Annotated in this window: 56 protein-coding genes (2 of these 56 only partly in view); 25 read left to right on the forward strand and 31 right to left on the reverse strand. The window is 64.8% G+C overall.

Annotated features, from left to right (window positions below; genetic code table 11):
- A protein-coding gene (locus ACR9Y5_RS18755) for an amidase (protein ID WP_481299388.1) crosses the window boundary here: on the forward strand, positions 1-839 show its 3' portion. Its footprint begins 520 nt before the window's first position; 839 of the gene's 1,359 nt are visible here — the last part of the coding sequence; its start codon lies beyond the left edge, outside the window; the stop codon is at positions 837-839.
- The gene (locus ACR9Y5_RS18760; RefSeq protein WP_481299389.1) at positions 836-1,924 is read left to right on the forward strand and encodes a HoxN/HupN/NixA family nickel/cobalt transporter; all 1,089 of its coding nucleotides are present in this window, start codon (positions 836-838) and stop codon (positions 1,922-1,924) included. Before ACR9Y5_RS18755 ends, ACR9Y5_RS18760 begins: the two co-directional genes overlap by 4 nt.
- 138 nt (positions 1,925-2,062) lie before the next feature.
- Here ACR9Y5_RS18760 and ACR9Y5_RS18765 read toward each other — a convergent pair whose 3' ends face one another.
- Positions 2,063-2,434 (reverse strand): hypothetical protein, encoded by a 372-nt coding sequence (locus ACR9Y5_RS18765; protein ID WP_481299390.1) that lies wholly within the window; start codon positions 2,432-2,434, stop codon positions 2,063-2,065.
- An 872-nt stretch (positions 2,435-3,306) separates the two neighbouring features.
- The gene (locus ACR9Y5_RS18770) at positions 3,307-3,450 is read right to left on the reverse strand and encodes a hypothetical protein (RefSeq protein ID WP_481299391.1); all 144 of its coding nucleotides are present in this window, start codon (positions 3,448-3,450) and stop codon (positions 3,307-3,309) included.
- Between the two features lie 289 nt (positions 3,451-3,739).
- Between ACR9Y5_RS18770 and ACR9Y5_RS18775 the strand changes: the two genes are divergently transcribed.
- Positions 3,740-4,525: a hypothetical protein gene (locus tag ACR9Y5_RS18775; protein ID WP_481299392.1), complete on the forward strand. Its 786-nt coding sequence runs from the start codon at positions 3,740-3,742 to the stop codon at positions 4,523-4,525.
- A gap of 7 nt (positions 4,526-4,532) precedes the next feature.
- Here the strand turns inward: ACR9Y5_RS18775 and ACR9Y5_RS18780 are convergent, their stop codons facing one another.
- Both ACR9Y5_RS18780 and ACR9Y5_RS18785 read right to left on the reverse strand, forming a co-directional pair.
- Positions 4,533-5,081, reverse strand: a complete 549-nt coding sequence (locus ACR9Y5_RS18780; RefSeq protein ID WP_481299393.1) for a hypothetical protein — start codon at positions 5,079-5,081, stop codon at positions 4,533-4,535.
- A gap of 45 nt (positions 5,082-5,126) precedes the next feature.
- A complete protein-coding gene (locus tag ACR9Y5_RS18785; protein WP_481299394.1) occupies positions 5,127-5,444 on the reverse strand; it encodes a helix-turn-helix domain-containing protein in 318 nt (105 codons plus the stop codon).
- A gap of 181 nt (positions 5,445-5,625) precedes the next feature.
- On the opposite strand from ACR9Y5_RS18785, the gene ACR9Y5_RS18790 reads away from it, so the two are divergent.
- From ACR9Y5_RS18790 to ACR9Y5_RS18815, 6 genes are all read left to right on the forward strand, one after another.
- Complete coding sequence (locus ACR9Y5_RS18790) at positions 5,626-5,850, forward strand: hypothetical protein (RefSeq protein WP_481299395.1); 225 nt, start codon at positions 5,626-5,628, stop codon at positions 5,848-5,850.
- Between the two features lie 16 nt (positions 5,851-5,866).
- Positions 5,867-6,637 (forward strand): hypothetical protein, encoded by a 771-nt coding sequence (locus ACR9Y5_RS18795; RefSeq protein ID WP_481299396.1) that lies wholly within the window; start codon positions 5,867-5,869, stop codon positions 6,635-6,637.
- 6 nt (positions 6,638-6,643) lie between these two features.
- Positions 6,644-6,928 carry a hypothetical protein gene (locus tag ACR9Y5_RS18800; protein WP_481299397.1) on the forward strand — a complete coding sequence of 95 codons (285 nt, stop codon included), beginning with the start codon at positions 6,644-6,646 and terminating at the stop codon, positions 6,926-6,928.
- Positions 6,925-7,329 carry a hypothetical protein gene (locus ACR9Y5_RS18805; RefSeq protein ID WP_481299398.1) on the forward strand — a complete coding sequence of 135 codons (405 nt, stop codon included), beginning with the start codon at positions 6,925-6,927 and terminating at the stop codon, positions 7,327-7,329. The genes ACR9Y5_RS18800 and ACR9Y5_RS18805 overlap by 4 nt, the downstream gene beginning before the upstream one ends.
- A gap of 262 nt (positions 7,330-7,591) precedes the next feature.
- Complete coding sequence (locus ACR9Y5_RS18810) at positions 7,592-8,011, forward strand: hypothetical protein (RefSeq protein ID WP_481299399.1); 420 nt, start codon at positions 7,592-7,594, stop codon at positions 8,009-8,011.
- Between the two features lie 25 nt (positions 8,012-8,036).
- The gene (locus ACR9Y5_RS18815; RefSeq protein ID WP_481299400.1) at positions 8,037-8,636 is read left to right on the forward strand and encodes a hypothetical protein; all 600 of its coding nucleotides are present in this window, start codon (positions 8,037-8,039) and stop codon (positions 8,634-8,636) included.
- Here the strand turns inward: ACR9Y5_RS18815 and ACR9Y5_RS18820 are convergent, their stop codons facing one another.
- The 3 genes from ACR9Y5_RS18820 to ACR9Y5_RS18830 all read right to left on the reverse strand — a co-directional run bounded on the left by ACR9Y5_RS18820 (position 8,637) and on the right by ACR9Y5_RS18830 (position 11,039).
- Positions 8,637-9,245, reverse strand: coding sequence for a hypothetical protein (locus ACR9Y5_RS18820; protein WP_481299401.1), 609 nt, complete (start codon positions 9,243-9,245; stop codon positions 8,637-8,639). It abuts the gene before it with no gap.
- A gap of 682 nt (positions 9,246-9,927) precedes the next feature.
- On the reverse strand, positions 9,928-10,065 hold the full coding sequence (locus ACR9Y5_RS18825) for a hypothetical protein (RefSeq protein ID WP_481299402.1): 138 nt from the start codon (positions 10,063-10,065) through the stop codon (positions 9,928-9,930).
- A 329-nt stretch (positions 10,066-10,394) separates the two neighbouring features.
- The gene (locus ACR9Y5_RS18830) at positions 10,395-11,039 is read right to left on the reverse strand and encodes a TetR/AcrR family transcriptional regulator (RefSeq protein ID WP_481299403.1); all 645 of its coding nucleotides are present in this window, start codon (positions 11,037-11,039) and stop codon (positions 10,395-10,397) included.
- Between the two features lie 115 nt (positions 11,040-11,154).
- Between ACR9Y5_RS18830 and ACR9Y5_RS18835 the strand changes: the two genes are divergently transcribed.
- The 4 genes from ACR9Y5_RS18835 to ACR9Y5_RS18850 all read left to right on the forward strand — a co-directional run bounded on the left by ACR9Y5_RS18835 (position 11,155) and on the right by ACR9Y5_RS18850 (position 15,741).
- Complete coding sequence (locus ACR9Y5_RS18835; RefSeq protein ID WP_481299404.1) at positions 11,155-12,450, forward strand: MFS transporter; 1,296 nt, start codon at positions 11,155-11,157, stop codon at positions 12,448-12,450.
- A gap of 83 nt (positions 12,451-12,533) precedes the next feature.
- Positions 12,534-13,349 carry a sugar phosphate isomerase/epimerase family protein gene (locus ACR9Y5_RS18840; RefSeq protein WP_481299405.1) on the forward strand — a complete coding sequence of 272 codons (816 nt, stop codon included), beginning with the start codon at positions 12,534-12,536 and terminating at the stop codon, positions 13,347-13,349.
- Entirely contained in the window at positions 13,346-14,473 is a 1,128-nt protein-coding gene (locus ACR9Y5_RS18845) for a Gfo/Idh/MocA family protein (protein WP_481299406.1), read from the forward strand. Before ACR9Y5_RS18840 ends, ACR9Y5_RS18845 begins: the two co-directional genes overlap by 4 nt.
- 242 nt (positions 14,474-14,715) lie before the next feature.
- A complete protein-coding gene (locus tag ACR9Y5_RS18850) occupies positions 14,716-15,741 on the forward strand; it encodes an SDR family oxidoreductase (protein ID WP_481299407.1) in 1,026 nt (341 codons plus the stop codon).
- A gap of 6 nt (positions 15,742-15,747) precedes the next feature.
- Here the strand turns inward: ACR9Y5_RS18850 and ACR9Y5_RS18855 are convergent, their stop codons facing one another.
- Genes ACR9Y5_RS18855 through ACR9Y5_RS18870 form a run of 4 tightly spaced genes read right to left on the reverse strand, consistent with a single transcriptional unit; the run spans position 15,748 to position 18,439 of the window.
- Entirely contained in the window at positions 15,748-16,137 is a 390-nt protein-coding gene (locus ACR9Y5_RS18855; RefSeq protein ID WP_481299408.1) for a nuclear transport factor 2 family protein, read from the reverse strand.
- Between the two features lie 9 nt (positions 16,138-16,146).
- A complete protein-coding gene (locus tag ACR9Y5_RS18860; RefSeq protein ID WP_481299409.1) occupies positions 16,147-16,911 on the reverse strand; it encodes an SDR family oxidoreductase in 765 nt (254 codons plus the stop codon).
- A gap of 19 nt (positions 16,912-16,930) precedes the next feature.
- Positions 16,931-17,998 carry an aldo/keto reductase gene (locus tag ACR9Y5_RS18865; RefSeq protein WP_481299410.1) on the reverse strand — a complete coding sequence of 356 codons (1,068 nt, stop codon included), beginning with the start codon at positions 17,996-17,998 and terminating at the stop codon, positions 16,931-16,933.
- A 36-nt stretch (positions 17,999-18,034) separates the two neighbouring features.
- A complete protein-coding gene (locus ACR9Y5_RS18870; protein WP_481299411.1) occupies positions 18,035-18,439 on the reverse strand; it encodes a nuclear transport factor 2 family protein in 405 nt (134 codons plus the stop codon).
- Positions 18,440-19,288: 849 nt separating this feature from the next.
- On the opposite strand from ACR9Y5_RS18870, the gene ACR9Y5_RS18875 reads away from it, so the two are divergent.
- Positions 19,289-19,852, forward strand: a complete 564-nt coding sequence (locus ACR9Y5_RS18875) for a TetR/AcrR family transcriptional regulator (RefSeq protein WP_481299412.1) — start codon at positions 19,289-19,291, stop codon at positions 19,850-19,852.
- On the opposite strand, the gene ACR9Y5_RS18880 is transcribed toward ACR9Y5_RS18875, so the two are convergent.
- Together ACR9Y5_RS18880 and ACR9Y5_RS18885 are read right to left on the reverse strand one after the other, a co-directional pair.
- Positions 19,837-20,862, reverse strand: a complete 1,026-nt coding sequence (locus ACR9Y5_RS18880) for an NAD-dependent epimerase/dehydratase family protein (RefSeq protein WP_481299413.1) — start codon at positions 20,860-20,862, stop codon at positions 19,837-19,839. The genes ACR9Y5_RS18875 and ACR9Y5_RS18880 overlap by 16 nt on opposite strands.
- A gap of 83 nt (positions 20,863-20,945) precedes the next feature.
- The gene (locus ACR9Y5_RS18885) at positions 20,946-21,509 is read right to left on the reverse strand and encodes a TetR/AcrR family transcriptional regulator (RefSeq protein WP_481299414.1); all 564 of its coding nucleotides are present in this window, start codon (positions 21,507-21,509) and stop codon (positions 20,946-20,948) included.
- Between the two features lie 56 nt (positions 21,510-21,565).
- Here ACR9Y5_RS18885 and ACR9Y5_RS18890 point away from each other — a divergent pair, with 56 nt between their 5' ends.
- Positions 21,566-22,579 (forward strand): aldo/keto reductase, encoded by a 1,014-nt coding sequence (locus ACR9Y5_RS18890; protein ID WP_481299415.1) that lies wholly within the window; start codon positions 21,566-21,568, stop codon positions 22,577-22,579.
- Between the two features lie 163 nt (positions 22,580-22,742).
- Here the strand turns inward: ACR9Y5_RS18890 and ACR9Y5_RS18895 are convergent, their stop codons facing one another.
- The 8 genes from ACR9Y5_RS18895 to ACR9Y5_RS18930 all read right to left on the reverse strand — a co-directional run bounded on the left by ACR9Y5_RS18895 (position 22,743) and on the right by ACR9Y5_RS18930 (position 33,750).
- Positions 22,743-25,010, reverse strand: a complete 2,268-nt coding sequence (locus tag ACR9Y5_RS18895) for an exo-beta-d-1,3/1,6-glucosidase (RefSeq protein ID WP_481299416.1) — start codon at positions 25,008-25,010, stop codon at positions 22,743-22,745.
- 231 nt (positions 25,011-25,241) lie between these two features.
- Entirely contained in the window at positions 25,242-26,195 is a 954-nt protein-coding gene (locus ACR9Y5_RS18900; RefSeq protein ID WP_481299417.1) for a formylglycine-generating enzyme family protein, read from the reverse strand.
- Positions 26,192-27,952 carry a sulfatase gene (locus ACR9Y5_RS18905; protein WP_481299418.1) on the reverse strand — a complete coding sequence of 587 codons (1,761 nt, stop codon included), beginning with the start codon at positions 27,950-27,952 and terminating at the stop codon, positions 26,192-26,194. The genes ACR9Y5_RS18900 and ACR9Y5_RS18905 overlap by 4 nt, the downstream gene beginning before the upstream one ends.
- A gap of 14 nt (positions 27,953-27,966) precedes the next feature.
- Positions 27,967-28,545 (reverse strand): PadR family transcriptional regulator, encoded by a 579-nt coding sequence (locus ACR9Y5_RS18910; RefSeq protein WP_481299419.1) that lies wholly within the window; start codon positions 28,543-28,545, stop codon positions 27,967-27,969.
- An 86-nt stretch (positions 28,546-28,631) separates the two neighbouring features.
- Entirely contained in the window at positions 28,632-29,480 is an 849-nt protein-coding gene (locus tag ACR9Y5_RS18915) for an ABC transporter ATP-binding protein (RefSeq protein WP_481299420.1), read from the reverse strand.
- Positions 29,477-31,228: a dipeptide/oligopeptide/nickel ABC transporter permease/ATP-binding protein gene (locus ACR9Y5_RS18920; RefSeq protein WP_481299421.1), complete on the reverse strand. Its 1,752-nt coding sequence runs from the start codon at positions 31,226-31,228 to the stop codon at positions 29,477-29,479. Before ACR9Y5_RS18920 ends, ACR9Y5_RS18915 begins: the two co-directional genes overlap by 4 nt.
- Positions 31,225-32,166: an ABC transporter permease gene (locus ACR9Y5_RS18925; RefSeq protein ID WP_481299422.1), complete on the reverse strand. Its 942-nt coding sequence runs from the start codon at positions 32,164-32,166 to the stop codon at positions 31,225-31,227. The genes ACR9Y5_RS18920 and ACR9Y5_RS18925 overlap by 4 nt, the downstream gene beginning before the upstream one ends.
- A 45-nt stretch (positions 32,167-32,211) precedes the next feature.
- Positions 32,212-33,750 carry an ABC transporter substrate-binding protein gene (locus ACR9Y5_RS18930; RefSeq protein ID WP_481299423.1) on the reverse strand — a complete coding sequence of 513 codons (1,539 nt, stop codon included), beginning with the start codon at positions 33,748-33,750 and terminating at the stop codon, positions 32,212-32,214.
- Between the two features lie 218 nt (positions 33,751-33,968).
- Here ACR9Y5_RS18930 and ACR9Y5_RS18935 point away from each other — a divergent pair, with 218 nt between their 5' ends.
- Together ACR9Y5_RS18935 and ACR9Y5_RS18940 are read left to right on the forward strand one after the other, a co-directional pair.
- A complete protein-coding gene (locus ACR9Y5_RS18935) occupies positions 33,969-34,334 on the forward strand; it encodes a YidH family protein (protein WP_481299424.1) in 366 nt (121 codons plus the stop codon).
- On the forward strand, positions 34,331-34,672 hold the full coding sequence (locus tag ACR9Y5_RS18940; RefSeq protein WP_481299425.1) for a DUF202 domain-containing protein: 342 nt from the start codon (positions 34,331-34,333) through the stop codon (positions 34,670-34,672). The genes ACR9Y5_RS18935 and ACR9Y5_RS18940 overlap by 4 nt, the downstream gene beginning before the upstream one ends.
- 2,390 nt (positions 34,673-37,062) lie before the next feature.
- On the opposite strand, the gene ACR9Y5_RS18945 is transcribed toward ACR9Y5_RS18940, so the two are convergent.
- The gene (locus ACR9Y5_RS18945; RefSeq protein ID WP_481299426.1) at positions 37,063-37,335 is read right to left on the reverse strand and encodes a hypothetical protein; all 273 of its coding nucleotides are present in this window, start codon (positions 37,333-37,335) and stop codon (positions 37,063-37,065) included.
- Positions 37,336-37,796: 461 nt separating this feature from the next.
- On the opposite strand from ACR9Y5_RS18945, the gene ACR9Y5_RS18950 reads away from it, so the two are divergent.
- The 3 genes from ACR9Y5_RS18950 to ACR9Y5_RS18960 are packed head-to-tail and all read left to right on the forward strand — an operon-like array spanning position 37,797 to position 39,795.
- Positions 37,797-38,816 (forward strand): nucleotidyltransferase family protein, encoded by a 1,020-nt coding sequence (locus ACR9Y5_RS18950; RefSeq protein WP_481299427.1) that lies wholly within the window; start codon positions 37,797-37,799, stop codon positions 38,814-38,816.
- Positions 38,816-39,217 carry a hypothetical protein gene (locus ACR9Y5_RS18955; RefSeq protein ID WP_481299428.1) on the forward strand — a complete coding sequence of 134 codons (402 nt, stop codon included), beginning with the start codon at positions 38,816-38,818 and terminating at the stop codon, positions 39,215-39,217. Before ACR9Y5_RS18950 ends, ACR9Y5_RS18955 begins: the two co-directional genes overlap by 1 nt.
- Positions 39,217-39,795: a hypothetical protein gene (locus ACR9Y5_RS18960; protein ID WP_481299429.1), complete on the forward strand. Its 579-nt coding sequence runs from the start codon at positions 39,217-39,219 to the stop codon at positions 39,793-39,795. The genes ACR9Y5_RS18955 and ACR9Y5_RS18960 overlap by 1 nt, the downstream gene beginning before the upstream one ends.
- A gap of 63 nt (positions 39,796-39,858) precedes the next feature.
- Here the strand turns inward: ACR9Y5_RS18960 and ACR9Y5_RS18965 are convergent, their stop codons facing one another.
- Positions 39,859-40,848: an NrdR family transcriptional regulator gene (locus tag ACR9Y5_RS18965; protein WP_481299430.1), complete on the reverse strand. Its 990-nt coding sequence runs from the start codon at positions 40,846-40,848 to the stop codon at positions 39,859-39,861.
- Positions 40,849-41,004: 156 nt separating this feature from the next.
- On the opposite strand from ACR9Y5_RS18965, the gene ACR9Y5_RS18970 reads away from it, so the two are divergent.
- Both ACR9Y5_RS18970 and ACR9Y5_RS18975 read left to right on the forward strand, forming a co-directional pair.
- Positions 41,005-41,841: an amidase domain-containing protein gene (locus tag ACR9Y5_RS18970; RefSeq protein ID WP_481299431.1), complete on the forward strand. Its 837-nt coding sequence runs from the start codon at positions 41,005-41,007 to the stop codon at positions 41,839-41,841.
- A gap of 112 nt (positions 41,842-41,953) precedes the next feature.
- The gene (locus ACR9Y5_RS18975; RefSeq protein ID WP_481299432.1) at positions 41,954-42,859 is read left to right on the forward strand and encodes a hypothetical protein; all 906 of its coding nucleotides are present in this window, start codon (positions 41,954-41,956) and stop codon (positions 42,857-42,859) included.
- A 42-nt stretch (positions 42,860-42,901) separates the two neighbouring features.
- On the opposite strand, the gene ACR9Y5_RS18980 is transcribed toward ACR9Y5_RS18975, so the two are convergent.
- Entirely contained in the window at positions 42,902-43,753 is an 852-nt protein-coding gene (locus ACR9Y5_RS18980; RefSeq protein WP_481299433.1) for a hypothetical protein, read from the reverse strand.
- A 142-nt stretch (positions 43,754-43,895) separates the two neighbouring features.
- On the opposite strand from ACR9Y5_RS18980, the gene ACR9Y5_RS18985 reads away from it, so the two are divergent.
- Positions 43,896-47,549, forward strand: a complete 3,654-nt coding sequence (locus tag ACR9Y5_RS18985; RefSeq protein ID WP_481299434.1) for an NACHT domain-containing protein — start codon at positions 43,896-43,898, stop codon at positions 47,547-47,549.
- A gap of 173 nt (positions 47,550-47,722) precedes the next feature.
- Here ACR9Y5_RS18985 and ACR9Y5_RS18990 read toward each other — a convergent pair whose 3' ends face one another.
- Entirely contained in the window at positions 47,723-48,127 is a 405-nt protein-coding gene (locus ACR9Y5_RS18990) for a VOC family protein (protein WP_481299435.1), read from the reverse strand.
- Between the two features lie 75 nt (positions 48,128-48,202).
- On the opposite strand from ACR9Y5_RS18990, the gene ACR9Y5_RS18995 reads away from it, so the two are divergent.
- Positions 48,203-48,823: a TetR/AcrR family transcriptional regulator gene (locus ACR9Y5_RS18995; RefSeq protein WP_481299436.1), complete on the forward strand. Its 621-nt coding sequence runs from the start codon at positions 48,203-48,205 to the stop codon at positions 48,821-48,823.
- Positions 48,820-49,884 carry a Gfo/Idh/MocA family protein gene (locus tag ACR9Y5_RS19000; RefSeq protein ID WP_481299437.1) on the forward strand — a complete coding sequence of 355 codons (1,065 nt, stop codon included), beginning with the start codon at positions 48,820-48,822 and terminating at the stop codon, positions 49,882-49,884. The genes ACR9Y5_RS18995 and ACR9Y5_RS19000 overlap by 4 nt, the downstream gene beginning before the upstream one ends.
- A 13-nt stretch (positions 49,885-49,897) precedes the next feature.
- On the opposite strand, the gene ACR9Y5_RS19005 is transcribed toward ACR9Y5_RS19000, so the two are convergent.
- The 6 genes from ACR9Y5_RS19005 to ACR9Y5_RS19030 form a co-directional block, all read right to left on the reverse strand.
- Positions 49,898-51,925 (reverse strand): beta-galactosidase, encoded by a 2,028-nt coding sequence (locus ACR9Y5_RS19005; protein WP_481299438.1) that lies wholly within the window; start codon positions 51,923-51,925, stop codon positions 49,898-49,900.
- Positions 51,922-52,080 (reverse strand): hypothetical protein, encoded by a 159-nt coding sequence (locus ACR9Y5_RS19010; protein ID WP_481299439.1) that lies wholly within the window; start codon positions 52,078-52,080, stop codon positions 51,922-51,924. Before ACR9Y5_RS19010 ends, ACR9Y5_RS19005 begins: the two co-directional genes overlap by 4 nt.
- The gene (locus ACR9Y5_RS19015) at positions 52,071-52,736 is read right to left on the reverse strand and encodes a carbohydrate ABC transporter permease (RefSeq protein ID WP_481299440.1); all 666 of its coding nucleotides are present in this window, start codon (positions 52,734-52,736) and stop codon (positions 52,071-52,073) included. Before ACR9Y5_RS19015 ends, ACR9Y5_RS19010 begins: the two co-directional genes overlap by 10 nt.
- Positions 52,737-52,882: 146 nt before the next feature.
- A complete protein-coding gene (locus tag ACR9Y5_RS19020) occupies positions 52,883-53,809 on the reverse strand; it encodes a carbohydrate ABC transporter permease (RefSeq protein ID WP_481299441.1) in 927 nt (308 codons plus the stop codon).
- A 66-nt stretch (positions 53,810-53,875) separates the two neighbouring features.
- Positions 53,876-55,216: an ABC transporter substrate-binding protein gene (locus tag ACR9Y5_RS19025; protein WP_481299442.1), complete on the reverse strand. Its 1,341-nt coding sequence runs from the start codon at positions 55,214-55,216 to the stop codon at positions 53,876-53,878.
- A gap of 67 nt (positions 55,217-55,283) precedes the next feature.
- Positions 55,284-55,610: the 3' portion of a Gfo/Idh/MocA family protein gene (locus ACR9Y5_RS19030; RefSeq protein WP_481299443.1), read on the reverse strand. 768 nt of this gene lie beyond the right edge of the window; 327 of the gene's 1,095 nt are visible here — the last part of the coding sequence; its start codon lies off the right edge, out of view; it ends in the stop codon at positions 55,284-55,286.

Raw genomic sequence — 55,610 nt, forward strand, 5'->3', positions numbered from 1 at the left:
CGCTGGGCCTCGGCACCGACTACGGCGGCTCGCTGCGCTGGCCCGCGGCCTGCACCGGGATCACGGCGCTCCGTCCCTCCCTCGGCCGGGTGCCGGGCGACGGGCAGGTGCCGGGCGCCGGCGGCGATGTGAGCGGACGGACGCCCCCGGACCCGGCGCGGATGCAGTCGCGGTACCAGGTGGTCGGCCCGCTGGCCCGCACGGTCGGCGACATCGCCCTGGCGTTCGACGTGCTGTGCCCGGAGGCGGACGCCGCGCCTGTCCCCGCCTCACCGCGGATCGGTTGGACGGCCGCCGGCGAGCTCGGCCCGGTCCGGGCTGAACTGGTGGCCGCGCTGTCCGGCGTCGCGTCCGCGCTCGGTGCGGTGGAGGTCACGACCGAGCTGTCCGCGACGCTGGACGCCTACAACGCGTATCGCGACCTCGACCCGCTCGTCGACCATCTGGAGGCGGTGCGCGGCCGCGAGGCGCTGGTCTCCCCCGGCGCGCTCGCCTCCCTGTCGGCATCCATCGGGGCCGCGGCGGCCGACGTGGTCGCCGCACGCGAACGGGCCGACGCGGTCCGGGCACGTGCGCTCCGGCTCTTCGAGCGCGTCGATGTGCTGCTGCTTCCCGTGGCCGGCGGCCCCGCCTGCCTTCCCGACGGCAGTCTCGACGTCGACGGCGAGCGCGTGGACGGCTGGCGGCTGATGGCGCACTGCCGGGCGGTGACCCTGCTGGGCGCGCCCGCGGTGTCGGTGCCGGTCGGCGTGAGCGCCGAAGGCCTGCCGCTGTCCGTCCAGGTGGTCGCCGCCCCGGGCCGCGACCGGCTGGCGCTCGCTGTCGCGAGGAGGCTGTGAGCGCGCGGGCGCACACCGTCCTGCTGGTGTGCGCCGCGGCGGCGATCATCGCGACCGGAGCAGCGCTCCTCGTGGCCGCCCACGCCTCGGGCGAGGCCCAGGGCGTGCTGGGTGTCGGCGCCGGGATGCTGGCGCTCACCCTCGGCGCCCGGCACGCCTTCGACGCCGACCACATCGCCGCCATCGACAACACGACGCGGCGGCTCCTCGCCTCCGGGCGCCGGGCGGGCACGGTCGGCTTCGCGTTCGCGCTCGGGCACTCGACCGTCGTCGTCCTCCTCTCCCTTCTGGTGGGCTCCGGGCTGCGCGCCATCACCGGCGCGCTGGGCGACCCGTCGTCGGGGCTCCGTCAGGGCGCCGGGGTGGTCGGGGCCGTCGCTTCCAGTTCCTACCTGCTCATCATCGCCGCGCTCAACGCGCGCACCCTGCGGGGCCTCCGCCGCTCCCTCACGGCGGCCCGGGCGGGAGCGCCGCCGGACCCGGCCGCGCCGACGCACCGGCACGGCCTCGCGGACACGCTCCTCAAGCCCCTCTGGCGACTCATCGACGCCCCGTGGAAGATCTTCCCGGTCGGCTTCGTGTTCGGCCTCGGCTTCGACACCGCCAGCGAGATCGGCCTGCTCGTCCTCACCGCACGGCAGAACGAGACCGCGGTCCCGCTGTGGGCGCTGTTGGGCCTCCCCCTCCTGTTCGCGGGCGGGATGTGCCTGGTCGACGTGATCGACAGCGCCGTCATCTGCGCCGCCTACGGCTGGTCGGGCACGTCACCCGTGCGCCGGCTGCGCTACGACGTCACCGTGACCACGGTTTCCATCGCGGCCGCAACCGGCGTCGCCGCGGTGCAGATCGCAGTGCTGCTCGGCTCCTTCGGCGGCCCGGCCGATCCGCTGGCGGCCCTCGGCTCGATCGACACCGGTGCGGTCGGCCTCGCCATCACCGTCGCCGTGCTCGGCGTGCTCGGCTGGGCGATGGCCGGAACACGATGGACGCAGTCACCCCGGAACAGAAAAGACCCCCGGTCTCCCGGGGGCCTTCACGTTCGTGGGTCAATTGATGAAACTGCCGCTTCCCCTTGCGGCGCTTGAGTTGTTGATGGTGCGGTTTCACCCGGCGATTCTTTGAGGATTGGTCCACGATTCTCTGGACGGCGCTCGATCCCAGTGTTTGTCTGGGATCGAGCGGTCGTTGCGTTCAGGCTTTGGTATCTCGCGCGATTGTTCGGTTCAATACTCTGCATCGCTGGCGAGGATCTTGATCGCTTCGGTGAACTGGCGGAGGTGGTCGAGCTCCTCGATGATCCACGGGTGAAGTTCTCCCTGCTCATGGACTGCCTGGAACGTTTCCATCAGCTGGTGGGTGCGGACAGCTTTCATACCGAACGGAAGCGGGCCGAGTTCGTCTGCTGAGATCGTGGTTCCGTCTGTAGTCGCTGCCTCGCTGCGGATGAGCAGCTCAATGAGGAGTTCGATCCTGGTGCCGTTGTAGGCGTCGGCTGTTACTGCCTTTTCGCAGTACTCGAAGGTTCGGGTGAGGTCGTTGTCTGCGCCGTACTTGCTGAGGCGGGTTTCGGGGGTGTCGGCGGGGTAGGTGGGCATTGGGTGTCCGATCGCTGGGGACCTCCGTGTTGAGGTCGACCGCCCCTATGCGCGGCGACCTGTCGGCTTGGTGATTCTGACTCGATCTGCCTTTGCGCCTGCTCGTAGTAGTCGCGGAGCTCCTTGCTGGCGTTGGTGTCGAACCATCGCTTTGACGTGGTGTTGTTCAAGTCGAGGTCGGCTGCGTGCCGTACGTCGATAGTGGCGAGTTCGGTGATCACTTCTTTGATGTTCCAACCGAGTGCGCGGGTTGAGAACTTGTTCGAGCCGAGCTTGTAGGCGGCGCGGTTTCCGTCCACCTCCCACTTGAGTTCCGCCGCTCGGACTGCGTTGTCGGCGCGTTCAACAGCCCAGCGAAGGATGTAATAAGCCCGTGTGACTTCAAGCGGGTCGACGAAGTGGGTGGCGCCACTGTTGAGCACGGTTCCGACTGTGTGGCGAGCGCCTGCAACTTCCCCGGTTGTGAGGTCTCGGTGGATTGAGGTGATCACGTTGCGGCGTTCCCGGCGGAACGCTGCACTCGCGAGTACCCACGGGATGACGCCGACGAGTATGAGCGTTAGGACATCGACGACCACCTTCCATACGCCGGAGAGCGTCCACGTTGTCACCCATCGTGCTAGCGCTTCCAACGGCTCCACTCTCACTTCCCTGACTAGCAGTTCTTCGTCCGGGTCTGACTATCGACTCGGTCTATCGGAGTGTTAGCGCGGTGCCGCACACAAGGCGGTTATGACATCGCAGCCACGCAAGAAGACCACGGGAGAAATGGGGCGTTCGTCCGGGGAGTTCGGCAGCCGGGATCGACGCGACGCTGACCTCGGCGTGTTGATCCCGGAAGCGTCGCAACCTCGCCCGGAGATCACAATCCATCAGGCGACTTCGGACGAGACGATGAGGACAGCCTGCTGCGGGAAGTCGCTTTTCGCACTCAGCTCGCGCGACGTGGTCTCCAACGATGCGAGCACGGTGAACTGCGGCAGGGAGCCCTCCGATGCAGCCCGCGCGGCCGACATCGTGGAACGCCGGCGCCACTTCGTGGCGTTGGAGGAGCTAGCCCTCGCTCGGCGTCGGCGCCCCTAGACGTCGTGTCTCGGGTTCAGCCAGTAATCGAAGACGCCGAAGAAGTCGGCGCTTCGCCCGGTAAGACCCCGTATTGGGGCAGCGGGTCTGGGTTCGCCAGCGCGGCTTGTCCCGTAAGTTCGTTAGGTGCCGTCCTCGCGCCCGCCTCGTTCCGCTCCTGGCCGTGTTCTCAGAGGGACGGAACGCTTTGCCGAGGAGACGGTCGCTCTCGTCGCCCCGCATGTGTCGTACAAGCGCGCGGAGTTGCTCCTTGCGACGACGAGGTTGGCGCATTGGGCTGCCCACAACAATGTCGTCTTGTCGCACAGTTCGGTCTTCGTCGACGAGGTGATCGACGGGTTTATCCGGGACGGTCTGCCAGGGCACCGCGACTCGTCTAGGGGCACCGTACGTTCGCAACTGCGGAGGATGCGGGAGGTCCTCCTTGGCAGTTCCGCAGAGACCGCTGAAAGACTTGCCGGCTCGGACCCGGTCGTGCCGTACTCGCGCACGGAAGTCCGCGGCCTCACGGACTGGGCCGCGAAGCAGAAGTCCAGCGATTTCCGACGGGACGCCCGCACGATTTTGGCGTTGGGCCTTGGCGCGGGTCTCACGGCCGGGGAGATTGGCGAGGCGCGGAAGGAGGATGTCCAAATTGACGAGCTCGGGGTCCAAATCTTCGTGCGCGGGGATCGCGAGCGCACTATTCAGGTGCTCGCCGGCCAGGAGAAGCGACTGATGGACGCCGCCGCCGCGGTCAAAGGTGGCGAGTTCCTTATCCGCCCCGGTCGACCGGCGGCTTCGAGGAACTTTGTGACTAACCTGGTCGACCGGGGCGTGGCAAGTGATTCGGGCCCGAAGTCGCAGCGGATGCGCGCTACGTGGCTTGTGCATCATTTGAACTCGGGCACGCCGATGACGGTGTTGCGCGAGGCTGCAGGTCTGGAGTCTCTGAAGGCATTGACACCCCTGCTCGCGTTCGTTGACGTCGTTGACCCGGTTTCAGCTCGTCAGGCGCTTCGTCGTTAGCGCGGGGTCATCCCCACAGCTCATCCACTTCGGCGAGGTCCGCTTGCCGCTGAGCCTTGGCTAGAGCCTGTCGCGCTTTTCCTTGCTCCCTGATGGCGTCAGCTACTTCAGCGAAGTCGTCTTCGGAGTACAGCTGTTGAGGAACCAGGCCAATTTCGTGGGTCGTACCGTATCCGGCGCTCACGATTACGGCAATTAGCGCGGAGAGTCGAGCGCCGTAGAGGTAGTTGAAGAGGCTTCGGTGGATGGTTCCAGTAGCCGTGCGATCGTAATCAGAGATCGACTCCGGCCACTTGACCCGGTCGATTGCGCCCCGAAGGTCGTCGGCGATGCGTCGAGCCTCGGCCTCGACGCTTTGCTTGAGATCGGCGATACCCGCAGCACCCAGTGAACGTGTGACCTCTGGTCGCTTCTGCGCTTGTTCTTTGGCAAAGACGAGCGCACGTTCGGGTAGTTCGTCCGCGACGTGGTCCAGGCATGCTTGCTTTGCCTCAGCGGCGACGGCGTCCGCCTTTGCCGACGCGGCTTGGGCTTCACTCAGCGATTCAGGGCTCATGCCTTGACTTTAGGGCTGACCTCCGACACGTCTGTGCAGGCGGGTTCAGCGGACGCGGCCGGGCCACAGCCGCTTGTTGATTGCGGTCTCTGCCTTGACGATGAAGACCAGGTCGGGGTACGAGTCGCCGGCAAGTATTCGACGCAGGGAGTTGTGGTCCACTCCGATCTCGTCGGCGATGGCTCGGCCGCTTAGCCCTTCATAGCGGTCGCCGATTGCAGCTTTGAGATTGAGCGCGAATCTGCGTGCTGTTTCCTGGATTGCGTCGTCGAAAGGTACCGCTAGCCAGTCGGGGCCGGCTCCGGTGTTCGGTGACTCACGGGGTCGCCGCCCTCTCGGCTTCGCCGGCTCGTCGCCTTCCATACGACGAGAGTAGCGGGCGATGGGGTGACATCTGCCTCATGCGGGCCGGGTCTGCTCAGTTGGGCAGCGAGGGCCAAAGGTCCGTGTTGAGCGTCTCCTCAAGCGAGGCGACGTCCCGAAGATCTGGGATGCGACTGCCGTCGAGTATCTGTTTCAGCTCGGCTTCGCGTAGTCCTGCCTTTTGGGCGATTTCGTGCAGGTCCGCTCCGCCTATCGCGGCGGTGAGGTTGTCTATGAAGAGGGCAGCCGCCTGTCGCACTCGTTCATCGCTCACTCTTCACCCACCGAACTCGACACCTCGATGGCGGTGCTCGTCATTGCGAAATCCTTTCTGGCGGTGGAGCACGCGGAGGGCTACTCTGTCTATTTAATTAACCATATTGGACACTGCCAGACGTTCCACTGAATCTCAAGGAGCGACGATGAACGAGCCAGATGGCCGAAGCCTCGAGCCGCTGCCGGAAGCTGTGGTCGCGGCGATGATCATCCGCGAGCTCCCGGGCGTCGACGCCGACGTACCTGTCGGCTGGGCTCCCGCTGCTCTGGCCGTTGCTTTCGGCCAGCTGGCGAACAGGCCCGGAACACAGATCACGATCACGAAGCACAAGGGGAGCTTCAAGACGTCATTCACCCGAGGGACGCTCGTCGAGCCGGAAAGGGAGGTCTACCCACATCCAGGCTCCTGGTACGGCGGCGAGATCGCCATGAATAGCTGCGAACTATGCGGTCGTCCTGGGCGCCGGCACCGCGAACCGGACGGCGTTTACTGCGACTCCTGCCATGACCTCAACGCCGGACGTACGCCAATGTTCGACCCCAGGCTCCCCCTGGATGTTTTCACGTCTGAAGCGGTCAGAGAACTACCCTCCATCGAATCGCTGCCGTCAATACCTGCGGGGTGGGCACCGCTCATCCGCTCTGTACTCAAACGACTGGGTGACGGCTCGGGAGCGGACGTGGTGTTCGAGGACCGCGGAGATCATCTGACGGTTACGTCCGCTCCTGACCCAGCTGAGCGCGTAGAAGAGGTGCGCCGCGTCCTCGAAACTCTGTCACGGGAGCGCTGCCGTTACTGCAGCCGTTTCACCGAACATGCGACAGTGACCCCCGGCGAGTGTGACGGATGCGTTTGGGTACGCTCCCGTGGATGGCGCCAGGTGACGGCCGCGACTGCCGATTCGGGACGGCGGTGACCTCCCATGCCGAAGCAGCCGATGGACGTGCCCGCTTACCTTCGGTCTCTACCGATCGGCGCCGTCTTCACCCACGCAGACCCGACACAGCAACCCGACAGCTGGATCAAAATCGGCGATGACAGTTACCGACGCACGTACGACTGGGTGCGGTTTGAGGCGGGTAATTTCGCCTCCTGGACGCATGCGGAACTGACCGAACCGGTCGACTACTCCATCACTCAAGAGCAAGCGGATCAGAAAGAGGCCAACGAACGACGACGCCCAGGACCGAGGGAGATGGGCCAATGAACACCGCCAGCTCCCGGTTCGAGCTCACTGACGACGACATCGGCGTCTGGCAGGTCACCACCGCCTCGGGAAGCGTGTACCGATTCGACTTTGAGGAGCGGACCGTGGAGCGTGTCGGCGGCGAACCGCGTCAAATAGCAGCGCCGTCGGATGTTCTGCAACCGCTCCGCGGCATCGCCAGTATTCGGGTCGGTGAGCGAGGACGCTGGTGGGTTCGGAATCTCAGCGGCGGGTATCTCGATCCGGTTGAGGTGTGGCAGTGGTCGTCACAAGTGACAGGAATCGAACGGGTGGGAGACGTCGGCTCGTCGTATGACGCTCCTGGACCGGATCCATTATCGAAGTTGCCAGATTTTCCGACTACTCCGATAACGACGTCCGAGGACCTGAATCGTGAGTAGGCCACTGCAGACGCGGTACAACCTGACGAACGGGACAGGCGGCCGGTGGATGGTTGTAACCGCGCGGAACACGTTCCTTGTGGACCTCAGCAGAAGAAGAGTTGAGGTCGCCGATGACGAAGGGCGTTCCTTTCCGCTAGTCAACGACGCCCGCTATCGACTCTCCGCCCTTGATGTAGAGCTCGGCAGACGCGCCACGCTGACGCTGACGATCCCCGCTGACAACCCCTGCGCCCGCCCATATCAGTTCGAGACAGACCAGGTGACCTCCCTCACCCAAGCTCCCCGACGCAGGCAGGACACCGCAACACATGTTGACCTGTCCGGGATCTACGACCCGGGAACCCCCACGGAGTTGACGATGTGTCGACGGCTCGGCGTCGACTCGGCGCAACTCCACTCGCTGGCAAGCGACGGGAGGGTCCTCCGGCTGGTGACCCTCGACGGGGCAGTTATCTACCCGCTTGCCCAGGTTGATGAAGCAGGCCGACTGCTTCCAGGGCTCGACGCGGTGCTCTGCGAGCTCGGTGGCGGAACCGGCGACCCGTGGACGTGGTGGCTGTGGCTGACGTCGAAGCCCGGCTGGGCCGGCGGCCGGGACATGTGGGAGCTGCTCGGAGACGGCCAGGTCAGCACCGTCATCAGCGCAGCAAGCAGAGCCGCCTGGGCGTGGCGGCAGTAACAACCAGTAGACACGGAGGAGACGAATGAGTGACTGGGGCGATGACACTCTCGACGAATGGGGGAAGACCGCTGCGGCGCACACGGGTGAACGCCTTAACGCAATGGAGACCGACCCGTTCAGTACGCGGGAGGCAAAACAGGACACTGAACAGCACGGATCCAAGCCTGCTCCGGGAGTCGGCGACGCATCGGAGATAACAGCTGACGAGGGCGAAGACGCCGACGCACCGCCTCAACTCGACAACCGTGACGCCAACGACGAGATCCGGCCGGTGCCCGTGTTCGCCGTGTTGACGGAGCCTGAATCGAGTGAGACGGCGCCGAGGAGCGGACGTTGGGAGATCGTCACGGAGGCGTCGCGGTATTTGCTCGACCTGGACCGAGAACTGCTCCAGCGCGTCAGAGGTACCGTGAAGCCCGGTCCGGAGGTTGCGTTCCCGTCAAAGCTCCGAGACCACGAGCGCGGGTGGGTGCGCTTACTTCGCATCGTCCAGCTCGAGCTGGGGAAGCCAGCGATCTTCGACATCGAGTCACTGGGTGGACCAGAGGTGCTGTTCACGCGTCGTTCCACCACCTACGTGCTGTCGATACGTCAGCTAGGTGAGAGCGAATCGTTCGATTGACTAATCGTCGGACTCTTCAGCCAGCGGCAATCGGAACCGGCGCCGCTCCCCCTTCGGCTCGATCTCGATGATCCGGTTGTCCAAGGTGTAATCCGGTTCGGGTCCGAGCTGTTCGATGAGGTCCCGGATTGTGTACCGGTGCACTCCCAGTCCGTCGTCCTCCCAAGTGGAGAGAGTCTTGTTGCGGGGCCCGATGACGCGCTGAAGTTGCAAGCGGTCGTTGTTCTTACTCCGGATCACCACCGCCGACCTGGCGGTTGGAAAGCAGACCTTGAACAAGTCGATGAGGAGGGTGAGACGGTCGTGAGCGGCTTTGGTGTTCGCGAGGAAGCTGGCCTCGACTCGATCGTGAAGCGCCGTGTCGTAGTCGTCACGTCCCAAGAACGCGACAATTTGCGGCGGGAACTCTAGTCCCAGGCCGAGCGCGTACTTCCTCTCCTCAGCGGTCAACGGAGCATTCCAACCGGGAGCGAACCAATCGTTCCCGACGTACACAGCCCTCGACATGAACCCCGATTGCACCGAGATGCGGTTCAGGAGGGTGTTCAAGGGTGGCAAGTAGCCACCAATAAGCTCTTCAGTCATTTCCATCCTTCTCAACACAGCCATGCCTCCCACTCTGGGATGCATCTGCTCGAGTAAATGCGGCGGAGGAACGCAAGCGAATCGGCCGGCGCTGCCTTTGGAAGGTGATCCGCTCCAGCACCTTGACGAAGGCGCTCTCTTAAGCGTCGAAACGTATGGCGCTGCCGGGGGCCGCGCAATCTCCTGTTTAGCCGTGACCTCGAGGTCGAGAACCGCCCTGCGCCTGTATTCGCAGTTCCGAAAGACGCACGGTCTAGCGACACAGCCCCGAGGAGCGGACGAGGGGAAGGCGCCACCGAAGCGAGCCGGTAGACGTTTTGAATCGAATGGAACGAAGGAGGATGCTATGACCAACACCAGCGCCGGCTCATCAGCCGCGACGGCCCGACGGTGCCGAAGCTTACAGCCGGGCACTTGCCCGGTGGGACCGCGACTTGTATCGGGCCGGTGACTGCCGTGCGTCGATGACCTCGAGGGTTGTCTCTCGCCTTGCTGTTGTCTGTGGAGTCCTTTATCCCTCGTTAGAGACGACACCTGAGCAAGTGTTCTTTCCGAGGAAACGTGAAGGCTCCAAGTTTGGTCGAGGCGGCGCCCGCATCACAAAGTAAAGGTGGGGGCGCCGCGGCAATGTGGAGAACATATGACCTCGATCCCGGTACGGGACGCCTACGCGAATGCCACGCTGACTTCATGTTGGTGCGGTGCATTAGCCGGCGGTGAGTTTCGCGCGGAGCGGGTCGAGCCAGGCGCGGTCGCCTCCGCGATCCGTCAGCGTGGGAGCCGAGCCGATCCGCAGCTTCGTGTTGGTGTGGACGGGCCGGTTGATGACGGTCTCGGTGTCCACGGCCTCGACGATCCGACCCTGGTAAAGCACAAGGACACGACCGGTGTCCCGGCAAAGGAGCCGAGGTCGTGCGAGATGAACAAAAAGGCGACGGAGGGACCGGCCAGCTCACGCAGGAGTTCGAGGATCTGCACCCGATTCGCCGAGTCCAGAACACTGAACCGGCTCGTCGAGGATCAGGCGCCGCGGGTCGTGACCAGCGCACGCGCGATGGCGGCGCACTGCCGCTGGCCGCCGGACACGTGGGCCCGGAGCCGGTGGAGCAGCGACTCGGGCAGCCCGACGGGCAAAAACGGCCCGCAGCACCGGGCTGGCCGGGCCGCAAACCTCTATCTAGCGCGGCCAGGTAGCTGTGTGACTGGCGGCTCCACATTGTCCACCGGGGGCGCGACGATTTTTCGTAGAAGCGCTAAGGCGCCAGCCATGTCGACTTCAGGATCAAGAAGCCACTGCACCTGCAGGCCGTCGAAGGCGGCAACAATGAGGGCCGCCACATTGTCGAGATCTACCTCAACCGTAGGTTCGCTGGGCAAAGCTCGCCGCAAGTGTTCGCGTACTTCGGCTCTGACTCGCTCGAACCGTTCGGTGAAAAAGACTCGCGTGGCGTCACTTTGCGGTTCAACTGAGCTTCCAAGCAGGGACGTGTAGAGCGCCACCAATCCTGGGACACGCGCGTTGTAGTGTGCACCGAGGGCAAGTCGCTCGAACACATCGGCGTCCTGGACCGCCTGCGCCGCAGCTCGCTCATCTTGGGCCCTGATCACCTCTATCAAGAGCGCTTCCCTCGATGGGAAATAGTGCAAGAGAGCCGCATGAGAGACGCCGATCTCTTCGGCGATGGCTCGTAATGAGGTGCCCGCGAACCCTCTGGCCGAGAAAACTTCGAGCGCTCGGCCAAGGATCTCCTCGCGTCGACGTAGGCCCTTTTCGTATGGCCCCCGAACTCGCGACCGGGCGCTCTTGCTGATTTCCACAAGTCGAGTGTAAACCTCAGAAAGTTAAAAACATCCACACGGTGGTTTTTAATGCTACCGTGGCTCCCACTCCGATCGATGACGGAGTATTCAGCTTTTACGAAGGAGTAATGGCATGTCCGTAGTACCGAACGAACCGCTGGACGCGCAGGCAAACGTGGCCGACGCTGCCGGCGCCGTCGCACCCGAGCGCACTTCCCTGCGGAAGTTGAATCTCTGGAGGCTGCTCCTGCCTCTGACGGCCGTGAGCATCGCCATTCCGGTGGTCTGGGGCTCCGTCCAGTCAATCTTTCTGGCACTGCAAGTGCAGAAGATCGACCCTTCTGCAGCCAATGGAAACCTTGCGCTAGTCGTCGGAATCGGCGCGATCGCTTCTATGATCGCCGCACCTGTGGCTGGAGCCTTGAGTGACCGCACCCGGTCGCGGATCGGCGGCCGAGCTCCGTGGATGCTTTTTGGAGCGGGTCTCACTCTCGTCGTTGGCATTCTGATGGGCTTCGCAACCACGGTCCCTGAACTGTTGCTTTGCTGGCTGGGGCTACAGATTGGGACAGGGTTCGTTTACACGCCATTGAGCGCGCATATTCCTGCGCGCGTCCCGCTTGTTCGTCGCGGAACGTTCTCGGCTGTCATGGGAACCGCAAACCTCGTAGGAAACCTCTTGGGGCAGACTCTCGGCGCCTCCTTTTCGGAAGCTATCTTGCTGGGGTACGTCTTGGTTGGGCTGCTGCTGATGGTCACTGTGGTGGCGTTCGTCTTGATCAACGCGAAGTCCAACGTCGGCGAGGACAAGATTCCATTCCGCGTAAGTGACATCCTTCGCACGTTCTGGGTGAACCCGATCCGGCATCCGAACTTTGCATGGGTATTCTTCGGTCGGTTCCTTCTCTTTGTCGGTTATTTCCCGCTGACCGCGTACACCCTTTACATCCTTCAGTCGTACATCGGGCTCGGGTCGAAGGCAGTCGGCGTCGTTCCGGTGGTCGGCCTTGCCGGCCTCATCGGAACCTTCATCGGGACACCGCTTTTCGGGTTTCTCACTGACCGCCTGCATAGAACCAAGCCGCTCATCGTCGTGGCCTCCATTCTCCTGATCGTCTCGTTCGCTTTTCCCCTCGTCTGGCATACCGAGTGGGCAATGCTCGCATTCTCCTTCCTCTCGGGCCTGGGCCTCGGAGCCTACGTCTCTGTCGACTACGTCCTGATTACGCAGGTCTTGCCATCAACCGCTGAGGCCGGCAAGGACCTAGGGATCATCAACATCACTACAACGCTCCCGCAAACAATCGGCGTCGCGCTGGGCACCGCAGTAATTACCGCACTGGGGGGATACGCCGGCTTGTTCCCAGTCGGAATGGTCTTCGTAGCCCTCGGTGCGCTCTGCCTGATCGCCGTTCGGAACGTGCGCTGATCCCTCCAACCTAAAAAACTGCGCGAACACACATTCCCAGTGGAGTGCTCGCGTTTCCGCACCGCAACCTAGGAGATACACGTATGAAAACAGAGTCCTCTATCCAACTCTTCACCGTTCGCGAACCAATCGCGCGGGATCTGGATGCCACTATCGCCCAGTTGGCAGAGATCGGATACCGCCACGTCGAAGCGTTCAATTTTGTCGAAACCGCCACGGCGCTAAAGGACTCGCTCAGGAGATACGGTTTGGACGCGCCAACCGCCCACGCAATCCTTATCGAGAAGGACCTCGACACACCCGACGGTGTTCTGGCAGTGGTACCCCCCGAGCGCACCTTCGAAGCGGCGGCGGATTTGGGGGTACAGATTGTCATCGACCCGTATGTTCCGGGCCTTCTCTGGCAGACGCGCGACAGCGTCGCGCGTCTGGCAGACGTGCTGAATCAGCGTGCCGATCAGGCCGCTCGTTACGGCCTCCGGGTCGGATATCACAATCACGACCACGAGTTGGTGACCAAGATCGGGGACAAGACAGCTCTCGAGTTCTTCGCTGACCAACTCAGCCCCGACGTCGCGCTGGAAATCGACCTCTATTGGGCGATGGCAAGTGGACAAAACATCGTCGAGTTGATCGAGGCGCTGAAGGATCGCATCCGAGCAGTTCACGTCAAAGACGGGCCGATGCGTCCCGGGATTTCGACCACCAACTTCCCGTCCGACCAGACACCGGCTGGCCGGGGCGATGTCCCCTTCGCGGAGGCGCTGCGAGCAGCTATGTCGCTGGAATACGCTGTCGTCGAGTTTGACTACTTCGCCGGCGATATTTTCGACGCAGCCGCCGAAAGCTTCCAATTCCTGGAGCGTACGCTTGCCGACCTCAAGGGAGCTCGAGCATGAGCGCGCGGCCGGTCCGAGTGGGCATTATCGGCGCAGGGATGATCAGCGATCAATATCTCAGTAATCTCGTGCGCTACCCCGACGTGGAGATCGTTGTTGTTGGTGACCTCGACCAGTCAAGGGCAGCCAGCCAGGCAACAAAGTACGGTATAGCGCGATCAGGAGATGCCTCAGAGGTTCTCGACTCTCCCGACGTGGAGATTGTCGTGAACCTGACCATCCCCGCCGCCCATGTCGACGTATCGTCCGCTGCGATCGCCGCAGGAAAGCACGTCTGGAGCGAGAAGCCCATAGGCGTTGAGCGATCAGCGGCAGCCAACCTTGTGAAGCAGGCTGCAAGCTCTGGCTTGCTACTTGGAGTTGCCCCCGACACGGTCCTAGGGTCAATGTGGCAGAGCGCCAAGCGCGCGATCGAACGAGGCGTAATCGGAGAGCCTCTATCAGCGGTCACAGCGTTCCAATATCAGGGTCCCGACATTGCACACCCGAATCCGGACTTTCTCTTCGCCAAGGGGGCCGGTCCCCTGTTCGATATGGGTCCCTACTACCTGTCTGCACTCGTGCACCTTCTTGGACCAATCTCCGAGGTGTTCGCCGCGGGCTCTCGAGCAAGAGATTCTCGGGTCGTAAAGGTCGGGCCCCGCACTGGGGAATCGTTCCCTGTCGAGGTAGCGACACACGTTTCAGTTCTCAGCACGTTTGCGGGTGGCGAGACGGCAAATTCGCTGCTCAGCTTCGATACAGCTCGATTCGGTCAAGGCTCTATTGAGATCAACGGCACCGAAGGTTCTCTTGTTCTCGGCGATCCAAACTACTTCGGCGGATTACCGATAGAGCTTTACCGGCCTTGGGAACAGCTGCCGACCGAGTGGAAAATGGAGCCGGAAATCTTGCCGGAAGATGGTCCGGCGGCGGGACGCGGCGTCGGCGTAGTGACGATGGCTCGGACCATCCGCGGGGAGAACATCCACATCGCGACGGGTGAAGTCGGCTACTTTGTCCTGGATGTGATGATTGCTATTGAAGAGTCCATCGCGAAGCATGCGCCCGTATCGATTCAGTCAACCCTGGGGCCGATTCCGGCACTTCCGGTCGATTTCGACCCATTTGAAGCCACGCTCTAGTCGCGGCAGGCGCCCGAAGATAGCGCAATCAGCTAGGAGACTTCCCGCCTGGTCGTTGACCGACCAGGCGGGAGAACCTGTCAGCCGCAAGGTCATCAGCCACCGGTGGGGTTTGTCGGCGTCGCATCGTCCGCAGCAGCCCAGCGGTGAGGACTCACCGATCACACGAGATCTCTGAACGCATACTGTTACCGGAGAGTTCTCCGCTAGCCTTATGGTGTAGACGATCGGGAGGATTTGTGATGACAACACAGACAGAGGCAGTGCTGGTCACGGGGGGCACGGGTTTCCTGGCGGGTTGGGCGATCGTGCAGTTGCTCGAGCAGGGTTTCGAGGTACGGACAACCGTGAGATCCTCGAGCCGTGCCGATGCGGTGCGCGACGCGGTGGCGGCGATGGGAGACCCGGGCGACCGGCTCAGGTTCGCGGTCGCGGATTTGACCTCGCCCGACGGCTGGGACGAGGCGGTCGCCGGTTGCGCCTATGTTCTCCACGTGGCCTCCCCGCTGGGTGCCCACGGCCCGAAAGACCCGGACGAACTAATCCGCCCTGCGCGCGAAGGCGCGTTGAACGTGTTGCGCGCGGCGGCGCGGGGAGGTGTGCGTCGCGTGGTGATGACTTCGGCTGCGAACACGGCAAGCCCGACGTCGTACACCGCCGATGGCGTCTATGACGAGACGGCCTGGTCGATCGATGACCCGTCGTTCCCGGCGTACCGGCGGTCGAAGATCATCGCTGAGCAGGCGGCCTGGGATTTTGTTAACACGTCTGGGACCGCCCTTGAGCTCACGACGGTGCTGCCCGGAGCCGTGTTCGGCCCGCTACTCATGGCGGAGAACGTCGGGTCTGTGCAGATCATCCAGCGTCTTCTTCGTGGGCAGATGCCGGGGGTGCCTCGGATCGGTCTGGAGGTGACCGATGTCCGTGACGTCATGGATCTGCATGTGCGGGCGATGCTGTCCCCCGCTGCCGCCGGTCAGCGGTTTCTTGGCACGGGCGAGTTCATGTGGATGCGGGAGATCGCGTCGGCGCTGCGCCGCGGGCTAGGGCAGGAGGCACGCGCCGTGCCGAAGCGTCAGCTGCCCGACTTCGTGGTTCGCTTGGCGGCACGCACCGACCCATCGCTGCGGCAGATCATGCCCGGGCTTGGCCGGCGCAGCCGTCACACGGCGGCGAAAGCGCGGGATCTGCTCGGCTGGGAGCCGAGGCCGGGTGCCGATGTGGTCGTGGCTGCCGGCCGCGGTCTGCTCGACTGGAAGCTCATCTAGCGGCGGTTATCCGAACGCTTCGGCGGCGTGCTGGGTGTCGAGGTACTCGCGTCCGGCGCTGAGCCGACCGTCTCGCACGTCGAAGAGGTACGCGACCCGGTTGTCGTACTGGACGCCGGTCGTGGATTCTCCGATGACGTGCGCCTCGATTGCGATGCTGTCGGCCCCCACGGTGCGGGAGGTGATCTGCATCTGCGGTCCGGATGGCAGCGCCTGGGCGACGCGGGCCATCATGTCGGGGTATTGGTCGCGACTGTAGGTGCCGGCGAGGGAGAACGGGCCTCCCGGCTTGCCGGGGACCGTCCAGGTGAAGTCATCGGTGGTGAGCGCGAGGGCGGCCGAAAGGTCGCCCTCGTTGAGCTTGGCGAAGAACTCGGAGGCGAGATCGGCGCTCATGGGGACTCCTCAGACTTGGTTGGTGGGCATGATCCACAGGTCCGGAATGGAGGCGTGCCGGGGGCGGGTGATCATGTAGGTCACGCCGTCGGCGACGTCCTCCGGGTCCAGGCGCAGATCCTCGGTGTCATGTCGGCCGGTCCACTTCTCGCGGATCTCGGGAGAGTTGTGGCTGACGAGTTCGGTTTTCACCCCGCCGGGTTCGAGCACGCCCACGCGCACGTTGGTGTTCTTGGTGAGTTCCTGCCGGAGGGATTCGGTGAACGCGTTGACGCCGAACTTCGTGGCGTTGTACACGCCGTAGGCCACGGCGACGCGGCGGCCGGCGACGGAGCTGATGTTGACGATGTCGGCCACGCCCCGCTCCCCGTTCTGTGCGGCGTCGACCAGGTGCGGCACGGCGGTGCGGGTGATGTACAGCAGGCCGCGCAGGTTCACATCGATCATCCGGTCCCACTCGTCGATGTCGGCGTCGGCTGCGGGATGGACCAGCATGAGGCCGGCGCAGTTGACGACCGTGTCCAGGCGCCCAAACCGGTCGATCGCGGTGGCTACGGCGGCCGCCGCGTCGTCGCGCCGGGCGATGTCGGCGGCCACCGCGACAGCATTCCCGCCTGCATCAGTGATCTGCGCGGCCAGGTTCTCGAGCCGGTCGGCGCGACGGGCCACCAGGACGACGGAGGCCCCTTCCGCGGCGAGCCGTCGCGCGGTCGCTTCGCCGATGCCGCTAGAGGCTCCTGTGATCAGTGCGGTCGTTCCACTGAGGGCGGGCATGCGTCGGTTCCTTCCGGACTCAGTGCGATGCCATGACGGCGGCGTATCCGTCCAGGAACGGGGCTTCGGCGGGGTCAGGCCGGTCGGTAGCGAGCATCGTGCGGTGCCAGAACGGATACTGCGCAGGAGGCTGGGTGGCCGCGTCGATGCGGGCCCTCGCGTCGGAGGGCAGCTCGAGAGTGCTCGCGCCGAGGTTGTCGAGGAGCTGCTCCTCATTGCGGGCGCCGAGGACGATGCCGGTCACGCCGGGCCGCCCGAGGGTCCACGCCAGCACGACCTGCGGGATCGATACCCCGAGGTCGGTGGCGACCGCGTCGAGGGTGTCGATCACCTTGTAGAGGTGCTCGCGGTCGGTTACGTGCGGTTCGGGCCACTCGGTGCCCTGCCGGTGGTCGGCGGAGGTCTGCTGCCCGCGTCGGACGGCGCCGGTGAGGAGGCCTTCGCCGAGTGGGCTCCAGATCATGGTGCCGAGCCCTGCGTCCAACGCGGCGGGGAGGATCTCGTACTCGATCTCTCGCGACTCGGGGGTGTAGTACACCTGCTGCGCGATCGGAGGGATGAAGCCGTGCTCTCGCGCTGTCGCGACGGTCTTGGCGACCTGCCAGCCGGAGAAGTTGGAGACGCCGGTATAGCGGACCTTGCCGTCGCGGACGAGCTGGTCCAGGGTCTGCAGGGTCTCGGCCAGCGGCGTCTCGCCGTCCCACTGGTGCAGGTAGAGCAGGTCGATTCGGTCGGTGCCGAGGCGGCGCAGCGAGGCGTCGACGGCGTTGATCAGGTGGTGCCGGGACAGTCCGGCCTGGTTGGGGCCGTCGCCGGCGGGGAAGCGGGCCTTGGTGGCGATGAGTACGTCGTCTCGACGGGACGCGAGCGAGCGGCCGACGATCTGTTCGGCGTCGCCGGCGGAGTAGAAGTCGGCCGTGTCGATCATGTTGACGCCGTGGTCGAGGGCGATGCCGATCAGGCGGTCCGCGGTCTGCTGGTCGAGTCCCCCGGTGGGCTTGAACATCGGGTGGTCGCCGATGTTCAGGCTGCCGAGAACGAACCGTGAGACGCGCAGGCCAGAATCTCCGAGTTGACGGTACTGCATGAGATATCTCCTTTTCGATCTACCGGGGTGTGTGGGTCAGCTCCCGGTGGGGCTGACGGTGAGGCCGCCGAGAAATTCGCGGTATTCCACGATCTGTCCTTCAGAGTTGATGCGGTGCAGCACGGTGGTTAGCAGCCCTCGGTACGGCTTGCCGCGGACGACTCCCTCGCCGTGGTTGCACACGATCACCCAGTCGCCGTCGAACAGGCGCAGATCCTCCCCCGTCGTGGTCAACCGCGCGTTCTCGAACAGGCGGCGCCACCCGTCGCGCTGGGCGAGTGCGTCGTCTCCGCTCCAGCGGCCGGTGAAGGGCGGCGCCGGGTACTCGAAGGTGAAATCGGGAGCCCACAGGGCGAAATAGTCGTCCCAGGCACCCTCCACCCAGGCTGCACCGAAGGCGTCAGCGACGCGGTTCAATGCGGCTTTATTGTCGAGAGTCATCTGTTCCTCCCGGACTCAACCATGCTCGCGTGAGCGTGGTGCAGTAAGAATCCTTATCAGTGTCCCACAAAGACGGAGATATCTCCACCTATGGGTTCGGGTTGACGAGGGACGCGGCTGCGTGGCGAACGCCACTGATGGCTGCCTTCTATGTGTTCGCGCCGTGGCCCAATCACGCCCTCGCGGAGGAAGAACGCGTAGCCGTGCGCACGCCGCGACCGCGTGGATGAGGGATGTCGCCTGTTCCGGCGTGGCTCGCAGTCGGGTTTGCCGGTTCCAGGAGCAGGTCGCTCACCCGCCGACCGGTGTCGTCGAGCTCGGCAAAAGGCGTGCTTGTCGATGCCGGCGGAAGATGAGCTCGAACAGGGCCAGCTCATCGCTTACGAACCGGACGTAGGCCTCGGCGAAGTGATCATTTGCTCGGGACGGCGGCGTAGCAGCGGCAAGCGCCGTGGAGAACCGGGCGTGTTGCTCGTCGTAGCTACGCACCGCGAGCCGGTCAGGAGAACTTCCTTTGCCAGCGAAGTGCTCGGCGCTGCGGTACTCACCCCCGGCCAGGCGGCTCGCTTTCGCCAGGGTGAAGGCAACCAGGGCTACTTCACTGGGCGCCGTTGGTCGAGGACCTCGACGACGTGCGTGTCCAGTTGATGGCAGCCGGCACCCGTGAGGTTTCGGCTCCAGCACCCCGGATCCGGGAATGCGAGGGGCACTCGTACGTGAAGGCCTTGAGGGGAACCTGCTCGAGCTCATCCAGCCCGCGCCCGGAGTGATCAGCGATGGTCGGCTCTCGGTCGATTAGGCTCCCACGACAACGGAACGTTTCCGTCGTCGTGATTGAGAGGAGGCCACATGCGGGCGGAGCGACGTGCCGACGCGGTTCGCAACCGCGCACACATTCTCGAGGTCGCGGCCCTGGCGATCGCGGAAGACCCCCTGGTGTCGCTCAACCAGATCGCCAAACGCGCTCAGATCGGGCCGGGGACCCTCTACCGGCACTTCCCGAGCCGGGAGGCGTTGATCCTCACGCTGTACGGAGAGGAGGTGGAGCGGGTCTCGGCGACCGCCGACGAGCTGATCCGTCAGCATCCCGGTCGGCCGCTGGATGCTCTCGGGGCCTGGTTCGAGTTGCTGGCCGAGTATGTGCGGATCAAGCACGGTCTCGGTGAGGCGTTGAACACCCCTGCTGCTCAGCGCGCGATCGAGAAGACCTACGCGCCGGTCCTCGGCGCGATCGACCGGCTCCTGGCCGCGTGCAAGGCCGCCGGGGCGGTGCGGGAGGATCTACGCAGCGAGGACGTGCTGCTGGTGATGGGGTTCCTCTGGCGTGTCGGGCCCGGAGACGACGGCCTCGCGCAGGCGGACCGGATCATGGAGTTCGTGATCGACGGTCTGCGCCCTCAGCCTCGCGCCTGATCTGCTGCGAGAAGGCTCTCGGCCGTCTCCACGATCGTGTCTTCGATCGGTCGGGCGTGCCAGTTCAGGAGCTGTCCCGCCTTCGCGCTGGTCGCGTTCAGGTCGCGGCCCAGTTGCGCACGCAGTGCCCGCAGCTGCGGGTTGACGGTGCTCAGCAGGCGAGCGATCCACACCGGGAGCTCCCGCGTGGGGACCTTCGCGGCCCGGTCGCCGAGTCTGTCGCGCAGAATGCGGGCGATGTCTACTGTCCGCAGGCTGTGCCCGGCGATCGCGATGAACCGCTCTCCCGCCGCGGCGGGATCGGCCATCGCCCGCAGATGCAGGTCGGCGACGTCTCGGACGTCGACGTAACCGTGCCCGAACGGAGGACACGCAGGAACCTCTCCGGCCAGCATGGACCGGATGATGCGTAGGGACGGCGCGTCATCGGTCCCGAACGCGGGTCCGAGCACCCCGACCGGCTGGATCGCGGAAAGCTCGAGGCTCCCACCCTCGCGGCTGATGAAGTCCCACGCGGCGTGCTCGGAGACCGTCTTGGAACGCTGATACGGCGCCAGCGGGGCATCAAGGTCGGACCAGTCCTCCTCGGTGAACGGAGCGCTCCTTGGCGGGTGACCGTACCCGACGGCGCCGAACGCGCTGGTCAGCACGACCCGTCGGGCGCCCTGGTCGCGGGCGGCCCGCAGGACGCGGAGCACGCCGTCGCGGGCGGGAATCACCATCTCGTCGTCGTTCCGGGGGACGCGGCGCAGGGTGGGCGACGCGACATGCAGAACAATCTCCTGCCCCGCCACCGCTGCGGGCCAGCCGGTGTCGCTGACCAGGTCAGCCGCGACGATCTCCAGACGTGCCGGGTCGAAGGAGACGGCCCCCTGGATGCGTCCGCGCAACTCGTCCGCGCGGCGAAGATCACGGACGGTCGTTCGGACCTGATGACCCGCCTGCAGCAGCGCGATCACGCACCAGCTGCCGATGTATCCCGTACCGCCGGTAACCAACACATGGGACATGCGATGCTCTCCTCCGCTGCTCATTGCGAGGAGTATAACGGAGAGTTCTCCGGTATTTGAAAGCTGTTGGGTGCCAGGTGGGATCAGAGGCTGCCGATGAGGTCCAAGACCGCCTCGAGGCGATCGGCAATAGCCTCATCAGGCGCGCCCAAGGCATCGTTCCTAAGCACGTCGCGCTGGAGTTGCACTCCGGAGCACACCGCGATCAGTAGAGCTGCGCGGGCCTCTGCCCGCGGCCCGTCCAGTGCCGCAGCTAGATCCCGCTGGTAGTGGGTTGCGACGTGGTCGCGCATGATCTTCGCTGCCTGCTCGCTGCCGGCAGAACGGATCGTCATCAGCAATGCCGTGGTTTGCGTGCTGGGCGAATTACCCAACAGCGCCTCGGCAGCGGCCCGATTTTTGCCGGGCACCATCAACAGGGGATGCTCATACGCCCGCTCGACCGCCTTCGCGAAAAGACCTTCCTTCGATCCGAAGTAACGCGTGATCAGCCGCGCGTCCACCCCTGCCGCCGCTGCGATATCCCGGGTGCGCGCCCCGTCATAGCCAACCGCCGCGAACGTTTCGATCGCTGCATCCACGATGCGGGACTGCGTCGCCGCGGCATCGCGGGTGCGTGTCACCAACGGCGGCTCACGGTCATCCATGCCCTGATTGTACGGATTCATTTACATGTCCCCGGCTGAGGACTTAGAGTAGAAGTATGACTATTCCCACTCGAGAACTCGGTCCCGACCACCTTGAGATCGGTGCCATCGGCTACGGCGCGATGAGTTTCGCCAACCCGTACGGCCAGCAGAATCATGATCCAGACGCGGCTGCGCGGGAGATTCTCGACCGCGCCGGCCAACTCGGCGTTACCTTGATCGACACCGCCGACGGATACGGTGACAGCGAGGAGGTCATCGGCCGTGCCCTCGCCGGCCACCGAGACCAATTCGTCGTCGCGACCAAGTTCGGCATCGTGTCCGCACCCTTCGGCGGGCGTGAGCCGCGCATCGACGGCAGCCCCGCCTACGCCCGCGAGAGGCTGGAACGCTCCCTCCGGCGTCTCGGCACCGACCACATCGACCTGTACTACCAGCACCGCGTAGATCCGAACATCCCGATCGAGGAGACCGTCGGCGCGATGGCCGAGTTCGTCGCGGAGGGCAAGGTCAGATATCTCGGCCTATCTGAGGCCGCCCCAGACACCCTCCGACGCGCCGCAGCCGTGCACCCCATCACTGCGGTCGAGACTGAATGGTCCCTCTGGGAACGCAGCATCGAAGCCGAGGTGCTGCCGACCGCGCGCGAACTCGGCATCGGCATCGTCCCCTACAGCCCCCTCGGCCGGGGCGCGCTCACCGGAACTATCACGTCCCGCGACGACCTCAAGGCCGGTGACCACCGCGCCGGCATGCCCTGGTTCTCGCCCGACAACGTCGAGCAGAACCTCTCCACCATCGAGATCGTACGGGGCATCGCCGCCGAGCTCGACGCAACCCCGGGACAGGTCGCGCTGGCCTGGTTGCTCGCCAAGGGACCCGATGTTGTCCCCATCCCAGGAACCCGGCGCGTGAAGTATCTCGAGGAAAACAGTGCCGCTGCGAACCTCACCCTCACCGAAGACCACAGGAAGGCGCTGGACGCCGTCACCGTCGCGGGCACACGGGAGCACGACGAAGCCGTGGCAACCACGAACTGGTTCAACGGCGTGACCCCTCCGCTGCGCTGAGAGCCACACCCGAACAAATGAACCGCGCGGTGACAGGTCGCGCCCAAGGGTGAGGGACATGATGGATTCCGTGGTTCTTGGGAACCGGGATGCCGCTGAATCACCTCGTTCTTCCGTAATGTGCGCCTCGTCTCGGTAGCGCCCCGAAACCGACCCAGATGTTTCAGCGCACCTCGAATCTCGCCGCCAGGAGATCGGATGGCACGGACGACGGACCGACGAGGAGTTCGAACTCCCCCGGCTCGACACGGCGACTCCCTTCCGCGTTCACGATCGTGCACGCGGAGACGGGGAGCGTGAGTTCCACGCGGGCGGATTCGCCGGGTGCGAGGTCAATTTGTTGGTACGTCTTGAGTTCGCTGTCCGCCCAGCTCACGCTCGTGACCAGGTCGCGAACGTACACCTGCACGGTCTCGCGGACCGGACGGTGACCCGTGTTACTGACGGTCACCTCAGCTTCAATGTCGCCGTCGATGCTGAGCTCGGTTCCAGCGAGGGTGAGATCGGAATACTCAACGCTCGTGTACGACAGCCCCTGGCCGAACGCCCAGGCGGGAGCCTGCGTGAGGTCGGCGTAGCGGTCGCCGTGCTGGCCGCGGAGCTGGTTGTAGTACGTCGGCTGCTGGCCCACGTGACGGGCGAACGAGATCGGGAGGCGCCCCGACGGCTCGACGCGGCCGGCGATGATCTCGGCGATCGCCTGCCCCCCGAGCATCCCCGGGTTGGCGGCCCACAGCACGGCGGCGGCCTTCCCGACCGACGGCGGCAGCACGAGCGGTTTGGATGCGAGGAGCACCACGACGACGGGCGTGCCGGTCGCGATCACGGCGTCGAGCAGAGCGTTCTGACCGCCGATCAGCTCCAGCGTCGCCGTCGAGCGGCCCTCCCCGACGAGCTCGATCCGGTCTCCGACGACCGCGACCACCACGTCGGATTCCTCTGCGACGGCGACCGCCTCCGCGATCTGGCGCGGGTCCGCCGGCGTCGGCTCGACCACCGGCGGTCGCGGCTGTCCGTCCGGGAACGTCGCGCCGCGGGAGTCCTCCGCGAGCGTGAGGATGTCGGCGCCGCGGGCGTGCCGGACGCTCCACCCGTCGATCGCGTTCAACCCGTCGAGGACCGTCGTGATCATCTCGCGCGGCTGGCCGTCGAGCCAGCCGGCCTGGCCGGATCCGCCGGCCCAGTCGCCGAGCTGCGTCTGGGCGTCATCGGCGAGCGGTCCGACGACCGCGACGCGGAGCGGAGCCGTCGCCTCCAGCGGCAGCGTCCCGTCGTTCTCCAGCAGCACGATCGACCGCCGCGCGATCTCCAGGTTCAGCTCGGCGTGCGCGACGCTGCCCACGACCTCGTCCAGCGCAGGCGACGGCAGCCGCGGATCCTCGAACAACCCCAGGTCGAACTTCAGGGTCAGGATGCGCGAGACCGCCGCATCGAAGGCGTCCTCCGCCAGCATCCCGCGCTCGACCGCCTCCAGCGCCCCCTCGAAGAATCCGGGCGTGGTCATGACCATGTCGTTGCCGGCGCGGACCGCCGCGGCGGCCGCGTACGCGTAGTCGGGCTGCACCTTCTGCTCCCAGACCATGCGGCCCACGTTGTCCCAGTCGGTGATGAGCGTGCCGGTGTAGCCCCACTCGCCGCGCAGCACCTCGCTGAGCAGCCAGTCGTTGACCGTGATCGGGATGCCGTCCGTGCTCTGGTAGCCGAGCATGAAGGTGCGGCAGCCCTCCCGGGCCACGCGCTCGAACGGCGGCAGGAACCAGCTGCGGAGCTTGCGCCGCGAGATGTCCGCCTCGCTCGCATCCCGGCCGCCCTGCGTCTCCGAGTACCCGGCGAAGTGCTTCGCCGTCGCGAGGATCGCGGTCGGGTCGTCGAGGCCACTCCCCTGGTACCCGCGCACCATCGCGCTGGCGAGCTCTCCGATGAGGAACGGGTCCTCGCCGAACGTCTCGCTGATCCGGCCCCAGCGGAGGTCGCGGGCGATGCACAGCACCGGCGAGAACGTCCAGTGCACGCCGGTGACCGCCACCTCTTCGGCGCTGGCCCGCGCGACGCGCTCGATCAGCTCCGCATCCCACGACGCGGCCATGCCGAGCTGGGTCGGGTAGATCGTCGCTCCCGGCCAGAACGAGTGCCCGTGGATGCAGTCCTCCCCGACCAGCAGCGGGATGCGCAGCCGGGTCTGCGCGGTGAGGCGGTTCGCCTCGAGGATGCGCTCCGGCGACGTGTGCAGGATCGAGCCGGCGTGCCGCCGCAGGATGTGGTCGCGCAGGTCGTCGCGCGCATCCAGCTGCAGCATCTGGCCGATCTTCTCGGCCGTCGTCATCCGGCCGAGCAGGTCGCGCACCCGCTCGGCGGTGCTGAGCGTCGGGTCCTGGTAGGGCAGAACCTCCTGCGCGGTCGTGGCAGAGATGGTGGGGTAGGTGGCGGTCACGCAGTAGTTTCGCTTTCAGGTATGGCTCCTGCGGGAGCGGTTACGGCGGATATTCTCCGCCCAGAAAATCGTGTGATGTCCCGACACATCGGTGTCGGCGCACGACAACGATGGTGTTCGCCTTGCATGGGCTCTGACCCGGGCTGCGCGGGCGGTTGTTGTGGTTTTCCGCGCCGTCCGCGACCGACGTGCGGCTAGAGGTGACACCGGCCTGTTCGAGCGCGGCGAGGCCTACCCGGTCACGGTCGTCCAGAGGGGTGCGCCCACCGTGCGGAAACCGGCATTGCCCATTGAAGATCCCGGCGTGTTGTGCGACCGGGCCGAATTCCGATATCGGTTGCAATAAGAGTCATGGCATAGGTAGCTACCACCGCGCAGGACCCGGTTGGGGCCTCGAATCGCACCGCGGGGATCGTGCGAATGCGAAGTCCTGTAGGCGCGAGGGTCGAAGATATCAGCACACCATTCCCACACGTTGCCCACGGTTTGGAAGAGTCCATATCCGTTAGGTTCGTACGAGCGCACTGGCGCGGTGAGGAGCCACCCGTCGTCGAGTTCGTTGCTGAGTGGGAAGTCACCTTGCCAGATGTTGGCACGCCACCCCCCGTCGTCGACAGCCGCGTCCCCCCAGGGGTAACGCGCTCCCTCGATTCCACCCCTGGAGGCGTACTCCCACTCGGCTTCGGTGGGTAGGCGCCGCCCGGCCCATTCGCAGTACGCGCTCGCGTCGTACCAACTCACCTGGACAACCGGATGGTCGGCGAGGTCGCGCACGTCGGAACGCGGACCCGACGGATGAGCCCAATCTGCGCCGCGAACATCCTGCCACCAGCCCATTCCTCCTGCGGCTCCGAGGAGATCCTCGGAGTCCGCCTGGACGGCGAGGTGGAACACGGCAGACGATCCGAGTCGCTCGGCATCAGTGACGTAGCCGGTCGCTTCGACGAAGGCACCGAAGTCCGCGTTCGTCACTGTCGTCACGTCGATCTCGAATGCGCCCAACTCCACGCGATGAAGGGGTCGCTCACCGTCCGACGGGTGACCGTCGCCGAGGGCGTCGCCCATCGTGAACGCTCCAGGGGCAATTGTCGCCTGCTCCACGCGGTGTCTCCCGCGGGACGCCAGCGGGAAAGCGATCGGCTCGACTTGCCGCGTGGGCGTGCAGCATCCGCATGTCTCGTTCACGAGGGCCCTCCGGCAAGCACCGCGCCGACCGCGGCCAGCGCCTCTGCGCTGATCGCGGGAATCGCGAGTGCCACGTCGTAGACGCTGGATGCCGCATGCTGTGCCCGGAACTGCGGGCTGGTCAGCACGGGTGTCCGTTCGAGGATGGTGCGGTGCTCGAAAACCGCTGGGTCCAGCTCGGCGAGTGGGACGAGGAGCAATGGAGAGAAGTCGCGGACGTCACGTCGCGATGGGAGGGGCACCGCACTCGCTTCTGCCCGGCCAGCCTGGCTGGCTGCGAGCAGGTGCTCCGCTCGCACAGGACCGTCGGGCGGCAGACCGAGCCGCTCGAATTGAGACGGTGGCGCGTCGGCGAGCCGGAGCTGTTGCACCAGCAGTGTCGCCATGCGCAGCTCCAACTCGTCGTCGGCGAGTGGGGTCCGCTGTTCGGGATCGGTCCTTAAGTCGAAGAGCATGGTGCCGAACTCCCACGGGTTGCCGCCGGCACGCGCGGGGACGCGCAGCAACGGAACACCCTTCGTGAACGGGAAGGGCGGAACGAGTTCTGCGTCACGGAGTTCTTCTGGGGCGAAGCGACTGGACATGTGCGTCGGCATGAGGGTGTGCTCGAATAGGGGACTGTTCGAGCTGGTGGCGCACGCTCGCATGTAGACGTAGCGGCCGTCCGTGATGTTCACGTGTCCGCCGAACGACCCGAACAGACCGACTTCTCGTGCAGGGCCTGTTGCTCCGAGGAGCGGTCCGATTGGGATCCCCTGCATATCGTCCGGTCGCGCCACCCCGAAGAACTCCAGAAGCGTAGGGCCGAAATCGACGGTTTGGACGAGATCGTCCACGCATTCGCCCGAGCGCCGCACGCGCGGATCCCAGACGAAGAGGGGTGTGTGGATGTTCTCGTCGAACCACGGCTGCACGTTCTTACCCCACCAGCCACGTTCACCAAGGAGAAGTCCGTGATCGGTGCAGACGATGAGCAGAGTGTCGTCCCAGAGGTTCAGCTCGTCCATCGCGTCCAGGACACGTCCGAGCGACGCGTCGCACATACTCAGCAGCGCACTGTATTCATTGCGCGCCTGCTCGACCTGCTGCGGGTCCTCGCTGACTCGCCCGTAGTCAGGCCAGTCAAACTGGGCTCCGGCGCGCTCCGGTTCAGGTCTGTACCACTGGCGGTGGCGTGGATAGCTCACGAACGGCTCGTGCGGGTCAAAGCACTCGATCTGGAGGAACCACGCGTCATCGGCTGCGTTGGTACGGATGAAGTCCAGGCCCGCGTCTACGGTGAGTGTCTGCGGGTGCAGGTCCTCGGTCGGGTAGTAGGAGCGGTTGATGTGGTCCTGGCGGACAAGCCGGTCATCCCGTCGGCTGAGCACCTCCGGCGTTTCGGGGTTCGCGACGTGCCCTTTCCAGGGATCGCCTTCTTGACCACGGAAGAGCTCGAAGGTGTTGAACCGGGTGTGATACGTGGCGCCGCCGTCCTCCCAGTAGTGCTGGTGATCGGTGACCAGGTGTGTGTAGACACCTTCCTCGCCCAGCAGCTGCGGAACGGAATCATCGAACGGCTCAAGCGGCCCCCAGGACCGGTGGAGGAAGTTATAGCGCCCGGTGTGCATTTCTCGCCGCGCCGGCATGCACGGCATGCTCCCTGCGTAGCAGTTCTCAAAAGTCACCGATCGTTCGGCCAGCCGCTCGAAGTTGGGGGCATGAATCCCCTCCGCACCGTACGGCGGCAGGAAGCGCCGGTTGAGGGTGTCGAACATGAGAAGGATCGCTTTCACTTGCTGCCGCCCGATGCATCGACGAGCTCGCGCGGGTGAGTGACACCTGCACTATCGAGCTCGTCGAGGGTGCGTTCGAGCCAGGCAATCCAGGCGTCGATCTCCGCGGTGCCGCGCCGATGCGACATGTCGGCGAGAAGGTTGGCGCGTTCGATGTCCAGCTCGGGGATCGGATCCTCGTAGACGCGGGTACGATCACGGGTCCGGCTGTACGCGACCTGCGCACGCCTCGCCTCGAGCTCAGTGACCAGCAGGTCTCGCAGCGCTACCGGGTCCAGCATGCCGGCGATATCGAACCGCACGTGGAAGTCCGCGTCCTGGAATCGCGACGGCGGCTCGTACGGACTCCGCGCCCACTCCAGGAGTGTCTCGCGGCCCGTGTCCGTGATCCGGTACATCTTCGCGTCCGGTCGACCTGCGCGCGGGTCGACGGTGAACTTCACCCAGCCCTGCTCCTCCATGCGCTTCAGCACGCGGTAGATCTGGCTCTGGTCGGTGTTGGACCGGTAGAAGCGTCCCTCTCTCTGCATCCATTTGCCGATGTCGTACCCGCTGAACTCGCCGCGGGCCAGCAATCCGAGGAGGATGTACTCGAGTTTCATCGCAGCGGTGCTCCTGTCCCCTGGCCTGTTCGTTTGGCGAATCCCGTTGTCAGGACCAACTATTCCTCTTCTCGTGCTCCGACGCGCTCGCGTTCGAGCAAATGGGCGCGTCGATTCCGCTTCTCGGCCTGGGCATCCGGATCCGCGACCGGAGCCGAAAGCAGCAGTCGCTGCGTGTACGGATGGGTCGGAGCGCTCGTGACGGTCGCCGCGTCCCCGGTCTCCACTAGGGAGCCGCGATGCATCACCGCGACACGATGACTGATCTCGCGGACGACCTGCAGGTCGTGCGAGACGAACAGGTACGCCACGCCGGTCGTCTGCTGGATCTCGATCAGGAGATCCATCACCCGCGACTGCGTTGAAAGGTCCAGGGCGGACAGCGGCTCGTCGCAGATGATGAGCCGGGGCCGGAGCGCCAGCGCGCGTGCGATCGCCACCCTTTGGCGTTGACCGCCGGAGAACTGGCGGGGCAACCGGTCGGCAGCGTCGATGGGCAGCCCGACCTGATCGAGCAGCGAGCGGACGCGGGCGCGGCTCTCGTCTCGTGGCACGCCGCCGGCCCGCAGCGGTTCCGCGAGGATCTCTCCGATCGTGAGCGAGGGGTTCAGAGATGTGTACGGATCTTGAAACACCACCTGGATCTCGGACCCGAGCCGCCGCCTGTCGCGACGGCCGAGACCGTCGATCCTGCGGCCGTCGTAGACGATCCTCCCGCCGGTGACCGGGGCGAGGCCGAGCACAGCGCGGCCCAAGGTGCTCTTGCCCGATCCCGACTCCCCGACGAGACCGACGCACTCGCCCGCCTGGATGTCGAGGGAGACGCCGTTGAGCACCTTCGATGGGGCGTGGCGTCCGCGGCGGGGGTAGGTGACTTCCAAGTCCTCGATGGTCAGCAGGGCGCTCATCGTCGGGCTCCTTCCGCCTGGTCTAGTGGATCTCGGAGTCGATCTCCGCTCGGGATGGCATCCAGCAGGCTGCGTGTGTATGGATCGCGCGGCGCAGCGAAGATGTTTCGGACGTCGCCGGATTCGACGACGCGCCCGTCCTTCATCACCACTACCCGGTCGCAGATGTCCGCGACCACCCCGAAGTTGTGCGTTACTAGGAGCATTCCCATCCCGCGCTCGCGCTGTAGCCGCCGCAGGAGCTCTAGTACGTCCGCCTGAACGGTCACGTCCAGTGCGGTGGTGGGTTCGTCGGCGATCAGAAGCTCCGGGTCGCAGGAGATCGCACCGGCTATCAGGACACGCTGCGCCATCCCCCCGGACACCTGGTGGGGGTAAGACCGCATGGTGCGTTCCGGATCGACGATGCCGACCTCCCTCAGGAGCTGGACGGCACGCGCACGGGCGTCGTGCTTCGACATCCGCTTCACCGCCATCATCGGCTCGATCAACTGCGAGCCGATGGTGAAGGAGGGATCGAGGTTCGACATCGGCTCCTGCGGAATGTAGGCGATCCGGGTACCACGGATGACGGTTCGCGCCTTGCGCTCCATCGTTAGAAGCTCGATGCCGTCGAGACGCGCGCTCCCGTTCAGGATGGATGCCTCCAGCGGAAGCAGCCCGAGGACCGAGAACGCGGTCTGCGATTTTCCCGACCCGGACTCGCCGACCAGGCCGACCACCTCGCCGGCTCGGACCGAGAGCGAGACATCGTCGACGACCACGCGGATGGCATCGTCGGCTGGGTACCCGATGCGGAGTCCGTCGACCGCCAGCAGTGGGACGTCGGTCCCAAGCTTGGCGTCGGCGGCGCCCGCGACGTGCACGGTTCCCCGGCGTCGGGAGGTCGTGCGGGCGTTCACGGAGTCGCGCAGCGCATTGCCAATCAGGGCAAGCGAGGCAACGGTGAGGGCGATCGTGATGCCTGGCGGGAAGACGAGGTGGGGAGCCGCGTAGATATTGACGAAGGCGTCGGACAGCATCTGACCCCAGCTTGGGACGCCCTGTTCACCGAGTCCGAGGAACTGCAGGCCGGTCTGAACGAGCACGGCCGCGCCAGCGCTGAAGGACGCCTGGATGATCAGCGGGCCACGGACCACGGTCAGAACATGCCGCACGATGATACGCATGTCCGAGAGCCCGGATACCCGGGCGGCGTCGATGTAGAGCTCGTTGCGCACGTTCTGCACCGCGGTTCGCGTGAGCCGGAAGAACCCCGGCGAGAGCAGGAGACCGAACATCGCCATGACGGGAACGGTCTGCGGGCCGATCGCGGCGATCACGGCGAGAAGCAGCACCATCCCCGGTATCGCGATGATAATGTTCGCACTCCAGGTGGTCACGCTGTCCCACCAGGAGCCGTAGTATCCTGCGACCAGTCCCGCCGGCACGCCGACGACCACAGCGACCACGAGGGTCACCAGGGTGCCGAGCAGGGTGAGTCTGCCGGCGTAGAGCAGGCGGGAGAGCACGTCGCGCCCGGCGCCGTCGCCGCCGAGGAGGTGACCGGCGCTCGGTCCGTGCCGGACAAGGCCCGGAACGACCTGATTCGGGCCGTACGGAGCAAGCAGCGGCGCGGCGATGCTGACCGCTATGACCACGACGAGCACGAGGATTGCTGCGACCGCCAGCGGATTGCGGAGCAGCCTCGACCAGATGCCCTGAGTCGCGCGGGATCCGGTCTGGACGGAAACGGTTTGAGACGTCACGACACACGTACCTTCGGATTGAGCCAGCCGTTGAGCAGGTCGATGGCGAGATTGACGACGACCACAACGACGACCATCATCACAACCACCCCGAGCACCTGAGGGCTGTCCCCTCCGACCGTGGCGTCCAGCACCATCGACCCGATGCCCGGGAGGGCGAAGATCCGCTCGATGACGACGGTGCTGCCCAGCAGGCTGATGAACTCGAGCGAAAGGACCGTCAATCCGGCAGGGGCCGCATTCCGCAAGGCATGCCGCAGGACGATGCTTCGCTCCGAGAGACCCCTGCTGCGCAGCGTCCGCACGTAGTCCTGGTTGAGCGTGTCGATCATCGCACCGCGCACCTGCTGCGCAGTCGAGGCGACGGAGCTCACCGCGATGGCTGTGACCGGCAGCACCAGGGAGGCCGCCCACAGCGGAATAGAACGATCCAGCGGCACGAAGCCGGTCGCCGGAAGCCAGCCGAGTGTGATGGCGAACACGAGCACGAGGATGAGGGCGAGCCAGACGCCCGGCATCGCGAACCCCGCGATGCCGAGCACCTGGACCACACGGTCGGTCCAGCCGCCCCGGTAGGCTGCGACGACGCCCACGATCACACTGACCACTCCCGTGACGACCACCGCGACGAGCGCCAGCGACAGAGTCACCGGCAACCGGTCCAGCAGAGCGGTCGAAACGGGCTGGGCCGTCAGCCACGACATCCCCAGATCGCCCTGCACCGCGTGCGTCAGCCACCCCCAGTAGCGATCGAGGACGTTGTGGTCCAAACCCAGCTGATGCTGTTTGGCCGCAATCTGCTCGGCGGTCGCGTTCTCACCGAGCAGGGTACGGGCGACGTTCGTCCCATTCGCGTTGAGCAGGAAGAAGGTGAGAGTCGAGATCACGAATATCATCACTACTCCCGCCAGCACCCTGCGCGCGATGAAGCTCACCACGGCGACCCCTCCTTCACGTCGTTCTCACCCAGCCGCACGTCGTCGTCACTGCGCCGGTGCGTAGTTCGCGATCGACGGCACGATCTGAAGCGCCTGCGCCTTGACCGACACCTTCTTCGACGAGAAATACACGGCATCCGGGAAGTACGCCGGAACGAACCACGCCTTCTTCACGTACAGGGCGTCGAGAGCCTTCAGCGCGGCCGTCTGCGACTCACCGGAACTGTTCCGCACCTTCGCGATAGCGGCATCGATCTCGGGATCGGCATTGTGGAGCGGGTTCCACGGCGCGTTCGGGGCGCCCCAGAAGTTGACACCCTGCCACGGGTCGCTCGACTGCAACTGGTACCAGACCAGGGCGTACTTGCCGGAGAGGTATTCATCGTTCGTCTGAGCCTGCGGCACCTGCGCCCAGTTCACCTTGATGCCTACTGCTCCCAGCTGCGAGTCGAGGAGCGGCGAGAGGTTGTTGTAGACCGGCTGCGGGATCGTGAGCGTGAATCCCGATGCGTACCCGGCCTCTGCCAGCAGTTTCTTCGCCTTCGACGGGTTGTACTTGTACGTGCCCTCGAGGGACTTGTCGTAGGCCGTCGATCGGGGGTTGAAGACCTGATCCGTGATAGTTCCCGAACCGTTATAGAGCGTGTCGAGGATCGCCTTGCGATCGATCGCGTAGTTGAGCGCCTGCCGCACCCGAACGTCCTTCAGCTGCGGCGCGATCGCGCCCTGCCGATCGAACAGGAACAGGCCCTGGAAACCGGGGCCGGCGGAGGTGGTGACGGTGAGCCCGGCACCCTTAGCCTGCGGTGCGTTGAGCGCATCGCCCGTGGCGCCGTCCACTCCACCGCTGCGCACGGCGTTGAACCGCGCCGTCGGGTCGGTGATCGGCTTGATGACGATGCGGTCGAACGGGTACGCCTTGCTGTTCCAATACTTGTCGTTCTTCGTGAAGGTGTACTGAACAGTCTTGGTCGTGTCCTTCGCGTCTAGGATGTACGGGCCGGTGCCCACCGGGGCATTCGCGAGCGTTCCCGCAGCGATGGCCTTCGGGCTCGCCATCGCAGCGCCCGGAAGCGCAAGCTGCCGGATGATCCCTGGGTCGGGCTCGGAGAACACCAGGTCGACGGCGGTAGGACTCTTCACGACAATGTCGGAGATCGCGGTGAAGGCGACGCTGGAGGTACCGGTGCCCTTTCGGGTGGCTTCGAGGTTCGTCTTGACCGAGGCGGCGTCGAACTTCGTCCCGTCAGTGAAGGTGACACCGTCGCGCAGGGTCAGACTCAACGTCTTCTGGTCGCTGCTCCACGACCACTTCGTCGCCAGATCGGGCTTGTATTCGCCGTTGGGGTCGATGGAGAGCAGCGTGTCGTAGACCGGCTGGTAGTACTGGACGTAGTGCGCGTCGCGCGAATCAGCGGGGGCAAACGAGTTGATGTCGACGGCGCTGGCAAGGGTCAGCGTCCCACCGGTCGTCTTTGCGGCTGCAGTGTCACTCCCACCGCCGCCACCACCGGTGCAGCCCGTCAGTGCGAGCGTCAGGGCGCCTGCGACAGCGACGCCAGCGAGCAGGATGCGACGAGACATAAGTACTCCTTCGTACGAAAGCGGGGACGTCGCTACTATAAGGGACGATACCTATATGTGCCAAGTCCGATAAGGAGTTGAAACCTAGATGTTCCAGGCCCATAGCGCAGGAGCCCGGCTATGCCGGTTTCCAGACAGGAGCGAGCCGATGTTGAACTGCACCGGCACCGTCACCTACACAGACAGCTGCGACCCGGGCGCGCTGTCCACGAAGTTCGATGATTGCTGACAAGCGTTTCCCGTCGTCGGTGTTCGGCACCGGCACTGAGCCCGACGCGCGGTTCAGCCTCGCTAACGAGCGCACCTTTCTCGCCTGGATCCGCACGGGGCTCGCCCTGCTCGCCGGTGGCGTCGCCCTGGAGGCATTAGGCCTCGGCATCCACCCGGGCTTCCGGCTCGTCGCCTCTCTGCTACTTCTTGCGGCAGGGCTCGTCGTTCCGGTACAGGCATGGTACGGCTGGAAGCGGGTCGAATCCGCCCTTCGCCACCAGAAGCCACTGCCCAGTGCTCCGCTCAATGTCTTTCTGGCGATCGTCGTCTGCGGGGCCGGGATCCTCGTTCTCCTAGGGGTGCTCTACAAGTGAGCGCCCCTTTTGACCCGGGTTTGCAGCCTGAGCGCACCGCGCTCGCTTGGCGGCGTACGTGTCAGGCCCTTCTCGCTGGGTCGTTGGTCGCGGCCCGTATCCTGCTCGATCTGCTCGGACCCTGGTCAGCGCTGCTCGGCTTCGCGGGCGCAGCCGCGGCCGCGGCGCTCTTCATTGCGGTGCAGCGCCGCTATCGCTCGTACAACGCGGCCCTTCAGCTGCACGGCGACCGGGCCGCACTAGCGGACGGACGACCCATCGCAACACTCGCGATAATCTCCACCGCCGCAGCCGGGTTCAGCCTCGCTGCGGTACTCCTTCTTCGTTCCACTGCCTGACGCATCGCAAAGTGACCACGACATGCAGAGGGGTTGGTCCACTCAGGGGGCCGGCCGACCACGCTCGCTGCAACTCAACGATATGGGTGCTTCTCGTCAGGTGACAGACCGCCTCGGCTAGACCCTGCGCTGGGTTTACGTGACGCCGCGATTGCCTTGAGGACTCGCCGAGCCGTGCGGCTGTGGCAGTGGACCGGCTCGGCGGAGAGGCCCCTGGACTCAATCACGAACATTGGCGACACCATCGGACCCACCTCGAGTCCAGCTCGGTCACGATGCGAGGCTCAACACTGTCGCAGCGTCCGACCTTGCCGTCATCGATTACTAAACGTACGTGCTGGCGCAGCTGGAAACCGTGTAGCGGCATCGACTACCCGCGCCGACGACACCCGGGTGCGGGTGCCAGGCAGGCCTCGGACTTTGTTAGCGGGACGAGCGGGAGCTTCCCTTGCGGCCGCAGCCGGGTGGGCGCCGTTGCGTCGTCTATTCAATTGCCAAATAGCGGGATGCCTAGATGCTGAGAGGGCGGTTCCCCAGTCGGGGTCGCGTTCGGCCTGCAGCGTGACATACCGCGCTTCCGGATGGCTCCCACAGTCGCCTTCCTGCGCCAAGCCACAGGTCTGCCTGTCATCGGGTCATCTATCGTGCATGGTCACGTGCATCGTGTTCAGAGCTTCGGGGTGATGCGTAGTCGTCGGTTGTGCGTGATCGATAGCGTCATGTTCGGAGCTTCAAGCTTGGTGCGTAGTCGTCACCTAAGCGTGGTCAGTAGCGTCGTGCTCGGAGCCTCGAGGTCAGTGCATCGTCGTCAGCATGCGTGGCGGGTATCGTCATCTTCACGCCGGTTGCTCCGGCAGCTAGTTGCATGCGGCGCGAGGTTCGAATACCGGTTTCCCTCGGAATTCGATGTCGCCAGTATTGTCATGCCGGCTGCGGCCCAGTCGGTCCTCTACCGGCGTGGTCTCATTCTCTAGGGAACGAGCGGAAGGCCCGTTCGTTCATGCCCAGACTGCGGCATCCGGCGCCTGGGGACTCGGTTGCCAAAGTGCGGATGTGGGCGGTTGGGGGCGTTCGGCGTGCGGCGCCTCTTGCGGCGCTTCCGGCTGGCTCCCTCGGTTGCCCGTTCCAGCTCGGACCTGTTACTTCGCTATTCGTCGAGGTCGAGTATGTTCTCTGTTTGCGTTCGGAGTTGGTGGTTTGTGTGCTCTCTCGGTCGTGTATGGCGAGGTTCGTTGCGTTCGGAGCTAGTAGCTTGCGTGCTGTCTCGGTCGAGTGTGGCGACTTCGTTGCGGGCGGCGTGTGTCATAGTTCGTGCTCGTTCGTCGTACGTGGTGATCGTGCGGGTGACCCCGCGATTCGTGTGCGTTCGGCCAAGGGGTGGAATCCGCGATTCCGTCGTCCCCTGCCTTCAACAGGTATGTATGCGGCGGCGTTCTCAGTCCGTGAGCGACGCGGCAAGCGTGTCATTCGAGGAGCTGAGCGGCTACCGATTGGGTACATGCGGCGATGAGCGCGCAACCTCGGCAAGGCGGTGGAATCCGAGATGGACACGCATGGCTGCCATCACCGGTTATGTATGCGGCGGCGTTTTCAATCCGTGAGCGACGCGGCAAGCGTGTCATTCGAGGAGCTGAGCGGCTACCGATTGAGTACATGCGGCGACCAGGGTGCTTCCCGATGGGCGCAGATCGATTCATGCGGCTTCTGACGTCGTTGCCGATGCGGCTCTGGGGCGCGATCACACCGCGCGCGGCCGCGTCGTGCTCGCCATGTCGAGACTGGCGGCGGACGCATCACAGGGTTCTATGACAGCAAAATCCGCGCCACGACTGGTCATACCCGGTCACAACCCCCGTTTGTCTGACCCGATTCTTCCCAACAGCCCCCTATAGGGATAACTGGATATGGTATTTCCCCTAATACTCTTCTTCTTCTTCTCTTAACGAGATCAAGTTAAGTAGTAAGTAAGTACAGTGGGGTTTTGGGGCCCTCGATCCCAGGAAAACACTGGGGAGTTGGCTGTCTGAGCTCGCACCCCACACGGTCCGACACCTCCGACAAGAGGTCGGTGCCAGGTAACCGACCTCAACACCGAGCGGAGCACAGCCGCCAGCAACCACCGTTCACCGTCGAACGGATCGCCCGCGGCCGCCCGTCAAGAACCTCACGCTCAGCACACCTCGGCGCCGGCTCGACCCCGCCAAGGCAACACCACCGTTACGTCGCGCGTACCGCGCGAGATACGTGGCGCCAGCGTGGCGGTGACCTGGCGGCTGCGAGTTGGGTGCGATGCGGACTCGATGATCTTCTGGCATCTTGTTGATTGCCGACGACGGCTCGGTTGATTGAGGGAATCTCTGGCGGGATCCGGCCGTAGGCGCCTGAGTGAACTATTCGACTTTGAAGCTGGCGTCGACTGTCCCGGAGAAGATCGCGGCGATGAGCAGGAGTAGCACTCCGCCGACAAGAAGTGGCGCCTTATCGATCAGCGACTTGAGCAGGTCAGCGATCTGGTCGGGGATCTTCAACCCTTGGTTGGGATCGTCGTCTTTGGTTGGTTTCGCTCGGAGGCTCTGGATTGCTGCGAGGAGGTAGATGACCAGCTGCACGACGATGCAGGCGATTCCGAGTATCAGGCATGTCCAGAAAAGCGCTTCTTTCATGACCGGCTCCCTCGTTGGTTGCGTCAGCTTGCGCCTGACAGCGACCGCTTGGTGAGCCCCCATTTGGGGGTGGCCGCGTTGGGGCGCCTCCGACTGTTGCCGTTTCGAGGGGGCAACAGCCGCGGTCGCCGGAGCGGCATATATCCACATATCCCCCTTCGCGGGGTGTGGAAATTGTGCATAAGTTGTCCCCACTTGTGGACGACACGCCCACTAGATGTGGGGGAATGGAAATGTCGGAGGCCCGCTATATAGTGCTCATGTCTGAGGGCGTATATGCCAAAAGCCCCAGCTCCGGTGGCACGGAAGCTGGGGCTCAAAGCTTGCGTCACCAGGCCGGTGCGCCAACTGGCGTGCCGAAGACTGGGACGTAGCGTGTCCTTGGTGAGAACACGCTCGACCTTAACGGGTCGGAGAGCTCCACGCAATCAGGAGGCGTCCCCAAACAGAGGGAGTCCCCTGTGAACGCCATCAACACCGTCCTCGACGACATCCGTCAACAGATCGACGCGGATCCCGAAGCGCTCCGCGAAGCCCGCGATCGTCTCGCCTTGGTTCGCGCCGCTGCCATCCAACTCCCCGGGTCGCTACGCACCTACCGCAGTGGATCGCTTGCGGTCCACACCATGCTCAATCCCGTCAACGACGGCGATGGCGGCCTGGTGCTCGACCGGCGCAGCTTCCCCGAGCTTGGACCTGAAGGCGGTAACGAGCCGCCCGCCGACGTCGCCGCCGCCCTACAAGACCTCATCGGTCCGATCGTCCGGGCCAGTTACCCTGACGCGTATGTCGGTATGTCCAAGCGCGGACCTCTCGTGCGGTTCAACGACCCGCTGGAGAACGGGCAGGATCCGACCGTCGACCTGGTGATCGCTCTCACCCGGAAAGAGGGCAACGGGCTGTGGATCCCGAACCTCGCCGACAACAGCTGGGAGCCGTCCGACCCGGAACAGCATGCCAGCCTTCTCAACGGCGGTACGTCCTCTCACCGTTCCATCCGTCGGAAGGTCATCCGCCTCGCCAAGGCGTGGAACAACCAGTTCCCGAAGCCGTGCGTGTACTCCTTCACCCTCAGCGTGTGGGCGCTCGAGTTCGTCGAACCGGGGATGGGTGTCGCGACCGGGCTTCATGCCCTGTTCGAGAACGCGGCGGCCCGCGTCGAAGCCGGCGAGCACACACCTGATCCTGCAGGTGTCTCGGACCCGCTGAAGTACGCTCTCCCGGAGTTCCGGGTCGCAACGATGCTGCGCGCGGCTGCCGACGCGCTTCAGGATGCGCTCGACGCGGGCGAGGACGAAGCGGACGTGCGGGCTGCCCTCGCCGGCATGTTCTGGGAGTACATCGACGACAGTTCGACGAAGGAACTCGCGGCTGCCGCGTCGACGATTGCGCGCACCCCGACCGTCGCTGCTGCAGCTGTTGGGGTTGCAGGGCTGGGTGCGTCGTTCAATCCCGGCCGGTCGTTCGGTGGAGCGCGCTGATGTACGCGTTCGACGTCCCGGTCGAACGCGTGCGGTACCTGCACGTGTTCCGCCGGAACGACCCTGCCGCGCGGATCGTGAAGCCCCCGGTGAAGTATCGGGGCGGTTTTGCGCTGCGTACTCACATCACCCCGCCGGGGACGCCGACGAGGCGTGTCGATGTGATTTTCACCCGCACACGGAGTGCTGTGCCGGTGGTCTTCGTCGACGGCCCTGCTGAGTCCCCGCACCGCTACCCCGATGGCAGCTTGTGCATGTGGTACCCGGAGGACCCGGTCGAGCGTCGGTGGGTGCTCGCCGACGGCCCGGAAGCGCTTCTTGGGCATATCGGTGCGCATTTGGTTCGGGAACAGTGGTTTCGTCGGACCGGGGCGTGGCCGGGTGAGGAGGTGGCGCACTGATGGTTTACCTCTTTGCGGCACCGTCCCCGTGCCCGTCGCCGGCGACGGTTGCCGCTGCTTCCGTCAGCCCCTGGTCCGCCGTCGCGGCAGCGTTGGTCAGCGGCGCGGTGATCGCGGCGCTCATCACCGCCGGTTTCAGTATCTACTTCGCCCGGAGGAAGACGAAGGAGGAGACGCGGGAACGGCTGCGGACGTTGTTCGCTGAGGCTTTCGCAACGTATGCGGCGTACCGGGAGTACCCGTATGCGATCAGGCGCCGCAATGGTGAGAAGTCCGCGGAAGAACGGGTGAGGCTATCGGAGCAGATCCGTGCCACCCAGGAGAAGCTGAGCTACTTTGTGACAGCTCTGAGCGCTGAGTCATCGACAGTGGGTGCGGCGTACACGAAGCTGGTGGACAGGACGAGGGCGACCGCCGGTGAAGCGATGAAGGCCGCATGGCAGGCAGACCCGATCACCGAGGACCGGCAGATGGTGATCAGCAGGTCCATCGTGGACCTCTCCGAACTAGACGGGGACGCTCACGCTTTTCAGGTGGCCGCTCAGGCGTATCTGCGAGCTGGGAAGTTCGGGCGATGATCGCAGCGATCCGGTAGCGGCGCCAAACAGTTTCCGAGCGCTGCAGGCTGGCACGCTTCGCAGCTAGAGACGCGAGCCCAACTTCAACGGCCCTGATGGGTGGGAGATGAGGTCGGCGGCTTCTTCGGTGAATGTTCGGACACTGCTGATGCCTTTGACCACGGTCGCCCATCGAAGGTATGCGATGTCGTCGACGCGTCGCAGGCCGGCCAGAGCGGCCGATGCGAGTTGTGTCGAGTGCACCGTCCGCTGGCCGTAGATTTCGTGCATAACGAAGTTCGTGACTTTCGTTGCTTTCAACGCAGCCCGGTCCCGCCCGTAGAGGGCTGCGAGAAGACTGCGGCGGAACTGCTCGGTCGAGAACGGGACGGACTGGGATCGACGTTTGAGGACTGTGCTCGGCCTGAAGTTGGTTCGGGGGATGAGGAGGGTGCCGGTGTCGGTCCCGGCGGGGCTCACGGTCACCTCAATGTGGGCGTAGCGCTGGCGTATCCAGGCGATGACGTCGGCGGCGTCGCTCCAGCCGTTGCGACTGTGATTCTGGCCTCCTCGGACAGCCATGACGTACAACAGTTCCGCCATCCGGTACGGGGCGGTCCGTCCGTCCTTCAGGACTCGTTCTACCGCGTCGGCGATGAGGGTGTCGGGGATGGCGCCGATGAGTTCAGGTCGGGCTGCAAACTCTTCAGGTCGCAGCCGCAGGTCCTGGTAGGTCAGCTCCGATTCGATCACCCGGAGAGCTCGGCTGACGACGGTGTCGAGGTCGAGTTCCGCGAGCGGCCCTTTCTGCCTGAAGAGAATGTCGTTCACGTCGCGGTTGAAGCGGGCTTCGTTGAACAGGTCTGGGGCGATGGCGTCGTCGCTAGCTCGTCGCACCCCGTACATGTTCAGCTGCGGCCGCACCAGGGTTTCGATCGTCCGGAAATAGTGGCCGTTTTCGCAGACGCGGCGTCGCCGGACGACCGATTCGTGCCGTCCCGCTCTCGATTCGGGGACACGGGTCGCCGCGCCACATGTAGGGCATGGCATCCCGCGGCCATCTGCTCGGCTCATGATCTATATATAGCAGTTCGCGCACATTTGGCCTCATACGCATTTCCGCTGCGATGCGGTCCTATACGCACTTACCCGTCATCCGCGAAGATTTAACTGGACAGCACCGCTTGCGGGGGTGAGACTTTGCAGACTCGAAGGAAAGGAGTGCCCGAAATGCCCCGTTCCAAACAACTTGCTCTCACTGTCGCTGGCTTCGCAGCAGCGATCGCTGTCACCTTCAGTGTGGCGGCTCCAGCTAACGCCAGCTCGAGCTACCCGCTGTTGACCAGCGCCAACGTGCGGACCCAGCCGACCACCGCGTCCCCGGTGGTCAACGTCCTCGTCGCGAACACGTCGGTCATCATCGACTGCTACGTCGAGGGGCAGTACGTGAACGGCACGTCCATCTGGGATCACGTTCCCGGACAGGGGTGGGTGTCCGATTCACTCATCCTCACCGGCAGCGACGGTCCCGTCGTCCCGAACTGCGTGAGCTATGACCGGTCGGCGGCCGCCCGGTGGGCGCTCGACCATGTCGGCGACGGCCCACGGTACGGAAACGACTGCACATGGTTCGTCAGCCAGGCGTTGTGGGCCGGCGGGCTGCCGAAGACGTCCCAGTGGACCGACTTCACCGTGAACCTGAACCAGATGGCTAGCAAGAAAGAACCCGGCCCCTCCAAGGCGGCCACGGTGGCTGATCGGTTCAAGAACGCGCTAGTGAACGCCGGCTACGCAACAATCACGGAGATCAGCACCACCGACTCCACCGCCGGCGGCGCCCAGATCGGTGACGTGATCCTCTACGACTGGGACACAAAATCCGGCCAGCACCACGCGGACGGGTTTGTCGATCACGCCGCTATCGTGACTTCCGTCAGCAATGGTTCGATTTTCGTGACCCAGCACAGCAAGCCGCGACTGAACAAGCCGTGGGCGCTGAACCCCGACACCGGTAACAACATCGGCGCCGAAGGGGGCCGAGCTTACCTGCTCCACATCCGGTATTGATGCCAGCTTGAAGAATCCCTCCCTGGTTCTGTGAACTGGGGAGGGATTCTTCTTGTGCTCGCTGCGCCCTAGCCGACGTTGGAGTGTCTGATCCCGCCTCTAGCCTGTTCTCATGAAGGCGCACTCGGTGTCTCGGCTTGTGCAGGGGGTTGTTTCCGGTGATGGTTTGCCTCGGTTGATAGCCGCCGGCGTCCTCGGTGTTGGTGGCGTCGTGCTTGGCCTGTGGATGCTTGTCCTGCCGGGTGGTGCTTCGTGGTTTCGAGTATCGTTGTCGCTCACCTCCGGTGTGCTCATGGGCTTGGCGGTCCCGTTGGCTGGCGAGCGCATCCGTCGCGGTGGCCGGGCGCCGAATCGCGGCCTGTACACGGTCAGTTTCGTCGTGGCGGGTGCGACGGGGGTTGCAGCAGCAACAGCCTCGCTGCTCTCGTGGGCGGGCTGGTGGACGGCTTTGCTGACGGTGGCTGTGGCGGCGTTGGCGTTCGGTCTGTATGAGAAGTTCCCTCGCGGGGGTAAGGCGCCTGGCGCCTATCTGTTGTCGGCTGCTTTTGATGCGCTGATCCTGCTGCAGCTGACTGCTGACTCGCGTCCGCGGACGCCCGTGGTCGTAGTCATCACTTTGTTCCTCCCGTCGCTTGTCGTTGCGCTCACTTTGACCGTGTGGGCATTCATGGTGAGGGAGCTACCGCGAGCCGAGTACGCCAAAGCCACGGAGGTGGCTCGCGGTGTCCTGTGGGCGTGGGTTCTTCTTCTCGTCGTCACCTACACCTGGCAGTGGTCGGGAGTGTCAGTCGGTCAGGCTGATGGGCTGGACCCTGTGCATTTCGCTGTCCCGTTCGTGACGTTCGGATCGGTTCTCGCGACGGCGACTGTCGGGTGGTCCCGTTTCACGGAAGCGCGGGCATCACTGGCGGCAGCGGCTCAGCCCGAGTCGCGTTCGAATCGCTTCAGGCCCAAGCAGCTGGCGTCGCGCCGTCGAACCGACATTTCAAGCGCCCCGCGAAACGTCCGCCGCATGTAGTTGAGCGGAGGAGAAATGGCACTAGCTCTTGAGAATCGGATGTCACCTAGGCGGGTCAGTAGCGGGAACGACGTTTGGCTCAATGTCGCCGGCTACGCGGTCCTGGCTGTGCTTGTGGGGTTGTGGGTCGTTTCCGCGTTCCGGAACCCGGTCGTCTTCGTCATCGGCATTTTTCTGGGTCCGGCGTGTCTTGTCGGAGCTGTCGGAGCGAGTAACTTCGTCTCCGGTTTGCGCGGTCCCGCCCGGGTTCTCGGCTGTGTTGGCTGCGTCGCGCTCGGGATCGGTTATGGCGTTCTCTGTCTGGTGCCGTTCTGATTCCGCGACTTTGAGCATCGGGTGATTGCTCAGCACCTCATCTGAGACGAACACCTTAATCTCCGAGTCCTTTGCTGCGTCCACCGTGATGCGGAGTCGCTCGGTCGCTGACCGCCACTCTTCGCGGGCAACAAGAACGGACCGACGGCGTCCCCAGAGCTTCCATACGGGCCGAAGGACTGGCATGACACGGGTTACTTGTGAAATCAGCGGCCACGGGATGTCGTAGCTTTCGGCGACACGCATTGCGACTTCACCCAGCCACGTCTGCTGGCGGAAACTGACGTAGTGCGTCCAGCCCCAGAAGGTCACCGTTGCCAAGATCAATCCGATCGCGGCGGCCAGAAGTCCCAGGATTTCCAGGCCCGGTGTTTCGAACAGCTCTGAGACAACGCGGGCTACGCCGACGAGGCTTGCAGCGTACACGGCGAACTTCACCGCACGGCTCGCGAGCAGGGACACAAACAGGTGCCCGAAACGTGAAATGTCGGGCGCGATTGCCGGGCCGTTTGTGTTGGGCGCCAGCAGGGTCATGTTCTTCGGCTCCGAACCGTCGAAGTAGGCGTAGAAGAAGCTCATTTTGGGACTGGATTCGTTAGACATACCTCAGTGACCATCGGCGGCACCCACCGGCTTGTAAGCGCTACGACGGCACGCCGCCGCCTTCCGGCAACCACGCCAAGGTCACTCGTCCCTGACCTGACCGTGTCAGGATCTTGCTGTGACCGAGAAAACCAGCAATGGCGGCCGTGGTGGCGCAGCGAACGAACTGGGCAGCCTTCACCGGGGAGGGGTGGCGGCGGTCCTCGCGATACACGGTCTGATGGACGCGCCTGTGAACGGGGCCGCCGGGAAGGTTCCGGTCAGACTCACGCTCGAAGCTGACGCCTCCGTGGACGACATCGTCTGTGAGATGCAGGACGGGTCCACCTGGTATTTCCAGGCGAAGAGGTCCGCGAACAAGGACGCGCTCAACTCCACCATCGACCAGTGGGCAAAGCAGGTGACCGCGGCCCCCGACCGCGTTCTCCTGGTGACTCGCAAGTCCCGTGGGAGGGTGGGCGATCTCAGGGACGCACTTGATCGTCGACGAACCGATGCGAACGCTCCGTTGCCGACGGCGCAGAAGACCGCATATGACAGTGCCCACGAGCGCGTCGAGAAACTAGCGCCAGGTCGCGGCCCGTCACTGCTCGCTCAGGCAGCCGTGCTCGATTGGGAAGCTGATGGGCCCTCTGACGTTCGAGCGGAGAATGCCGCCGCGCGCGTGGACGGCCGCGTCGTCGAATCGGGGCAGGGTGCAGCAGCGTTCAGTGCCCTCCAACAGTACTTCCGGGAGGTCGCCGGAAAGCGTGCTTCGACTGTTCCATCGGACTGGGTAACAGCGCTGCGTGACGCTGGCCTTTGCGTCTATCCAGATGGAAACGGGTCGTCGGGCGCCCGAGCCGCGGCGGCCCTCGAGGAGGGCCGACGGTACCGTTCCACCCTCACTGCCCGTCTGGACCGGTTGGACGTGGGTCTCCTCAGCCCTGAGCCTGAACTGGTCATCGACGGGTTCGTTCATTCCATTTCGGTTGCGTTCACAGACCCACAAGATGATGACCCACGTCGGAAGACCCACTCGCTTGCGCGGTCGATACGGCGCAATCGCCGCTTCATCATTCACGGCTTACCCGGAACGGGAAAGTCCGAGGCGATGCACCAAGTGGCGGCGTGGCTGGCCGCCGACGAATCCGCACCGATGCCCCTGTACGTGGACCTTCGCACGATCGCCTCGAAGATTCGCAATTCAAGCGAGGTCACGCTCCAGCTGCTGATTGAAGAGGCAGCCCGGCATGTGAACACCGGCAGCCCAGCGTCGCTCCTCGAAGCTCTTCAGTCCGCGGTAGATGGCGGTCATGCGATTTTCTTGCTCGACGGCCTGGACGAAGCGCTGTCCAAGGCTGGTGCTGTTGCCGCCGGTGTGAAAAGGCTCCTCCCGGGGTTACATCCCAATGTGGGCCTTCTGCTCACTACCCGGCCGAGTTCTGCGCCGTCCGCCCGCGCGCTGGGTCTTCCCATCGTCGAGCTCGTCCCACCCGACCCCCGCACCGCTGTTCGTGCGCTTTTCTCGGCGCTTGCTCCGCATGAGGGTGTGTCAGTGGATGAGACGGGCAGTTGGGTTAGCGGCCTCATGCAAAACCTGGAGAAGGACTTGTCAGGGAACGCGACGATCTGGTCGACGCCTCTGCTTGCGATCCTGGGGGCGTTGCGACTTGTCAAGGGTCGCCACTCTGATGTGAGCGCGGTCGCCCTCTTGTACGGAGTTATCGAGGACAGCATCAAGAAGTGGGAACTCCGACGCGTAGACGACGCCACGAGCGAGGCCCCGGAGAAGATCGACCGGACGATGTTCTTGCCGGCGTACGCCGTGATTGGTCAGGCTCTAAGCCAGAACACTCGCGTAACCGTAGGTGACGCTCAGCAGCTGGTGACCGAGTCGCTGAGACAATGGGATCTCGCGGAGCCGTATCGGATAGACATCGCCCAGTATCTTGTCGAGTTCTGGGATTCAACGGTCGGCGTGTTCGTCGCTATCGACGGTGTCCTCGAGCCAAGGAGCCGCATTCTTGCAGAGCTCGGCGCCGCGCACGCAGCCCTGCACCTGAAGTCCGCTTCCGAGCGCCGGCAATGGTTGAGCAACGCCCTCCAAAACGAGGAGAACGTCAACGCTGTCGCTCTCGCATGCCAGGGAAGCACCGAGATGGCAGGGTGGCTCGTCGAACTCGCCCACCACGAAGGAAACGCCGAGCGTCGGAGTCGTGCACTTGAGTGGTTGTGCCAATTGGTCCCGACTTGGGGTGATGCTGCTGCCGGCTTGATGGCGGACATCATTGAAGCGCTCGAGGCAGCGATTCTGAGCCCGGACGCCCCGAGTGTTCGCCCCAAGAAGCCGCCGCTGTTCACACTGATCGAACGTCCGCAACTCCTTCAGCCCCGAGAGGGAAGCATGCGATGGGTGGCGGCCGCGACGCTTGCCGAGTTGCCGCTCGCCCTCGACATGCGCGAGCGTCGAGATGCGGTGCTTTCAAGCGAGCGACTCTCCACAGATGAAAAACAGATCGCCTCCGCGTTGACAGCACTCACCGACGCGTTGACGGACCGGACCCAGCTCACGCCCGACGGGTATGAAGCGCTCCGTCGAGTGCTGGCGGTCGAAGTTCCCGCGCGGGAGCCCGCGCCGAAGCGTGACAAATACGGGGTTATGGTGTTCGAGCCGGGCGCTCCTATCGCCCCCGGCCTAGACAGCGTTGCGGTCCTTGTATCGCAGCTCCTTCCCGAGCTGACAGAAGAAGAGTGGACTCAGATTCACCGGTTCGCGAGGAAGTCGACCGGTGCTGTCTACGACCGTGTGGAACGCGCTTCGCGCGCAGCCGGTCATCCCGACCCGGACCCGTCGATGCTTCCGCAGCTCGACCCGCACTACGCCGAGTTGGCACACGAGTACCTTCGTTTCGAATGGCTCGCCCAACCGCTCGTTGCGGGCGCCGATCAAACAATGTCCCTGTCACCCGACGAGGCTTGGCGGTTGCCGCATCTTTGCGAACTTTGCGACGCTATTCGGCTCATCGATGCCGACACTGTTGAGGCGGTCGGCGATGACGCAGTTTCTGCCGATCGGGTTTTGGCTTTGGTGCGTGCCCGCGCTGAACGTGACGGGATCGACATGGGCAAGGTCACCGAGGAGGCTCGACGCCTTCTCGCCTGGCCTGCCGATGACGATGAGGGCGATGAAGAGTCAGCAAGAGACGTCTTGGTGGCGACCGCGTTTACGCGGACCGTGCCGGGAGAACATCCGCTGTCCGAGGCGGCCGCCGCTGCTCTGGTGCCGGCGCTCGCTTCGAAGTCGGAGTGGATGTCCCGCAACGCCGTTCGATTGTTGGTGAACACACGCTTCCCGGCGGTCGCCGAACACGCGTCTCACCTGAAACCTCTGACGTGGTACTCGGAGTTCTTCACCGGTATCGCTTGCGCTGCCAACGGCGTCGACGAGGTGGCTGAGCTTCGACGACTGGTTGGCCTCGGGCCCGGGAGCCGCGCGGCAGCCGCAGCGTGGGCCCGCGGAGAGGACGGCGAAGAGTTCGACCTCATCCAATCTTCGCTACTGGAGGATCCGGACGCGACGGTGCGGGAGGAAGCCGGAGCGACAGCGGCCGGCTTGCGGAGCGCTGAGCATTGGACGTGTCGTCGCTGCGGTCACCGGAACTCGATGTCCGTGCTGCCATGCGCGAACTGCACGCTAACCGATCGAGGCACGAGGCGTGAAGCGCTGTTTAACGAGATTCACGGCGAACCCCCGCATCGTCGGCGAGCTGCGACTCCCTCGCCGGGCTAACGGCTGGTCGGGGCGTCCGGGGCGCCGCGTAGCGTTCGCCTCTCAAGGAGGCGACCCCGGAATGACCTCGAGCGACACGCTTGCGTCGTGTGACTATGGCGCAGTAGGTAGGGGCGGTCCCACCGCCCGTCCGCCGCAACGCCGTCACGTACCACACCAGGCGAAGGAGCGGACTAAGCGGCTGGCTGTATCAGTTCGACAAGGTTGCCTTCTGGGTCATGCACGTACGCGAAGCGAGCGCCCGCCCGTACCGCGTCGGCGGGTGCGGACACGGTCGCCGCTCCGGCGTCCAAGGCCCTCCGGTATTGGCGGTCGATGTCATCGACTGAGAGCGCCCAATGGAAGTAGCCCTGTACGGCTGCGCCGGCAAATGGGTCCGTGAAGCTCTGAGCCGACGATCCCTTACGTTCGACCAGCTCGAGCTTGGTGCCGGAGTCAGACCGCAGAATGACGGTACGAACTCCAGCCTCCGGCATCTCGAACCGCTCCTCGACGTGGACAAGGTCGAACGCTGCGCCGTAGAACTCTGCCTGGGCGTCGAGGTCGGCGACGGAGAGGCCGACGTGGTCGTGTTGCATGGCTTCCTCCAATGAATGCCGTTAATTAGATTAGTACCATTAGTAGCACGAGATGAATGGCGCTAATCTTGGGGAATGCCGAGAAAACGAGGCCAACATCACGGCGACCTGCGCGCCGAGCTTGAACGCGCCGCCCTCGATCTTGTGATCGAACACGGCCCTCAAGGCGTGACTTTGGCGGAGGTCAGCCGCCGCGCCGGCGTCAGCGTGGCCGCCCCCTACAACCATTTCGCCGACCGGGATGCGCTTCTCGCAGCCCTGACGCGTCGAGGCTTTAAGGAGCAACTGGAACGCTTCTCGTCAGCCACGGCCGCTCACACTGACCCTGCTGAGAAGCTCGGCGCGTTCGCCGGCGCGTTCGTCGACTATGCGGTGGACCGTCGGGGTCTATTTGTGCTGACCTCTACCGCTGACCAATTGAAGGAGCGGGACGACACTGTGCGCCGCGCAGGGGACGCAGTGTTCGCGCTGCTCCAGACACCGGCCGAAGCAATCTGCCACTCACAAGACAGCGCACGTGACCTCATCTACGCGGTGGGCGCGGCCGCGCACGGCTACGCCTCCCTGCTCACCACCGGAGCTTTTGATGCGCTGCCTGACCCCCGCTCGTACGCGCGGGAACAGGCAGCCGTTGCGGCGCGAGCCCTGGCACGAGCACTGGCCCAAGAACCACGATCCCAAGGAGGCACCGAATGACGAGCACCCCGATCGGAGTTGGTGTCGTCGGACTGAGCGCCGGCGGCAACTGGGGAGCGACCGCCCACTGGCCCGCCCTCCAGGCGGTACCGAGTGTTGAACTGCGCGGCCTGGTCGCGAGCTCTCCGCAGTCGACGGCTCGCGCCGCGGCTCAGTACGCGGTGCCGGGATTCGACTCGGTCAGCGAGCTCGCCGAACGCGACGACATCGATCTGATCGCGATCACTGTCCGCGTCCCCGAACACCGGCGCCTGCTGGAACCGATTCTCGCCTCCGGCAAAGCCATCCTTTGCGAATGGCCGTTGGCTCTCGACTCCACCGAGGCCGTGCTCCTGCAGCGACCGCATGGTGCTGGGCCCGGCTTCGTAGGGTTACAGGGACGCATGTCGCCGACCGTGCGGTGGCTTCGTGATCTCGTCAGTGACGGATTCCTTGGCGACGTGCGCTCGAGCGCCATGCTCGCGTCCTTCCCCGGCGGTGGCCCAACTTTCATCTCCGGCAACGCGTACACCGCAGACGCGGCCAACGGCGCCACGATGTTCACCATCGCGTTCGCACACGCGTTGGACCTTCAAGCGATGCTTCTCGGCCGGCTGAGCGACACCGCCGCGATGATCGCCACGCTCCAGAGCGAGGCGCTCGTGGTGGACACCGGGCAGATGATCCCGAAGACCTCTCCAGACCAGGTCGCCGTTCATGGGCGACTGCGGAACGGAGCGCTGGCAAGTATGCACTTCCGAGGGGCGGCCCGCCGTACTACCCCTTTCCTGTGGGAGATTGACGGAACTGCCGGGTCGTTGCGCATCACAGGAGACTCCGGTCTTCCGATGAGCTCTGCGCTCAGTGTTGAAGCTGCCCGCGACCGCCAGTCGCTCACGCCACTTGAAGTGCCGACGGGCTATGACCTTTACCCGGCTCTCCGAGGCACTCCGGCGCACAATGTCGCCCATCTCTACACCTCCATCGCTGACACTCTTGCCGGAGGCGAAATGCGAGTGCCGACGTTCGAGGACGCGCTCGCGCTCCACCGCGACCTTGAACAGCTCGCTTCCGATCACTAACCAAGCTTGCCGTCTACTCGGCGATAGCGACGACGGTAGCTCCGCGGGGCGGCACCACGTCGGCAGCAGCTTGCTCTGACCACGAACGACCCAAAGTCTGCATTCCGCGTAACGGTCGCAACCGTGCGGGTTCGTGCGTCCAGTTAATGAGGAAGACGAGTCGGCGCCCATTTTCGCTGACTGCTTGGCGGGTAACTAAACCTGGTCGCGGATCTTGCCAGATGGGTTCGTCCGCACCGACTCCGAGGAGTTGGACGAGCGCCCTTCCGGATGCCTGATCCGGTGATAGCGAGGGGTAGGTGCACATGAGGACCGCGTGACCGTCGCCGTAGGCGTTGCTGGTCACTGCGGGGCGCCCGTCGGTAAACGTCGCGAGTACCTCTGCCTCGCCGACGACCGATTCCCGAAGCCATGAGAGGGCGAGGGTCGTCGATCCGAGGGAGATCGTCTCGTTCTCTAAGACCGTCGTGCTTTCTATATCTATAACGCCAAACGCGGCGCCAAGGGAGGACGGCGGGACGACTGATCGCCTGAACCCTAACTCCGTGTATTCAGCCGGAGTCGCTTCGCTCACTACCGTTCCACCGTTCTTCACGAACCTGGCAAGCAGGGTCGCGAGCGCGTCCGTCGCGGTGGAGGGCATCGGCCAGTAGATCGCCTTCAACTGGTCCGGCAATCCTTCGGTTACGGCACGCTCGGCGGAGACGATGGTCACCGGGACGTCCTGGTCGGCGAGCATCCGGTACGCACCAAGCACGGCATCCCGATAGAGCTTCATCGACCGATCGGTGGCATACGCATGAAGGGCAGACGTTCGGGAGACCAGGAGCCCGACGCGTGGCAGCACTGGTTGGCGACCAGCTAGCTCCGGCAGCTTCGCAACGCGGGCGAAGTCGGTGACCCGGTCGACGCGCGAGGTCGGGGTACCATCGGGTGCCGTGAGTCCATAGCCGGGGCTCTCCGGCCCGAGCAGTTCCGGGCGCCACTGCCAGAACATAACGCCGGTGGCTCCCGCGGCGAGCGCGTTCCACATCCACAGGGTGACGACGTCGTCTCCTGGCTGACCGGTGGAGTCGAGCCCATCGCGCCGTCCGCGGCCACCTTGCAGTTCGGCCTGCCAGAACGGCGCTCCAGCTGCGGCGTCCCGTGCGGTATCGAGGTTGAAGAGATGCTCGACGTGGTCGTCGTTCATCAGCCAAGTGGGGAAGCTCGACGTGCCGAAAAGGTCGACCGCGTCGGCGAGGGTGTACTCGTCGAGGGTGTGCGTAGCGAGCTGACCGGTGTATCCGCTGAGGGCGACATGCGTCATTACGACCGCGTCCTCGCGGCGGTTCTTGACGGCGGTGACGCGTCGATCGAGCCAGCGGCGAAGCGTGTCGAACCAGGATTCTCGCCAGTCGATGAGGTCGGGGACAGCCTCGAACACGCGAGGGGGATGCACCTGGCGCCATTCGCTGTATCGGCGCGCCCAGGCGTCGTTGAGCGCGCCGAGCGATCCGTACTTCTCGCGGAGCCATCCGTCGAAGCGCTGCAGGGAGGCGTCGCAGTAGCAGAACAGCCGCTCGGGATAGTACGACGCTGGCTCGAGGTGCGGCTCGTTCCATACGTCCCAGACCGCCACCTGGTTGCCATACCTATCGACGAGCGCGCCAAGAAATCTCTCCGCTGCCTGCCAGATCACGTCGTTGTCGAAGCAGAGCCCCGGCCAGCCGCCGCCGGGCGTGTTCATCGCCGCTGTCAGCTGGATGGGCCGACCTTCCTGGTCGGTGTATCGGGCCTCTGGATGCGCAGCCTCCAGCCAGTAGGGAGCGTTTTCGATGATGGTGTTCACGACAATGCTCAAGTCGAGCTCGGATGCGATTCCGATCAGCTCATCCAGCTCGTCGAAGTCGAAGACGTCCGGTTCGGGGTTCATCCAGCTCCAGCACGCCCACAACTTGACCGTGTTCATGCCGGCATCGCGCATCGCGGTGAGGTCGCGTTGCCAGTCGGCGCGGGGCGGGTTCGGTGGCCGGAAGTACTGTGCTCCGAGCGTGGTCACCCTTTGACTCCTCCGAAGGTTAGGCCGCGGACCAGGAACCGTTGGGCGGCGAGTCCGAGGATGAAGATGGGAATGATGGCGATGACGGCGGCCGCGGAGCTGCCGCCCCAGTCGATCGAAACGGACCCGATGAACGAGGAGACGCCTACAGGCACGGTTTGAGTGTTCTGCCCGGACAGAACGAGGGCAAAAGGAACTCGTTCCACGAGAAGATGACGCAGAGGACGGCGGTGGCCGCCATTCCCGGCGTGGTGAGCGGCACGGCGACACGGAGGAACGCTCCGAGCCGGCCCGAGCCGTCGACGAGCGCAGCTTCCTCTAGCTCGGGCGGCAGCTCCTCGAAGAAAGAGCGCATCATCCAGATGACGATTGGAAGGTTGAAGGAGGTGTGGGCGAGGATGAGCGCCGCGTAGCTGCCGGTAATGTGCAGCTGCTGGAAGATGACGAACATCGGTACGACAAGCGCGACGGCGGGGACCATGCGGGTGAAGAGCACCATCCGGGCCCACCATTCGCGACCGCGGATGGGTAGCCGGGCTAGAGCGTACGCGAACGGCACTCCGAGGACGAGCGACAGCAGCGTGCTGCCGAACGCGACGACGACGCTGTTCACGAGGTAGTGGCCGAAGTCGAGCTGGCCGAAGACCTTGCCGTAGTTCTCCAGCGTCGGAGTGAACACGACGGACGGGTTCTTCGCGAAGATCTCGTCCGGTGTTTTGAACGAGTTGACCGCGACGGTGAGAACCGGCACGAGCACCCAGATGAGGAAGACGGCGACGACGACGTAGCAGGCGATAACCCAACCGTCCACACGCTTGCGCCGTCGGCGATGGGGCCGGGCGGTGTCTGCAAGCGACCGGTCGGACCGCGCGACCTCCGCATCGGGACGTGAGGATGGGACGCGTGGCGCACGAGTGGCGACCACCTCGTGAGGTGTTTGATGCCAGGGCGCGAGACTCATGAGAAGACCCTCCGGCGGCGTAGGAGCCGCAGATAGATGCTGGAGATGATCGCGACGGTCACAAGGATGAAGACGCTGAGTGTCATCGCGTATCCCATGTCGAAGAATGAGAATCCGGTCTGGTACGTGTACAGGCCGATGGTCTCGGTCGCGCCGCCGGGGCCGCCGCGGGTGAGGACATACACGGTGTCGAAGATCCGGTAGGTGTCCATCGTGCGGAAGAGGAGGACGAGCAGGATCTGCGGCATGATCGCCGGGAGCACGATCGACCAGGAGATGCGTGCACGGCCGGCACCGTCGATCCGTGCTGCCTCGAACTGCTCCTCCGAGATGCCGAGCATCCCGGCGTGCAGGATGAGGATGACGAACGGGGTCCATTGCCAGATGTCGACGAGGATCAGCGACGGCAGCGCCAGCTGTGCGTTGCCGAGGAAGTCGATGCCGCCCTGGTGCCCGAACAGCGCCAGCACTCGGCTGATAAGCCCGAACTGCGGGTCGAACATGTACCGCCAGAGCAGGGCGGTGATGACCGGCGCGATGATCATCGGCAGCAGGATGAGCGAGTTGGCGAGCTTGCGGCCCTTGGTCAGCTCGAAGAGCGCGCTGGCGACGATGAAGCCGAGCACGAGCTCGACGCCGACGCTGCCGATCACGTACAGGATCGTGTTTCCGAGCGCGTTCAGCACCTTGGGATCGGTGAACAGCTTGACGTAGTTGTCGAGGCCGACGAACGTCTTGCCGGTGTTGATCTGGGTGAGCTGCCACTTGTAGAGCGAGAGCACGACGGAGTAGATCAGCGGGGCGACAATCACGAGCGCGAGCACGAGCGCCGGCAGCACTGTCAGCCAGCGGCCGAGCCGGCGGCCTTCCTTGTCCCAGGTGGCGCGCGGCCTGCCTGTCCTGCGGGTCACCGTCGTTGACATCGCGTTCTCCTCCCGGTCGATGTGCAGGGGGATGGACGCCGGCGGCGCCCATCCCCCTGTCTTGCGTTACTGCGCGAGACCCTTGAGCGCGGTCTGCATGTCGGCGACCGACTGCTGGACTGACGACGACCCCTGGATCGCCTTCTGGACGCTGGTCTCGATTTGGTTCTGGATGCCGGGCCAGGAGGCCAGGCTCGGCTGCGGGTTCGAGTACTTCAGGGCTTCGTTGACGGCCGGGAGGAACGGGATCTTGGATGTCAGCGACGTGTCCGTGTAGAACGACTTGGTCGCGCCCAGGGTGCCGGCCGCGAGCGCGACCTTCGCCTGCTGAGCGGTGTCCGTGTAGTACTGCAGGAACGAGTACGCGGCATCCTTGTGGCTGGAGTTCGCCGCGATGCACCAGTTCCAGTAGATGAGCTCGCCGCCGGCCTGGTCGCCGAAGGAGATCGGCGCGTACGCCCACTTGCCGACCGTCGATGACTTGGAGGAGTCCTCCAGGGCTGACAGTGCAGGGGTCGTGTCGATCACGATCGCCGACTTGCCTTGCGCGGCGACGGTGGCTGCGTCGTCCACGGCCATGTTCAGCATCCCGGTCGGCGCGTACTTCGCCGCCGCGGTGTAGAACTCGAGCGCCTTGGTGGCTGCCGCGTCGTCGAGCGTGCCCTTGGTGCCGGACTCGTCGTACCACCAGTTGCCCTGTGCGGTCAGCATCGTGCCGAAGACATCTGCGACAGCTCCGGTGGCCTTGCCGGGCAGCACAATGCCCGAGGCCCCGTCGGTGCCGTTGAGCTTCTTCGCCGCCGCGAGCACGTCGTCGACGGTCTTCGGGGCCGGGATGCCGGCCTTGTCGAAGAGGTCCTTGCGGTATCCGACGACCACCGTGGAGACGAAGTCGGGCAGGCAGTACTGCTTGCCGTCGTACTTGCCCTGTGCGAGCACGTTGGGCAGGTAGGAGGCTGCCGAGAATCCAGGCGGGTTGCGCTTGGCGTCCTTGAGGTAGTCGTCGATCGGCGCCAGGTATCCGGCCTTCGCGAACTCGCCGAACCAGCTGGGGTGCACGTAGACGATGTCATAGTCGGAGCCGGACGACAGGGTGAGCGCCTGCTTGTCATGCAGGTTCTCGTAAGGCACCGCGGCCATCTGGATGGTGCCGCCGGTGTCCTTCGACCAGTCCTTGCCCGCCGACACCTGCCCTGCGGTCCACGGGTCGCCCGCCCAGCGTGAGACGGTGAGCTTCTCGCCGGTGAACTTCCCATAGGGGCCGTCGGAGCTGGCGGGAGTGGCGTGCGGGTCGCCGTTCGAGCCGGAGGGGCCGGACGTGCAGGCCGTCAGCGTGAGCGCGATGGCGCCCGCCGCCGCGACCGTCGCCGCGAGCATGCGGCGTCGGCGCTGTGTGTGGTACATCATTCTCTCCTTTGAGGTAATGCTCGCCGAGCGTCCGATGCTCGGCCTCAGGGTAGCGGTGCCAGGGGTGTCAGTGGGTGATGGTGACGGCCGCACCTCCTCTCGCCGCCGAGTCGTATCCGGCTTCGATCACGCGTAGGCAGGCCACCCCGTCGTCGAGGGTCGGGCCGAACGGCCGCTCACCCTGCTGGATGCGGTGGATGTAAGACGCGACCTCGCGCTTGTAGTGATGCACGTGCGGCGCCCATCCCGAGTAGTCGTGCGGTTCGGTCTGCGCCGGTTCGATGTTCGGGACAGTCCACCCGCGAAACAGCTCGTCGTCGGTCCCGCGGAACACCTCGACCCGTGGGAACGGATCGGTCGCCCGCATGATGAGGGTGCCCTCGGTGCCGTAGAT

Source organism: Leifsonia sp. KNZ13-11D (assembly GCF_056754895.1).

Bases quoted from the DNA above. Each gene is read 5' to 3' on its own strand.
- ACR9Y5_RS18765 (WP_481299390.1), bottom strand. From the start codon at position 2,434: ATGCCCACCTACCCCGCCGACACCCCCGAAACCCGCCTCAGCAAGTAC.
- ACR9Y5_RS18770 (WP_481299391.1), bottom strand. From the start codon at position 3,450: ATGTCGGCCGCGCGGGCTGCATCGGAGGGCTCCCTGCCGCAGTTCACC.
- ACR9Y5_RS18780 (WP_481299393.1), bottom strand. From the start codon at position 5,081: ATGAGCCCTGAATCGCTGAGTGAAGCCCAAGCCGCGTCGGCAAAGGCG.
- ACR9Y5_RS18785 (WP_481299394.1), bottom strand. From the start codon at position 5,444: ATGGAAGGCGACGAGCCGGCGAAGCCGAGAGGGCGGCGACCCCGTGAG.
- ACR9Y5_RS18795 (WP_481299396.1), top strand. From the start codon at position 5,867: ATGAACGAGCCAGATGGCCGAAGCCTCGAGCCGCTGCCGGAAGCTGTG.
- ACR9Y5_RS18800 (WP_481299397.1), top strand. From the start codon at position 6,644: ATGCCGAAGCAGCCGATGGACGTGCCCGCTTACCTTCGGTCTCTACCG.
- ACR9Y5_RS18805 (WP_481299398.1), top strand. From the start codon at position 6,925: ATGAACACCGCCAGCTCCCGGTTCGAGCTCACTGACGACGACATCGGC.
- ACR9Y5_RS18815 (WP_481299400.1), top strand. From the start codon at position 8,037: ATGAGTGACTGGGGCGATGACACTCTCGACGAATGGGGGAAGACCGCT.
- ACR9Y5_RS18820 (WP_481299401.1), bottom strand. From the start codon at position 9,245: ATGGCTGTGTTGAGAAGGATGGAAATGACTGAAGAGCTTATTGGTGGC.
- ACR9Y5_RS18835 (WP_481299404.1), top strand. From the start codon at position 11,155: ATGTCCGTAGTACCGAACGAACCGCTGGACGCGCAGGCAAACGTGGCC.
- ACR9Y5_RS18840 (WP_481299405.1), top strand. From the start codon at position 12,534: ATGAAAACAGAGTCCTCTATCCAACTCTTCACCGTTCGCGAACCAATC.
- ACR9Y5_RS18845 (WP_481299406.1), top strand. From the start codon at position 13,346: ATGAGCGCGCGGCCGGTCCGAGTGGGCATTATCGGCGCAGGGATGATC.
- ACR9Y5_RS18850 (WP_481299407.1), top strand. From the start codon at position 14,716: ATGACAACACAGACAGAGGCAGTGCTGGTCACGGGGGGCACGGGTTTC.
- ACR9Y5_RS18855 (WP_481299408.1), bottom strand. From the start codon at position 16,137: ATGAGCGCCGATCTCGCCTCCGAGTTCTTCGCCAAGCTCAACGAGGGC.
- ACR9Y5_RS18860 (WP_481299409.1), bottom strand. From the start codon at position 16,911: ATGCCCGCCCTCAGTGGAACGACCGCACTGATCACAGGAGCCTCTAGC.
- ACR9Y5_RS18865 (WP_481299410.1), bottom strand. From the start codon at position 17,998: ATGCAGTACCGTCAACTCGGAGATTCTGGCCTGCGCGTCTCACGGTTC.
- ACR9Y5_RS18870 (WP_481299411.1), bottom strand. From the start codon at position 18,439: ATGACTCTCGACAATAAAGCCGCATTGAACCGCGTCGCTGACGCCTTC.
- ACR9Y5_RS18875 (WP_481299412.1), top strand. From the start codon at position 19,289: ATGCGGGCGGAGCGACGTGCCGACGCGGTTCGCAACCGCGCACACATT.
- ACR9Y5_RS18880 (WP_481299413.1), bottom strand. From the start codon at position 20,862: ATGTCCCATGTGTTGGTTACCGGCGGTACGGGATACATCGGCAGCTGG.
- ACR9Y5_RS18885 (WP_481299414.1), bottom strand. From the start codon at position 21,509: ATGGATGACCGTGAGCCGCCGTTGGTGACACGCACCCGCGATGCCGCG.
- ACR9Y5_RS18890 (WP_481299415.1), top strand. From the start codon at position 21,566: ATGACTATTCCCACTCGAGAACTCGGTCCCGACCACCTTGAGATCGGT.
- ACR9Y5_RS18905 (WP_481299418.1), bottom strand. From the start codon at position 27,952: ATGTTCGACACCCTCAACCGGCGCTTCCTGCCGCCGTACGGTGCGGAG.
- ACR9Y5_RS18915 (WP_481299420.1), bottom strand. From the start codon at position 29,480: ATGAGCGCCCTGCTGACCATCGAGGACTTGGAAGTCACCTACCCCCGC.
- ACR9Y5_RS18930 (WP_481299423.1), bottom strand. From the start codon at position 33,750: ATGTCTCGTCGCATCCTGCTCGCTGGCGTCGCTGTCGCAGGCGCCCTG.
- ACR9Y5_RS18935 (WP_481299424.1), top strand. From the start codon at position 33,969: ATGATTGCTGACAAGCGTTTCCCGTCGTCGGTGTTCGGCACCGGCACT.
- ACR9Y5_RS18945 (WP_481299426.1), bottom strand. From the start codon at position 37,335: ATGAAAGAAGCGCTTTTCTGGACATGCCTGATACTCGGAATCGCCTGC.
- ACR9Y5_RS18955 (WP_481299428.1), top strand. From the start codon at position 38,816: ATGTACGCGTTCGACGTCCCGGTCGAACGCGTGCGGTACCTGCACGTG.
- ACR9Y5_RS18960 (WP_481299429.1), top strand. From the start codon at position 39,217: ATGGTTTACCTCTTTGCGGCACCGTCCCCGTGCCCGTCGCCGGCGACG.
- ACR9Y5_RS18965 (WP_481299430.1), bottom strand. From the start codon at position 40,848: ATGAGCCGAGCAGATGGCCGCGGGATGCCATGCCCTACATGTGGCGCG.
- ACR9Y5_RS18970 (WP_481299431.1), top strand. From the start codon at position 41,005: ATGCCCCGTTCCAAACAACTTGCTCTCACTGTCGCTGGCTTCGCAGCA.
- ACR9Y5_RS18975 (WP_481299432.1), top strand. From the start codon at position 41,954: ATGAAGGCGCACTCGGTGTCTCGGCTTGTGCAGGGGGTTGTTTCCGGT.
- ACR9Y5_RS18980 (WP_481299433.1), bottom strand. From the start codon at position 43,753: ATGAGCTTCTTCTACGCCTACTTCGACGGTTCGGAGCCGAAGAACATG.
- ACR9Y5_RS18990 (WP_481299435.1), bottom strand. From the start codon at position 48,127: ATGCAACACGACCACGTCGGCCTCTCCGTCGCCGACCTCGACGCCCAG.
- ACR9Y5_RS18995 (WP_481299436.1), top strand. From the start codon at position 48,203: ATGCCGAGAAAACGAGGCCAACATCACGGCGACCTGCGCGCCGAGCTT.
- ACR9Y5_RS19000 (WP_481299437.1), top strand. From the start codon at position 48,820: ATGACGAGCACCCCGATCGGAGTTGGTGTCGTCGGACTGAGCGCCGGC.
- ACR9Y5_RS19020 (WP_481299441.1), bottom strand. From the start codon at position 53,809: ATGTCAACGACGGTGACCCGCAGGACAGGCAGGCCGCGCGCCACCTGG.
- ACR9Y5_RS19025 (WP_481299442.1), bottom strand. From the start codon at position 55,216: ATGATGTACCACACACAGCGCCGACGCCGCATGCTCGCGGCGACGGTC.